Origin of the sequence: Herbaspirillum autotrophicum (assembly GCF_001189915.1) — a bacterium.
In the GTDB taxonomy this organism is placed as follows: Bacteria; Pseudomonadota; Gammaproteobacteria; order Burkholderiales; family Burkholderiaceae_D; genus Herbaspirillum; species Herbaspirillum autotrophicum.
The window spans coordinates 1-55937 of sequence record NZ_LFLS01000023.1 but is presented as its reverse complement, the minus strand read 5'-3'; the positions used below and the strand labels follow the sequence as shown (position 1 = coordinate 55937).

Genomic DNA, 55937 nt, shown 5'->3' with positions numbered 1-55937 from the left:
ATACGTTTCGCAGTCGGGTGGTGATGGCGCGTCACGGCTACGGTCGTGGTGAATATCAATACTTCGCCTATCCGCTGCCGCCGTTGATTGCGGATTTGCGCACGGCATTGTATGAAGCGCTGGTGCCGGTGGCGAACCGCTGGCATGATGCCATGCGCATTGCCACGCGCTTTCCGGAGCGCCACGCCGGGTTTCTGGCACGCTGCCACGCCGCCGGACAGTTGCGGCCGACGCCGCTGCTGTTGCGATATGGCGCGGACGATTACAATTGTCTGCATCAGGACGTCTATGGCGAACTGGTATTTCCGATCCAGGCCGTGATTTTATTATCGGCGCCGGGCCGCGATTTCTGTGGAGGAGAATTCGTCGTGACCTCGCAGTGCGCCGGCGCACCTGCGACAGCCGAGGTGGTGCCGCTGCAACAGGGCGATGCGGCGTTGTTTGCGGTCAGGCAACGTCCGCTGCCGGGACGCTACCGGATGCGCAAGGTACAGTCGCGCCATGGTGTCAGTCAGATACTGTGGGGGCAGCGCCATACCCTGGGCCTGATTTTTCACGATGCACTTTAAGCTGGCACCATGACTTTTGATTTGTTTGATCCGATTGATGAACCCCGGCGCACAGAGCAAATCGGCGACGCTGCATTTGTCTTGCGCGGTTGCGCATTGCCTTATGTGGCGGCGTTGCTGCCGCCGCTGGAAGCGATTCTGCAGCAGGCGCCGTTCCGGCACATGATGACGCCGGGCGGATTGCGGATGGGGGTGGCCCTGACCAATTGCGGTGCACTGGGCTGGATTTCGGATCGGCGCGGGTATCGTTATGGACCGATGGATCCTGACAGCGAACAACCCTGGCCGGCGTTGCCCGACGTATTCATACGCTTGGCGCAAGATGCTTCCGAGCAGGCCGGATTCCCCGGGTTTGCACCGGATGCCTGCCTGATCAACCGCTATGAACCGGGTACGCGTCTGACCTTGCATCAAGACAAGAATGAAAAGGATTTTGCCGCACCCATTGTCTCGGTCTCGCTGGGTATCCCTGCGGTCTTTCTGTTTGGTGGTCATGAGCGCAGCGACCGCACCGAGCGCGTGTCGCTGGTGCATGGCGATGTCGCGGTATGGGGCGGCGTTGATCGCTTGCGTTACCACGGCATCATGCCGCTGAAACACGCGGATCACCCGCTGCTGGGGGCGCAGCGCATCAATCTGACCTTCCGTCATGCCGGTTGATCAGCCTGTTTGCTTTCTCTTGTATGGAACACCATGATCCTCGCTGATTTATCGCCCAAGGCCTGTCGGGCCGCCGCCAAATTTCTGGCCACGCTGGATGATGACTGGGCCGCGCACATTCGCAGCACCGGACCTTGCCGCCACGAAACCAAGCCGGCGCGCGAACCTTACGAAGCGCTGGTGCGCGCGATTGCCTATCAACAATTGCATGCGCGCGCTGGCGACGCCATTCTGGGTCGCATGTTGGCATTGTTTCCTCAGGACGACTTTCCTTTGCCGCAACAGATTCTGGCAACGGATATCGAGACGCTGCGTGCCTGTGGCTTTTCGGCAGGCAAGACGGCCACTATTCGCGGCATTGCCGAAGCGGCGCTCAGTGGTCTCGTGCCGCCACGCGCAGAAGCGGAACGGATGAGCGATGACGAACTGATCGCGCGGCTGGTGAGCTTGCGTGGAGTGGGGCGCTGGACGGTGGAAATGTTGCTGATGTATACGCTGGAGCGTTCCGACATCTTGCCGGCTGATGATTTCGGCGTGCGCGAAGGTTACCGGCGTCTGAAACGGTTGGCGCAGGCACCGACCAAAAGCCAGATTGCCGCTATCGGCGAAGCATGGAGCCCGCACCGGACGGTTGCCGCCTGGTATTTGTGGCGGGTGCCGGCGACAATCAGCAGCGAATGAATTTGACCGCAAGCAGCGGAGTGTGTGACTGGCGTGGCGCGACTACAGTGTGATCATCAGTTACCTTCAAAGGGCCAGCATATGTCAGTCAAAACACAGAAGTCTTCGGTAGAGAACGATCCGCGCTGGGCGCAGGTGCAAGCTCGCAATGCCGCCGCCGACAAGTTGTTCGTCTATGCCGTCAGAACCACCGGTGTGTATTGCCGTCCGAGCAGCGCCTCGCGGTTGCCGCGTCCGGAAAATGTCGAGTTCTTCGATACCCCGGCAGCAGCAGAAGCCGCCGGATACCGGCCCAGCCGCCGCAGCGCCGCCGATCAGACCAGCGTCGGCGTGCAGCATGCCGCGATGGTTGCACGTGCCTGTCGCCAGATTGAAGCCGCCGAAGATTTGCTGGCGCTGGATGCCCTGGCGGCAGAGGCAGGCATGAGCCGTTTTCATTTCCATCGGGTGTTCAAGAACCTGACCGGGTTGACGCCCAAGGCGTATGCCAATGCCCAGCGCGCCAATCGCCTGCGGGCCGGTCTCGATTCTGGGGCAACCGTGACTGCCGCGATTTACGATGCCGGCTTCAATTCCAACAGCCGCTTTTATGAAACATCGGCCCAGGTGCTCGGCATGACGCCGACCAGCTATCGCGCCGGCGGTGCCAATGCCGACATCCGTTTTGCGGTGGGACAAAGTTCGCTCGGCGCGATTTTGGTGGCGCAAAGCGAACGCGGTGTGTGCGCGATTTTGATGGGCGATGATCCGGATCGTCTGACGCGCGACTTGCAAGACAAATTTCCGCGCGCCAATCTGATCGGCGCCGACCGCGAATTCGAACAACTGGTAGCGCAAGTGGTGGGGTTTATCGAAGCGCCGGGACTGGGATTGGATTTGCCGCTCGATGTGCAAGGCACGGTTTTTCAGCAGCGGGTATGGCAGGCGCTGCGCGAAATTCCTGCCGGCAGTACTGCCAGTTATGCCGAGATTGCCAATCGCATCGGCATGCCGAAAGCAGTGCGTGCGGTGGCGCAGGCATGCGCTGCCAACAGCCTGGCGGTAGCGATTCCTTGTCACCGGGTGGTGCGCAGCGATGGCGCCTTGTCCGGCTATCGCTGGGGTGTGGATCGCAAGCGGGCATTGCTGGAACGGGAATCCCGGGAATGAGTGACGTCTGGTTGCCTGCCGCTCATCTGGATGACGATGCCTGGCCGGCCCGCTGTCTGCAACTCGAACGTCAGGGACAGGTGGTGCTCAAGAGCGTGTTGACGCCGACGCAGTGTGCCGCCTGCGCTGGCGACGACAGCATCATGAACGCCATGCTGGCGCCATTGCGCGATGCTTTGTACACCCGGCTGGTCGGACTGGCGAATGACTGGCAAGCCGATTCCAGTGTCCATTTTCCGGTTACCTTGACTGAATTCCGGCGTGCCTGTCAGCAGGCCGGGCAGCACCGGCCATTATCGGGCCGCTCGGTTCATGGCCGCGGTGAAGGCGAATATCTGCATCAGGACGTTGCCGGTTCGCTGGTGTTTCCGTTGCAGGCGGTATTACTGCTGTCGGTCCCCGGCCATGATTTCAGCGGTGGCGAAATGGTATTGACCGAGCAACGACCCCGCATGCAGTCGCGGGTCACCGTGCTGCCGCTGCAGCAAGGCGACCTGGGTTTGTTTGCCACGCATTGGCGTCCGGTGTCGGGGACGCGCGGCAGCTATCGGGTCAATCTGCGGCATGGTGGCAGCCGCGTTCGCAGCGGCCAGCGGCACGCCTGCAATGTGGTGTTTCATGATGCCGAGTGATGATTTTTTATCTGCATGACTGAAAAATACTGGGAAGTGACCGGCGCCGACGGCCGGCAGTTCGCGAGTCCGCTGCCCGGTCAGTGGGGTGGCCACCGTGGCGGTCGCATCTATGGACGTCTTGATTGCCGTGCGGCATTGCAGGCGATTGCCCGTGGGGGTTATGTGCGCCAGCGTGTGTTCTTTGTACATGAAGAGGATGCACGCGCCGCGGGCTACCGGCCCTGCGCGGTTTGCATGCCGGCGGCCTATGCGGTCTGGAAGAACGGACAAGCCAGGTGCTGATCGCAAAGTATTGCATCTTTGACATCGGTATCGGGCTTGATTCCGGCCGGTCAGCCATTGAACCTGATCCTGACAAGGCCCGGGTTGTTGCCGGCCTGGTGGGCCAGGAAACTCCGGGGGATCCTGAAAGAATCGGCCTGTCGTTGTAAGATACGGTGTTGTGCTGAATTCAGGCAATCACTTAGGTTTAGGTCTTTTCATGTCGTCACCAGAGAACAAAAACAGCGAAACGCATCCAGAAGAACAAATGGAATACGTGAGCTCCTGCGCGTTGCCGATGCCGTGGGCAACATTCCAACTGCACGCTTTTGTGGATCGCATTTCCGGCAAGGAACATTTGGCCCTGGTCTTGGGCGACGTAGCGCACGGCGAGCCGGTATTGGCACGCGTGCACTCCGAATGCCTGACCGGTGATGCATTGTTCAGCCAGCGTTGCGATTGTGGCGCTCAACTGGAAGCAGCGCTGAAAAAAATCGCCAAGGAAAAACGCGGCGTCCTGTTTTATTTGCGCCAGGAAGGCCGTGGCATCGGTTTGCTCAACAAGGTGCGCGCCTATCATTTGCAGGATGGCGGCGCCGATACGGTTGAAGCCAATCAGCAACTGGGATTCGCGGCGGATTTGCGCCGCTACACGGTTTGTCTGCCAATGCTGGAGCACCTCGGCATCAAGAGCCTGCGCCTGATGACCAACAATCCGCGCAAGGTAGCCGCGCTGGAAGAGTGCGGCATCAATATCGCCGAACGCATCGGTCTGGTTGTCAATCGCAATCCGTTCAACATTCGTTATCTCGGCACCAAGGCTGCCAAGCTCGGACATCTGTTGCCATCCCATGACAACGAGTGACGGCATGACCCAGGACGCGCCATTGATTCCGATTTCGTTGCTGACCGGTTTTCTCGGCAGCGGCAAAACCACGCTGCTCAATTATCTGGTCGCGCAGCCGGAGCTGAAAGATACGCTGGTCATCATCAACGAATTTGGTGAAATCGGTCTGGATCATTTGCTGGTCGCGCACAGTCAGGATGACGTGGTGGTCGAAATGAGCAGCGGTTGTTTGTGCTGCACCATTCGCGGCGATCTGAAAAAGACGCTCAAGGACATTACCTGGCGCTTCGCCGAAGGCGGCCAGCGCAAATTCAATCGCGTCATCATCGAGACCACCGGGCTGGCGTCGCCGGTGCCGATACTGCATACCCTGATGACCGATAACTTCATCGCCTCGCGCTATCGGCTCGACGGTGTGGTGACCACCATCGATGCCGTCAATGGCATGGATACGCTGGACCGGTATACCGAAGCGGTGCAACAGGCGGCGGTGGCCGATCGTTTGCTGCTGACCAAAACCGATCTGGCTGACAGTACTGCGCTGGCAGCGTTGCAGGCGCGCCTGAAAGTATTGAATCCGGCAGCTACGCAAGTCTTGTCGCGGCAAGGCCAGGTAGCGCCGCAGGCGTTGCTTAACGCGGGGTTGTTCAAGGCTGCGGAAAAGACACCGGATGTCGCGCGCTGGCTCAACGAAGAAGCATTCAGCGACACGCATGCAGCGCATGGTCACCGGCATGAACACAAGCACGACCATGAGCACCAGCATGAACATGATCACGCACATCAGCATGACGTCAATCGCCACGATGATCACATCCGCGCATTTTGCTTCAGCTTCGACGAACCTATCGCACCGGATCTGTTTGATGAATGGCTGAGTCTGCTGGTGGGATTCAAGGGCCAGAACATCCTGCGCATCAAAGGCATCGTCAATCTGGCCGGCGAAGACAAGCCGGTGGTGATTCACGGCGTGCAGCACATTTTCCACCCGACGGTAACCTTGCCTGAATGGCCGTCAGATGATCACCGTACGCGCATCGTGTTCATCACGCACGACATCGAGCGCAGCGTCATCGAACGCTCGTTTTCTGCCTTCATGCAGGCGCAGGCCATCGAGCGTGACATGCTGGAACGAAAGAAAAACGTCTGGTAGTGACGGCGTCAGAAACCTGAACGAACCGGCGCGTATCTCAACAAACCGAAAAGCCCATCAAGTGATGGGCTTTTCGCATTTGCAAGTTAACGTGGCACGCACTTGAACTGCACTTCTACCTGTGGGTCTTGGCCCTTGGTACGTGGCACGTCATAGCCGCCGGTCACCACGAAAGTCTGACCTTTCTGATTGCAAAATTTGGTCACGTCCTTGAGCGCTTTTATTTTTACGTCGGCGAGAGTGCCTGCGGGGGAGCTGTCGTGGGCGGCGACCATATACGTGTCTTTACCCATGGAGACGACGCCGGTACTGACAGCACAGCCGGCCAGAGCCCCGGCCACGATGGCCAGGATAATGCAGTGTTTCATTGACTTCCCCCATTTGCTGGTGCTGTTCTCAGCACCCTTATTGTGTTCTTCGACTGCTCAATCGGCAGCGGTTATCGTGCGGCGCCACGCGGGCGATTGTAGCCTGACCGGCCCAAATGTCGCAATTCCGGATACTAAGGCCTCAACGAGTGGGTGAATATTTTCACTATGGCCAATGTTCAGAGGTACTTGCTGCGGCATGTCGGTTTAGCTGATGTCGCCGGCAGATAACGCCAACATCAAGTCTTCCGTGCAGTATCAATCTCGATCACCAGCTGCGGATTGAAATCCGGATTTTCCCACGCGATATCGGCCACCGTTTCGGCGCTGCCGAGATTGAGCGGATAGCCGCGTGGATTGGTGACGACGCGCGTGCCGGCGACCTGATAATCGAAACTGTCGTGGACGTGGCCGTGAATCCACAGATCGGCTTTGGCGACCAGCGGCGTCAGATCACTGATGAAGGCGGGGTTCAGTGACGACCCGGCAAAGCGCGGGTGAACCGAATCCGGATGCACGCCGTGATGCGTGATGACCACTGTCGGGCCATCGAATGCGGTGGCGAGTTTTTCTGTCAGCCAGGCGCGCGACTGACGATGTTTCGCGAGAGCGTCTTGCGGTGTGAAGACGCCGCCCGGAGTAGTAATGATCTTGTGGTCGACCAAGACCTTTTCCGCTTCCTGCATCGACGTTTCAATGTCGCCGATCAATGCATAGTCGGTCCACAGGCAACAGCCGAGAAAACGCACGCCATGCAAGATGGTTTCTTCATTTTCCAGATGATGCACCTGGCCGTGGCGCGAAGTGCTGCGCAGTTGATCGATCAGCGCATCGTACTGTTCGTGGTATGCCTCGTGATTGCCATGCACATAGATCACCGGCACCGGCCAGTCGGCGAAGGCGGCCAGTGCCTGCGTGTCGCGATGGATATCGCCGGCAATGATGAGGACGTCGGCATCGCTTGGGCCTACCGGCTGATGCGACGGAAACTTCTTTTCCAGAATTTCTAAATGCAGATCGGAGGCGATTTGAATTTTCATGAGAAATGGTAGTTGGGTAGCTGGCATACACTGGCGAACGGCCAGCATACCACTCCTCCGCTACGCTATCAGCCGCGATGCGCGAACCACGCCAGAATCAGGGAAATGGTCAGCAAGGAACCGGTAGTGGAAATCAGAATGGCGCGCGACATGGCGGCGGCTTCCCGCTGGTACAGTTCGGCCAGCATGAACGGACCGGTGCCGATGGGCAGCGCACTCAATAACAACGCGGTGTCGGCCCATAATCTCGGCAGCGGAAAAATCCAGTAAGCGAGAATCGCGGTGATGGCCGGATGCACCAGCAACTTGAAGCCGACCAGCAGATTGACCGTATCCGCTTGTTTACCTTTGAGCGGCTGTGCCAGAAACAGGCCGAGCGATACCAGCGCGCAGGGGCTGGCGGCCGCACCCAGCAAGGTGAACAGATGACTCAGGCTGACCGGCAAACTCCAGCCACTGGCGGCGACCACGGCACCGAGCAGGGACGCCATCATGATCGGATTGCGCAGCAGCGACACCGCCACTTTCTTCAATGTGCGACCAACATGGCGTTCGGCATGCAGTGAAATTTCAAGAAAGATGATTGCCACCGCGAACAGCAGGCACGCGGTCATGACCATGGCGATGACCGACGGTGGCACGCCCTCGTTGCCGAATGCAAGCATGCACAAGGGGATGCCGATGAAACCGACATTGGCATAGGAGGTACCCAGGCTGTCGATGATGATATCGCCGGTAGCCGCGCCTTGCCGCTTTCTGATCCAGGCGGTCAGCGCGAACACCACCACGATGCCGATGGCAAACACGGCGACGAAACGCAGATTGGCAAAGTCGGCCGGCTTCAACCCCGAAATGGCATTGAACAGCAGTGCCGGCAGTCCGAGATAAATGACAAAACGATTCAACTCACTGGCGGCATTGATGCTGAGAATATTGCGTTTGCGGCACAGATAGCCGAGAAAAATCAGCGCAAAGATCGGGAATACGACGTTGAAGATGGCAAGCATGTGGCGCTGACGGATGAAATGGAAAAATGATGAAAGGACTGCGCCTGCGTGGCGGGCTCAGGCTCAGGCCGGCATGGCCGGTCGTTGGGACGCGTACTCATTGCTCATCAGCGTGGTGGCCAGATGATCGGCCGCGCGTTCGGCATGCTGGCGCGCCAGATTGTCGGCGACGCTGGCCTTGCCGGCGATGATGGCGTCGAGGATGGCGGCATGTTCATCCCACACCGTGCTGCGGGTGTGCGCATCGTTGCGCAGAATTGCACCCATGGCGCGCCGGATGTGTTGCCAGTGCAGTGCGGTGGCTTCGGCAATCATCGGATTGCCCGAGGCGTGATAAATGAATTGATGGAAATCCATATCGGCCTTGATCAGTTCGGTCATCACACCGGCCTTGCCGGCGCGCCGGCCACGCGCCAGCAAATCCAGTCCCTGTTGCGCCGCCGCCTGATCCGGATTCTTTTTCCATCTGAGCGCGGTCTCGCGTGCGGCCAGGCCATCGAGCGCCGACCGTACCTGATAGAGCTGCACCAGTTTTTGCGGATCAATCGGCGTCACCATGACACCCTTGCGACCGCTTTCTTCAATGAAGCCCTGACGCTTGAGCAAATGAAATGCCTGCAAGATCGGTTGCCGCGAAACGCCCAGTGTTTCGGCCAGGCCTTCCTGAGTAATCCGCGCATTCGGTGCCAGCGTGCCGTCGCAGATGGCATCGAGAATGGCGTCGTAGACCTGCTCGATCAGTTGCGCAGGGGCATCAATTTTGTACATGAAGTGACCTTGATATGTGTTCCGTGTTCTGTATACAGAATATGGTTCTGCCGTAAATACTGTCAAGACGATTCTTTTCAGTTCTCTTTGCCCGGTGTCTTTTTGCAGGCTCGTTACAATCACGGTTTCAGTCTGACTTTTGCACATGCATCCGATCACCCCTTCCATCGATGTCAGTCAGGCAACAGTTGCGTCAGCCGCTGAGCGACTTCGCGCGCAATTGCCGGCAGCCGGTGAGCTGGCAGGCATGTGGCAGCAGCGTGAGCGGTTTGTGATCCTCAATACGGATTTCGGCGACGGCCTGCACTTTTTGCTGACCGCCGCCGCCTTGCGAGATGATCCGAACGGACCGCAGCAGTTGCACTATCTGGCGCTGTTGTCGCAGCCGCTGTCGCGCCGGCAATTGCAGGCAGCGCTGGCGCCATTGGCCGCCACTGCGATAGCAGCCGCAGAATTGATTGCGCAGTGGCCGCCTGCGGTAAGCGGTTACCACCGCCTGTTCCTGCAACAGCAACGCATCGTGTTGACGCTGATCGTCGGTGATCCGGCGCTGACGCTGCCACAGATTGGTGCCGGCATCGATGCGTTCTGTCTGACCAATACCACGTTATCAGTGCTCGGCGCTGCGCCATATTTACCCCGGCGACTGGCCCGACTGGCAGCGCCGCAGGCATTGCTGGCGGTGGATGGCGGCACTCAGGATGAACAAGAGTCAGTGCGGCGCGCATTGGCGTCGGCCGGATTCATTCGTGATGAGCAATCGACGCCGCTCCGCGCCAGATTTGCACCACGCTGGCAACATGCCTGGCCGCGTGTTGTACCGCACAGCGCCCGACGCGCCATCGTGATCGGTGCCGGTCTGGCCGGCAGCGCGGTCTGTGAAAGTCTGGCGCTGCGCGGCTGGCAGCTTGACCTGATCGAAACGCATGACGGTCCGGCGCAGGAGGCATCGGGCAATCTGGCCGGGGTATACATGCCGGCGATTTCGCGCGACGATAACCCGGCAGCACGCTTGACGCGGCAGGCTTATTTGTTTGCGCAGCAAGTCTGGGCGCGCATTGGCGGCTTCCCTCAATTGCGTGGCGCCCGCTGCGGCATACTGCAGGTGGCACGCGATCCGGAGCAGGCCGCCGCATTCGAACAGGCCGCCCGGCACTGGCACTATCCCGATGATTACGCGCAATGGCTGGACGCCGATCAGGCCAGCGCCAGATTGGGCCTGCGCACCGGCAGCGGCTGGTACTTCCCGGATGGCGGCTGGCTCAATCCGGCTTCGGTATGCGAGGCTATGTTGCGCGCTTGCGGCACCTGCCTGACGCGACATTTCGGGCAAGGAGCAACGACGCTGCAGCGGATTGACGATCAATGGCAGGCGCTGGCCGCCGATGGCCGCGTGCTGGCACAGGCCCCGGCAGTGATTCTGGCGAATGGCATGGGTGCGTTGCAATTCATGCAGGCGCAGACGCTGCCGCTGACCGCATTGCGCGGACAGGTCACGCATTTACCGGCGACGGGTGTGCTGTCGACGCTGCCATTTGCCTTGTGCGGCGATGGTTACCTGACCCCGCCGGCAGCCGGAATCGTCAGTCTCGGCGCCAGTTACGATGATGATCACGACCCGGCATTGCGGGTGCAAAGCCATCTCGATAACTTGCACAAACTGCAGCAGATGTTGCCGGCGCTGAGCATGACCGTTGATGCGACGACGCTCGTTGGCCGCGTCGGATTTCGTTGTGTGGCGGCAGATCGCTTGCCATTGGTGGGCGCGTTGCCGGATTCCGGAGCCCGGCAAGCGGCCACTGCCGACTGTCGTCTGGCGGACTTGCCGCGTCTGCCGGGTTTGCATGGATTGCTCGGCTACGCTTCACGCGGCCTGATATGGTCGCCGCTGGCAGCCGAGTTGCTGGCTTGCCAGATGGAGGGGGAGCCGTTGCCGATGGGGCGCGATCTGGCGGCGCTACTGGATCCGGCGCGCTTTGCATTGAAAGCGGCGCGGAAATCAGATTTTTCATGAAGGAGCCGGGGATGATCAGCAATCCTGAATTCGATATCACTACGCACAGCGCCTTGCAGGCAATGTTCGATGCGCCGGCCGGGGCGTCGCTGGCGAAAGAGCTGGATCACATTGATGACAATTACCGTCAGTGGATAGCCGCCTCGCCGTTTCTGGCGCTGGCCACGGCCGGGCCGCAGGGCTTGGATTGCTCGCCGCGGGGCGACCCCGCCGGTTTTGTGGATGTGGTCGATGCCAAGACCGTGATCATTCCCGAACGGCGCGGCAACAACCGCATTGATAGTTTGCGCAATCTGATTGAGAACCCGCAATTAGCGTTGCTGTTCCTGATACCGGGTCAGGGTGAGACATTGCGTATCAATGGCCGCGCCCGCATCAGCGCCGATCCCGCCCTGTTGCAACGCTATGCGATAGCCGGAAAATTGCCCAAGCTGGTATTGATCGTCACCGTCGAGGCCGCTTTTTTCCAATGTTCGCGGGCGGTAGTTCGCGCCGGCTTGTGGAATCCGGCAGCGCAAATCAAGCCGGGCAGTTTGCCGACGCCGGGGCAAATATTGTCTGCTGCCACCAATGCCGGTATCGATGGCGCCGCATACGATCAGGCGCTGCCCGAGCGGGTAAAAAGCAGCTTGTATTAGCTGTCCGGGCCTATTGTGAAAAATACGCAACTAAGATGCGTTGCGAAAGCGGCTCAAGCTTGTGTTGCTGGTCGCCTGCGTGCGAGGATGTTGTTCATCCAATAATTTTTCCGTGTCGTCATGAAAAAAATACAGCGCCAGTTACTGCGGGTCCGAGACGGCCACGAAGCGCATGTTTCGTTTGTCGAGCTGTTCTTTGACCTGATTTATGTGTTTGCGGTGACGCAGTTGTCGCACAGCCTGCTCGGTAATCTGACCTTGATTGGCGCGGCCCAAACCTTCGTGCTGTGGGTGGCGGTATGGATGGCCTGGCAATACACCATCTGGGTCACCAACTGGTTCGATCCGGAAACCTTGCCGATCCGTTTCTTGCTGTTCAGCATCATGCTGATCGGACTGGTGATGGCAGCGGCGATTCCGGAAGCATTCACCGGACGTGCCCTGATCTTCGGCTATGCGGTCGCCGCCGTGCAGGTCGGACGGACGCTGTTCGTGCTGGGCATTCTCGGCAACCGGCATAGCCTGGCGCCCAACTTCAAGCGCATGCTCGGATGGTTGTGCATCTCGGCGGCATTCTGGATTGCCGGCGGCTATCTGGAAGAGCAGCGCCTGTGGTTATGGGCGATTGCCATTCTCTGTGAATACTGTTCGCCGATGATCGGCTTTGCGCTGCCGGGTATGGGGCGTACCAGGACTTCCGAGTGGACGATTGAAGGCGGTCACCTGGCCGAACGCTGCCAACTGTTCGTGATTGTGGCGCTGGGCGAGGCCTTGCTGATCAGCGGTGCCTCGATTGCGCATTCGGAACAATGGGAAGCGCCGGTCCTGATCGCATTCGTGGCGACTTTCCTCGGCAGTCTGGCGATGTGGTGGGTGTATTTCGATACCAGCAGCAAAGACGGCACCGAAGCGATTACCCATGCCGATGATCAGGGGCTGATCGGTTCCTATTTCAATTATGTACACGTCATTATCGTCGCCGGCATCATCGTCTCGGCGGTCGGCAACGAGCTGGTGATTGCGCATCCGGACGGCCGCATCGACATGGTCTCGGCGGTGGTATTGATTGCCGGACCGGTGATTTATCTGGTTGGCAATGCGATCTACAAAAAAGTCGTGTATCGCCGCTTTCCGTTGTCGCATATCGTCGGGCTGGTATTGCTGGCGCTTCTGGCGCCGCTCTCTTTTGTCACCGATCTGCTGATGGTGAGCGGCCTGACCACCGTGATCCTGATCGTGGTTGCCGGCTGGGAAGGATGCAGCCGGCGCAGTGCCAAACGTCCATTGCAGGACGAACACGCCTCGTATTGGTAAAGTGCGGCAAGTGCCACGCCGGACGTGATCCGGCGGGCGCTGTAGAGTAGAATACCGGCTGCAAGCCGCCGACCCGCATCGGCGCACTTTACCGGAACACTGCGCATGCTGCGACTGACAGAAATACAACTCCCCCTCGACCATCCCGAAGCCGACCTGACGGCCGCCATTCTTGCGCGCCTCGGTATTGATGCCACGCAACTGAAGCGCGTTGAACTGTTTCGCCGCAGCTACGATGCCCGCAAGAAATCGGCGATTGTTCTGACCTACAGCGTTGACGTCGAAGTCGATGACGAGGCGGCCGTGCTGCGCAAGCATCAGGGCAAGCCGCATGTCGCACCGACACCGGATACCTCCTATAAGTATGTGACGCACGCCAGCGCGGTGCCGGAAAAGCGGCCGGTGGTCATCGGTACTGGTCCGTGCGGTATTTTTGCCGGACTGATTCTGGCGCAGATGGGTTTTTGCCCGATCATTCTGGAGCGCGGCAAGATTGTGCGCGAACGCACCAAGGATACCTGGGGGCTGTGGCGCAAACGCGAACTGCACCCGGAATCGAACGTGCAGTTCGGCGAAGGCGGTGCCGGTACGTTTTCGGATGGCAAGCTGTATAGCCAAGTCAAAGATCCCAAGCATTACGGCCGCAAGGTGCTGAGCGAATTCGTCAAAGCCGATGCACCGCCGGAAATCATGTATGTCAGCAAGCCGCATATCGGTACCTTCCGTCTGGTCAAGATGGTGGAACAGATGCGGGCCACGATTGAAGCACTCGGTGGTGAATTCCGCTTTCAGCAAAAGGTTGATGATATCGATATCAGCCCTGAAAAGGACGGTGGTCAGGTGCGTGGCGTGATACTGGCCGGCGGTGAATATATTGCCGCCGATCATGTGGTGCTGGCGATTGGCCACAGTGCCCGCGATACTTTCCAGATGTTGCATGAGCGCGGCGTCTACATGGAAGCCAAGCCATTTTCGATTGGCTTTCGCGCCGAACATCCGCAATCGCTGATCGACAAATGTCGCTTCGGTCCCAGCGCCGGCCATCCGATTCTGGGGGCTGCCGATTACAAGTTGGTGCATCACGCCAGCAATGGCCGTGCCGTCTACAGCTTTTGCATGTGCCCGGGTGGCACCGTCGTGGCGGCCACGTCGGAACCGGGACGGGTGGTCACCAACGGCATGAGCCAGTATTCGCGCAATGAACGGAATGCCAACAGCGGTATTGTGGTCGGCATTACACCGGCTGACTATCCGGGCCATCCGCTGGCTGGAATCGATTTTCAACGTGCATGGGAGTCGCGCGCCTATGAACTCGGCGGCAACAACTATGATGCACCGGGTCAACTGGTCGGCGATTTTCTGGCGCAACGGCCATCGACCGTGCTTGGCAGTGTCGAACCATCGTATAAACCGGGCGTGTTGCTGGGCGATTTGTCGACTTCATTGCCGGACTATGCGATTGCTGCGATCCGCGAAGCCTTGCCGGTCTTCGACAAGCAGATTCGCGGCTATGCGATGAACGACGCGGTGCTGACCGGAGTTGAAACCCGTACCTCTTCACCGGTACGAATTCGCCGCGACGATCACAATCTGCAAAGCATCAATACCAAGGGTTTGTATCCGGCCGGCGAAGGTGCCGGCTATGCGGGAGGCATCATGTCGGCGTCGATTGACGGCATCAAGGTCGCGGAAGCCGTGGCACTCAGCATTACCGGCCAGCAGCCGACTTAAAAACCGCGTCAGCGCTGATGCCAGAGTTGGACCTGCATCAGTTCAGCGCAGCGGGTATCGAGCATGCAAGGGGCGTCGCCGGCATTGAACAGCACGGCGTCACCGGCATGCAGCGGTCGTAACCCATGCGGTTCATCAAGCATGCAATGGCCGTTGATCAGATACAGCATGGTCAGGTCGGCCTGACTCGAAATCGTGGTTTTTCCCGTTTGAATCAGACGCTGTACCTGGTGCCGGTAAACATCGCGCCGCGTCATCACGTTGAAATCGATGATGCTGCCGGCGATCAGTGCCGAATCCACTTCATCATCTCCGGAAAAAGAAAAGATATCGCTGCGCTGGGTCAGTTGCCGCACCGTGCCGGCATGCGTGAGCGCGATTCCCTGACCATCGAGGATGGCAATCGAACGATCAATGCCGGGGAATATGGAAAAGGCGCCACCTTGATGCACGGTGGCGATACTGATGCGCCAGTCGAATGATTCCAGCGAACTGCCTTGCGGGGCGCGGATGATTTCACGCGTGATGCCGCCACCATTTTTCCAGCGCATGCTGAGCTGGTTGGTTTGAGCGATGACGATCGGCATAATGTGGTCGCCGCCCGCAGACGGGGGCGATAGATAAAGTAAAGACTGAAGTAAAAGGCCGAAGTAAAAAACTGAAGCGAAAAACAGCCGAAAGACGAAGCCAGAAGCAGACCGCAGGTCGCCCGGAGCGAACCTGCGGCAGCGTCTTGATTTATTGCGGTTGCAGGATCAGGTGCGCCAGCCGTGCCGCGACGCGGGCAGTCATGCCATCGCGGTCGTAAGTCGGATTGCATTCGGCGATATCGGCGGCAATCAGCTTGCCGCTGGATTTGATCGTCGCCACCAGCCGTTCGACCTTTTCCAATGCCATGCCGTAAGGCGCAGGCGCCGAGACGCCGGGAGCCTTTTCTCCTGGCAAGACATCCAGATCGATCGTCAGATAAACGTCGGTGACACCATCAAGTTGCGTACGCAATTCCTGATCGATGATATCCAGACTGCGCTCTGCAACATCGCGATCCATATGAAATTGCACATCCAGTTGACGCGCCCGGTTGAACAATGCCGGCGTGTTGCCCAATTCGCTGATGCCATAGCAAACATAACGGAAGTCGACCTTGGCTTGCTCGCACCATTGCGCCATTTGCAGAAACGGTGTGCCGGAGGTGGAGCAATCGGCGGTACGCAAATCGAAGTGGGCATCGAAATTGATGATCAGCAATTTACGTTGTTGCAGCGTCGCGCCCAGATGACGGGTGATGCCGAGAAAGCTGCCATAAGCGACTTCGTGACCGCCGCCCAGGATCAGCGGCAGATTGCCTTGCCCCATGACCTGAGCGATGCGTTCCGCCAGACGCTGTTGCGCCCGTTCCAGATCGCCGTCATCGCAGACCACATTGCCGGCATCGGCCAGTTGCGTGATCCGGTGCGCCGGCAGATTCGCCAGCATGCGGCGAATCGCATAGGGTCCTTGCGCCGCACCGATGCGCCCGTGATTACGGCGTACGCCTTCGTCGCAGGCAAAACCGATCAAGGCGCTGCCGCCGGTCACGGTGGCGTCGAACGGCTGCACCACCTGATGCAGACGACGGGTATCACCGGCCGTATCTTCGTCCAGCCGGCCAGTCCAGATAGGATCGTTCATGCTTACGTTCCTTGTTGCTGATTGCGGGACAGTACCGCTTGCAAGAAGCTGCGGGTGCGTTCCTGCGTCGGATTGACGAAAATGTGATCCGGTGCGCCGGCTTCGACAATACGGCCTTGATCCATGACCACCACCACATCAGCGACTTCGCGTGCAAATCCCATTTCATGCGTGACCACGATCATGGTCATGCCTTCGTTGGCGAGCGCCTTCATGACTTGCAACACTTCACCCACGAGTTCCGGGTCGAGCGCCGAAGTCGGTTCGTCAAACAACATGACCTTCGGTTGCATGGCCAGCGCACGGGCAATCGCCACGCGTTGCTTTTGACCGCCGGACAAGGTGGCTGGCATGGCATCGGCTTTTTCCGCGAGGCCGACTTTGGCCAGCAGGCTGCGCGCCAGATGTTCGGCTTCGTCCTTGTGGGTGCCGAGAATCTTGCGCGGTCCGACCGTGACGTTTTCCAGTACCGACAGATGCGGAAACAGATTGAACGACTGGAACACCATGCCGACTTGCGTGCGCAATTCATTGAGCGCGTGATCGGGCATCATTTTGCCGTCGACCAGCAAGTCTTGTCCGCAGATCGAAATGCTGCCTTCTTCCGCCACTTCCAGACCGTTACAGCAACGCAGCAAGGTACTCTTGCCAGAGCCGCTGGGGCCGATGATGACGATGACCTGTGACGCTTCCACGGTCAGATCGATACCGTGCAGAATGCGATGACCGGAAAAGGATTTGCCCAGTTTGCTTAATTGAATCATGGCGGTCATTACACTGCTCCTCCTGCGCGCAGGCGCTTCTCGATGCGTTGCAGCGCCATGCTGGTCAGGCTGGTCAGGACCAGATAGACGAGAGCGATGGCCAGGTACACTTCCAGCGAACGATACGAAACGCTGATGATTTTTTGTCCTTCATGCATCAGATCGGCGATGGTCAGCAGCGATACCAGTGCCGAGTTCTTGATCAATGCGATGAATTCGTTGCCGAGCGGCGGAATCATCCGCACTACCGCTTGCGGCAGGATGATGGTGCGCATTGCCTTGCCGGATGACATGCCGAGCGAACGGGCCGCTTCCATCTGACCCTTGTCGACCGATTGGATCGCACCGCGCACGATTTCGGAAACATAAGCGCCCGAGTAAATGCCGAGACCGAGAATGCCGCACACGAAGGCCGGCAACAGGATGTCGAACTGCGGCAAGCCGAAGAACAACAAGAACAGTTGGACCAGCAACGGTGTGCCGCGGATGAAGGTAACGTAGATGCTGCAAATGCCGTAGCGCAGGCGTTTGCCCGGGTCCAGCCGGCCGAGGCCGACCAGCAGGCCGAGCACGCATCCGAGCACCAGCGAAGCGGCAGTAATTTCTATCGTGACCAGCGCGCCGCGCAGCAGATCGGGCCAGCCTTCAAGGACTGGCAAAAAATCGAGGCTCAATTAAATCTCCTTGGGTATTCTGTGCGGACGAGGTTATTTCGCCGGTGGCGTCAGCCATTTCTGAACCAGCTTGTCGTAGCTGCCATCCAGTTTCACTTTCTTCAGTGCGGCATTCATTTCTTCGGTTAGCTGTGGCAAATCCTTGCGCACTGCGTAGCCATACAATTCAATGCTGACTTGCTTGTCGAGCACCTTCATGCCGGGACGATTCTTGGCATATTCAATCGCCGCAGGTTTGCCGGTGACGGCGGCATCGGCGCGGCCGATTTCCACCAGATTGAACATTTCCTGATTCTTTTCTACTTCGATCCGTTCTGCTTGCGGATAGAACTCTTTAAGATAGTTGGCCGATTTGGTGCCGACCTGTACTGACACTTTTTTACCGACCAGATCGGACGGTTGCTTGATCGTGGTGTTGCTGGCCTTGGTCAGAATCACCAGACCGCCTGGGTAGTAAGGATCGGTGAAATTGACCACGCGACGACGTTCTTCGGTGATATAGATCGCCGACGAAGCGACGTCAAAGCGACGCGATACCAGACCGGGAATCAAACCCTTGAAGTCGATGTCGGTCCATTCGACTTTTTTGCCCATGGTTTTGCCGAGCAATTCGATCAGCTCGATGTCAAAGCCGGTACGCTTGCCATCCTTGAAAAATTCGAACGGCGGGAAAGTGGCATCGGTAGCAACCCGGATCACATTCGTGGTTTGGGCGCTGGCAAGCACTGGCAAAGCCAGGCCGATGGCGGCAAGCAGGCTGATGAAATGGCGGCGGTGAATCATGGTCTCTCCTCTGGTTTATTCAAAACAACGCTAAGCGTTCGCTGATTGCTGCCGCCGCCTTGACGGTGGCAGCAATCAATTCCTGGTGCCGGCCTTCGGCACGAATGGCTGGCGCCATCAGCGTGATGGCGCCGACGGCCTGGCCGGGTTTGTAAAATATCGGGGCACTGACACCCCACACTCCCCAATCCACTTCGCCTTCACTGACCGCATATCCCTGACCGCGGATGGCAGCCAGTTCGGTATGCAATCGTTGAACCTCTTCGGCTTGTCCCTGCAATTGGCGGGCAATGATGTTATCGGCTGCTGCCGGCGCCAGATGCGCCAGTACCGCCTTGGCCGAAGCGCCGCGCAACAGCGGATGAGAGCGGCCTTTGGAAAAGGAGCAGCGCAATGATTGTTCGCTGTCGACCATATCGAGGCAGGTGACCTGATCGTTGACCGCGACCATCAGGCCGACGCTTTCGCCGCAACGCTCGGCCAGCAGCGCCATTTCAGGTTGCGCATTGCTGAGCAGATAGGAGGTGTGATCGAAGCCCCAGGCCAGTTGCACGCTGAGTGGACCCGGCGCGTAACAATTTTCCTGTTCCTGCACCAGACCCCATTTGCGCAGTGGCAACAAATGCCGATACAACGTACTTTGGGGCAAACCGGTCAATTCCTTGAGTTTGCGTACGGTGATCGGCTTGCCGTAGCGGGCAATAACGGACAGCACCATCAGCGATCGTTCGCTGGTGGCGACTGCGGGTTCGGTGGTCATGACGGTGTTCATGGCCGGATCATTGATCATTTTTCTCATATTTGAAAATCAAATTCTCGCAATGTGAGAACTTTAGTTCAAATAGTTGAAAAATTTCCGGGACGACAATAAGAAAGAGGCGCGCTGACAACACTGCTGCCTGGATGGCAATGACGGATGAAGCGGGGCACGGACGGCGGGAGCAGAGGGGTAAGCCCGGGCCGTGTAGCGATTGACTGGCGGCGTTGAGGAAAAATCCGGACGAAAAAAAACGGACCGTATAAACGGTCCGTTTTTTACACCGGGCTCGAAAAATTACTTCTTGGCGCGGGTAGTCTTTTCAGCAGCTTGGGTGAATTGCTTGGCAGCGTTGCTCAGATTCGCTTCCAGTGTTTCAACAGCTTGCTTGGTGCTCTTGGTCAGTTGCTCGTAGCCAGCGTTGGCGTTGCCGATGGCCGACTTCAACAGGGCGACTGCGTTTTCCGAACCAGCAGGTGCGTTCTTGCTGATTTCTTCAACCAGAGCAGTTACCTTGCGGCTGGTTTCAGCGACCTGGGCTTCAGCAGCCTTGGTCAGTTCAGCTTGCGTTGCCGACACGATGCCAGCCAGATGACGGCCATAAGCGGCTGCCTTTTCTGCTGTAGGTTGGGCTTGTGCTGCAGCCAGCGACAACAGTTCTTGTGGATCTTTGGCAGCAGCGAATTGCTGGGCTGCTGCTGTGGATTCTTCCAGCGATGCCTTGGCGGCGCTCAGGTTCAGTTCGATGATCTTTTCAACGCCTTCGAACGCTTTGGTTGTCAGTGTGTTGATCAGGTCCAGTTGCGCCTGGAAATGCGTTTTGGTGGCAGCAGAAAATTGGTCTTGGTACGAAAACATGGACTTCTCCTAGGATATTCAAAAATAGCAGGGAATGAGCGGCCCAGAACCAGAAACTAATTTTGTGCGCCGCAACAATTCATATTTTACGCACTTTTTTAGGGAGGTCAAGTTTTATTTGTGCGCTGCACAAAAAACCACAAACAGGCATTTCCCGGGAGCATTACTTCTGTTTCAAGGCCTCCGGCGGCACCATGGCCGGCAGTTCATGTACCACGACGCCGGCGTCCGTAGTCTGGAACGGGCAACCTTTGCTGACTTCAATACCGCGCAACGCATCCTGATAGCCTTGTTCCCAGCGCCAGCCAATGGAGCCACGCGAAAAATTCACATCCTTGGACGCCATGTTCCAGTCGCGTCCGGCATATGGCAGGCGCACGATATGCATGGTGGCTTCGGCCCCCAGGTCGGCCAGCAATTTGCGATCTGCGGCGGTGCGTTGTGCGGCCGGCAGCCGCTCATAGAATTCGCGTGCGATGCGACGCAACTGGTGCTGTTTCAGATAGGAGTCGATATGGCGCTGCGAGCGAGAGGCGAAAGTGACATCCTTTTGCCGGGTCTGGACGGCTTCCAGCGTAGTCGGTTCGGGACCGTCGGCGTGCCACAGATCGACCATCATGCATAAGGTGTCTTGTCGTGGTTCGTCGTTGAGTACGGCTTCCAGCGGGGTGTTGGAATACAGGCCGCCATCCCAGTACAGATCGCCATCCACGCGCACCGGTGCAAACCCCGGCGGCAAGGCGCCGCTGGCCATGACGTGATCGGCATTGAGCGGTTGCAGGGCGGTATCGAACTTGGTCAGCGTGCCGCAGGTAACCTTCACTGCGCTCACCGTCAGCCGTATGCCGGCCTTGCTGTTGAGAAAGTCGAAGTCGACATACTTGTTCAATGTGGTGCGCAGTTCTTCCGTGTTGTAGAAGCTGGCCTCTTCCGGCGGCACCGGCAAGCCCATCGCAAACGGATTGAACGGGCGCGGTGAAAAGAAGCCCGGTACGCCGCGGGCAAAGGTATCCATGGTGGTCAGCCAGGTGGCCAATTGCCGCGTGCTGTCCGGCACCTGTTGCATGTCGAGCAGATCGGCGTGCGAGACGCTGTCCCAGAATTCGCGCAGACGTTCGATCCGGACTTCGCGCGGATTGCCGGCGATGATGGCGGCATTGATGGCGCCGATCGACGTGCCGACTACCCAGTCCGGCGTCATGCCATGTTCATGCAGGGCCTGATACACCCCGGCCTGATAGGCGCCGAGCGCACCGCCGCCTTGCAACACCAGCGCAACGCGAGGTTTGACCGCGGTGGCAGTCGCAGAGGAGGATGTTTTGGCAGCGGGTTTGCGTGGCATGATGCAGTCCTGTGGAAAAGGTTACGTGCGACAGACCGTATCGAACCGGGATGGTTCGGCGATCAGAAACGCCAACGCCGACCAGGGTCGGCGTTGCGGCAGGGCTATATTCAGGTACGGGTCTTTTTCCACGCCTCGAACAATTGTCGGGGTTCGGTCGGGATGTCATTGATCGCAACCGCATGGGCATGGTCAATGATCATCATGGCATAGACTCCGGCCAGCGCATTGACCTCCGGCGACAAGGCACATTCTTCGCCGGAAGCCGGGCGTTGCGTGCGCCAGTAATTGATCGCGTCTTCCAGGTCCGTCAGGGAAATATGGGTTTCACTCATGGGCTTATTGTACGCGCCCGCAGCAAATCACAGGCACATGACGATACGGTTGGCCAGATCCAGCATGAAATCGGGACGCAGATAAGCAGCAAACGTCAGTCCCAACACTACCGCCATCAACAGTGTCAGGCCCAGTTGCTTGTATCGGCTGCGTAATTGACTGCGTACCCGGCTGTGCAACATGGCGTATCTCCTCAGGCGGCCAGCGGACGCCGGATCGCGGTTTCCTTGACCGGCAGATTGATCAGCGTGGCAAACACACCGAGGCCGATGGCAATCATCCACACCGTATCGTAACTGCCCTGTTTTGTGAAGAGGTAGCCACCCAGCCAGACGCCGAGGAAGCTGCCGACCTGATGTGACAAGAACACAAAACCGGACAGCATCGACAAATACTTGAGGCCGAAAATGCTGGCAACGATGCCGTTGGTCAGGGGCACGGTAGATAACCACAGCAAGCCCATTGCCGCAGCGAAGATATATACCGACCACGACGACAGCGGCGCCAGCAAGAACAGCGAGATGGCAATCGTGCGACCGAAATAAATGGAGCCCAGCAGATAGCGTTTGGGCAAGATGCCGCCGAGCTTGCCGGCGTAATACGATCCGAAGATATTGAACAGGCCGATCAGGGCCAGCGCCATCACCGCGACATTGGGATTGGCAATGCCTTTATCTTGCAGGTAGGACGGCAAGTGAGCGCCAATGAAGACGACCTGGAAGCCGCATACAAAATAGCCAGCGATCAGAAACTGAAACGGCCGGTAGGAAAATGCTTCCTTGGTGGCTTCCCAGATACTTTGCTGCGGACCAGTGGCAACCACCAGCGGCGGCTCACGCAGCTTGAATGCCATCGGCACCATCACCAGTATCACCAATGCGGCGAGCCAGTAAAACGCATACTGCCAGCCGGCGACGGAAATCAATTGTTGTTCTACCGGCATCATGACGAACTGGCCGAATGAACCAGCCGCCGATGACACGCCAAAAGCCCAGGAGCGTTTTTCGGCCGGTGCGCTGCGACCGACGATGCCGCTGATGGCACCGAATGCGGTACAGGCCAGACCGGCGCCGATCAGGACGCCGGAACCCAGTACGAACAGCGTGGGTTGATCCACCAGCGCCATCCACAGCAAGCCACCCATATACAAGAAGGCGCCGCCGATGATGACGCGCGCAGTGCCGAAGCGATCTGCCGCCATGCCGGCGAAAGGACCGAATACGCCCCACATCAGATTTTGCATCGCAATTGCCAGCGAAAATGTTTCGCGGGTCCAGCCATGTGCCTGCGACATCGGCTGCAGCCAAAAGCCAAGGCCGTGACGAACGCCCATGGCCAGTGTCAGTACCAGGCCACTGGCAATCATGACGGTTTTGAAATCGGGAGCGCGGTCGGCTTTGAACATGGGAGTGTCTCTTGTATCTTTTATATAAGCGGATCCGCTAGTTTAGCGTAAAGGAGATTGACGCGTGATGCGCCCCCGCTTTCACGCCGGGCCACCTGCCGTGGCAACCCGGCATCCGATCAATATGCCTTGAAGTTGGCGTTGACGCGCTGATACAAATAATCCTCGGCGGTGATGGCCGGATATTTTTTCTCCGGACCTTCAATCACGATGTCGCGATTGGCCTGACAAAAAAATGCAAGGCTGTAGCGAGGTCCCAGATATTCATGCGGCAGCGGATTCTTGACCCGGTGAAAATTCGACGGCAACTGATCATCGCTCCAGCGCATCAGCATGTCGCCGATATTGCAGGTGATGACATCTGCAGCCGGTTCGATGCTGGTCCATTCCTGCGTCTCCATTTCCTTGCCAGGGCAGACTTGCAATCCGCCTTGTCCCTTTTGCTGAAACAGCAGCGTCAGGCAATCGAAGTCGGTATGCGCACCGGCGCGCCACAAATCGAGCTTGTCTTTGTACTCGGGGGGGATGGCGTAGTAATGCAGCAAGCGCAAGGTACTCTGATAACTCGGCGCCGACGGGTTGTGCGCCCGCGTGAAGAACTCACTGTCGAAGCCGAGCTTGTAGGCGAAGCATGACAGCAGCCGCATGCCCAGTTGCCAGCACTTGGCTTCGAAGTCCAGCATCACGCGCTGAAAATCCGCCAGTTCGTCAGCGGCCGGCCACAAGTCGTTCATCCATGGCCGGGTAATCTGATACGACTCTTTTTGATCCGGTGTGCCGGTGGATGGCCGCACCTGGGCTTTGCTTTCCCAGCCGGCGTTATGTGCTTTACGCAGCGGGTATTTGGCCTTGGTCGCTGCCGGCAGCGCAAAGAAGCGTTCGGCCATGGCAAACGCTTGCTCGATTTCGCCGAGATCAATGCCATGGTTGCAGATCTGGAAAAAACCGACATCGATGGCGGCGCTCCATAGTTCATCGGCGATCTGATTCTTGCGCTCGTCGTAGTTGGACAAATCGATGCGGCGGATTTCGCGGGCATGGGTTTCGGAACCCATCGATCCCATGCGGGTTTCTTTGTTCAGTTCGTTGAGTTGGTACGGGCTCGCGACGGCATTGTTCATGGTGCACTCCTGAATTGATGCAAGTGAAAGATCGGGAAATGCCGCCTGATATCAGTCGCATGGATGCAGGGGAAACCGGAGCACGCGGGAGATGCGGTCGAAACATGGCAGCCTCTTGAAGTAAACCTCCGGTCCGCCCATGCCTCCGGAACGGAGCAGCAGGCGGCGACTTCAAGAGCAATTCCCGGCCGCGCGGGACTGCGGTAACCGGCAGACGCCGGCGGCAACCCGAGAGGTGAACGCTTCTACTCTTGCCAGCAGAGTAAGCAACTATCGGGCCAGTTGACTGCGTATCAATGAGGCGAGGCGCGCTCCGTCCATGCGCCGCATCGGCCCGAAGATGGTGAGCCAGCGAGGATGGAGGCATCAGGCCGGTGCAAGCGCCTCCCGCGTGCGGTGCATGCAGTGCCGTGGCGAGCAAGATGGCTCCGGAGTCGGGGCATTTCCGTTTGACAATATTCACCCTGCTGCAACGGCATTGCCATGGTCCTTTCTTGCGTCAATGTCAAGTTTGCCGCATCGAAAAGAGACCTTTGTGCAACGCAACCTCAGCACCGTTTCCAATTTCAGCCTGACGACGGCATAGTGCGATAAAGTACGCGGAATTGCCTTCACGGCACCTGATCAAATGCGGTTTACAAGTATGGGAAAACAATGAGTTCATCTCAGGTCCGGCCAAATTATTCGTTCCGTTCGCAGCGCTTGCACATCATTACCCTGGCCGCGCTGGGAGTGGTGTTTGGTGATATCGGCACGAGCCCGTTGTATGCGCTCAAAGAATGCTTCAGCCCGGAACACGGGATTGCCTTTTCGCCCGATGCGGTGCTGGGCATCATTTCGATGCTGTTCTGGGCGATCACCATCGTGGTATCGCTCAAGTATGTGCTGTTCGTGATGCGCGCCGACAATAATGGCGAAGGCGGCGTACTGGCCCTGATGGCGCTGTCGCTGCGCACCGCGGTCAGCGGATCGCCGCGGGCCAAGTTGCTGATGATGCTGGGCGTATTCGGAGCCTGCATGTTTTACGGCGACGTCGTGATTACGCCAGCCATTTCAGTGCTGTCGGCAGTGGAAGGGCTGGAAATTGCCGTCCCCGGCGCTTCCCATGTCGTGATCCCGCTGACGCTGGTGATTCTGGTCGGCCTGTTCCTGATTCAACGTCATGGCACCAATGTGGTCGGCAAGCTGTTCGGCCCGATCATGTTCCTGTGGTTCATTTCGCTCGGTGCACTGGGCATCTACAACATCATCAAGGCACCTGAAGTGCTGGTGGCGATCAATCCGTATTACGCCGTGCATTTCATGATCGAACACTCGCTGCAAGCCTTCATTGTGCTTGGTTCGGTCGTGCTGGTGCTGACCGGTGCCGAAGCCTTGTATGCCGATATGGGCCATTTCGGTATCCGCCCGATCCGCTTTGCCTGGCTGTACACCGTGATGCCTTGTCTGGTGATCAATTATTTTGGCCAGGGCGCCAATCTGCTGATCAATCCGGACGCCATCAAGAATCCGTTTTATCTGATGGTGCCGGATATGTTGCTGGTGCCGATGGTGGTGCTGGCCACCTTTGCCACCGTGATTGCATCGCAGGCCGTGATTTCCGGCGCTTTCTCCCTGACCAGCCAAGCGATCCTGCTGGGCTTCGTGCCGCGCATGCGCATTTTGCATACCTCTGAAGATGAGCGTGGCCAAATCTATATTCCGCTGATCAACTGGATGTTGCTGGTGTTGGTGGTGGCGGTGGTGCTGGCGTTCAAGAAGTCCGACAATCTGGCGGCTGCTTATGGCGTGGCGGTGACCACGACGATGGTGATCACGACCATTCTGGCGGCGGTGGTCATGCGCACGGTATGGAAATGGCATCCGGTGCTGGTGACGCTGGTGATCGGTGCCTTCTTCCTGGTCGACGCCGCGTTCTTCACCGCCAATCTGCTCAAAGTTGCGGATGGCGGCTGGTTCCCGTTGCTGCTCGGTGCTGCCGCATTCTTCCTGCTGATGACCTGGTATTCGGGACGCATGCTGTTGCGCACCCGGATCAAGGACGATGGCATTCCGCTGGAGCCGTTCGTCGAAGGCTTGCTGGCGCATCCGCCGCATCGCGTCGGCGGCACGGCCGTGTTCATGACCGGTAACGTCAATACCGTGCCGGTGGCCTTGCTGCACAATCTGAAGCACAACCGCATTTTGCATGAGCGGGTGTTCTTCCTCAAAATCAGTATCTGGGATGTGCCGTTCGTTGCCGATGAGGAGCGTCTGACGCTCAAGGATCTGGGCGGCAACATTTTCCTGGTACGGGCGGCATTCGGTTTCAAGGAAGCGCCGGAAGTCAGCAAGGTGCTGGATTTGATGGGAGAACAATTCAACCATCAGTTCGATCTGATGGATACCTCATTCTTCCTGGCCCGCGATACTGTGGTGCCGAGCAAGTTGCTGGGCATGTCCTTGTGGCGCGAGCAGTTGTTTGCGTGGATGTATCAGAATGGCGCCAAGCCATCGGACTTTTTCCACATCCCGGCCAACCGGGTGGTGGAATTGGGTACCAAGGTAGAAATTTGATGTGAGCGTGCCGGGATTGCCGCAATCAGCGATGCAATCCCAGCACGCTGGCGCCCAGCACGATCACGACGCAGGCTGACAGTCGCCGCACGGTCAGCTTCTCGCCCAGAAACAGCCAGCCGATCAGCGCTGCAAACAAGACCGATGTTTCGCGCAATGCCGAAACCGCCCCCATCGGCGCCAGTGTTACCGCCCAAATCACGATCCCGTACGCCAGCAGCGACATCACGCCGCCGCCCAGTCCAACCAGTGTCTGCCGCGGTGTGGTGCTCAGCGGCAAGCGCCGGTGTTGCCACAGATAAATCAATGCCAGCGGAATGCTGTCGAGTACAAACAGCCAGCCGGCATAGGCCAGTGCATCGCCCGACAGGCGCGCACCGATGCCGTCGGTGATGGTGTAAGCGGCAATGAAGGCGCCGGTAGTAAAGGCCGCCAGCGGCGCTGCCAGACTGGCGCGACTCTTCAATTGCGCTAGGCTGATGATACCGGCCGATACCAGCACGATACCGAGCAAGGTCCACCAGTTCATTTGTTCACCCGCCAATAATGCCGCGCCGAGTGCAACCAGCAGCGGCGATGAGCCGCGCGCAATCGGATAGGACTGGCTGAAGTCGCCGATCCGGTAAGCACGGATCAAAAACAGGTTGTAACCGGTGTGCAGAATGGCCGACAAGATGATGTAGGGCCAGCTTGCCGCAGTGGGCATCGCCCCCCAGATAACCAGCGGGATGGCGCCGATTCCGGCGCCGATGGTCATCAGCGTCAGGACGCCAAGGCGATCGTCGCTGCTTTTGAGCAACGCGTTCCATGATGCATGCAACAGGGCCGCCAACAATACCAGCGCGATCACCGCGCTGCTCATGCGAATACCGGGGAAAAGAAATGCATTGGGCGCTCAGGCAAAGCCATGATGATACCTGCTGCCGGGCAATGCGTGGGGGAGGGGGGGCGGACCAGCGCACGCGGTGCTGCTGAAGTGCGGCTGGTATCCGGGGGAACGACTGTTAGTGCAGGCTCATCGGGTGGCGCATCATCACATCGTACTTGCTCAGGAAGGTATCAATGTCTTCCATGGTCGGTTCCGAGGCAATCAGTTCCTGTACATTCTTGCGAAACAGTTCGGCGGCCGGACCGTCGATGAAAATCTCGCGCTGGCCTGATTTGTCCATGATTTCGTAGCCGCCGAAACGCAGCGCTTCATGGTCATGGTCAGCACCGAACTCAACGACGCTGTATTGCTCACTGTTGTAGATCAGATTCATAACTGCTCCTTGTTCAGACTGGCTTTGATAAGGAAATGGCGTCAGGATCGTGAATTTCAAGGGGCCGGCCGGATCCCCCTGAGTGCAACGGTGTTATCTCTGGTTACGGCAGATGGCGCAAGAACTTGTGGGGCGGCAAGGAAATATCCCCGTGTGCCGGTAATGCTGCGTGCACACGAGTCAGCGGAACAGACTCCGGTTCCGGATCAGCGGTGAAAATGCCTGGTCGCTGCAGGGTTGATGATGCAGCGCGGTCAGTTGCCTTTTTTCGACAATTTACCAGGCTCGACACCTAATTGTTTGAGTTTGCGGTACAGGTGCGTGCGTTCCAGTCCGGTCCGTTCAGCGACGCGCGTCATGCTGCCGTTTTCGCGCACCAGATGGTATTCGAAGTAGGCGCGCTCGAATGCATCACGCGCTTCGCGCAGCGGCAGATCGAAGGAAATATGCGAGGCGTTGTCGGCAATCGGTGCAAACGCCGGCGCCTGCGTCAGGCCGTGGCCCGGATCAATCGCGACCGGTGCGGCATAGGACGACACCGCAGCCGGATGATCAGGGCTTTCGGTATTGTTGTTGACGATGGGGCGCAGATAAGAGACCGGACGCGCGACCGGTTCGCGGCTGTGAGAGAGACCCTGCTGCACGGCCTTGAGCAGTTTTTGCAGCGCAATCGGCTTTTCCAGAAAGTTCAGGGCGCCAATGCGGGTTGCTTCCACTGCGGTATCGATGGTGGCATGACCGGACATCATGATGACGGGCATCGTCAGCAAGCCGTCGCGTTGCCATTCCTTGAGCAAGGTGACGCCGTCGGTATCGGGCATCCATATGTCAAGCAGCACCAAGTCGGGAACACTGCCTATTCGCAGCTCTCGCGCTTGTTGCGCATTTTCCGCTGTTGCTACGACATGTCCCTCGTCGCCCAGAATTTCTGAGAGCAATTCGCGGATACCCATTTCGTCATCGACGACCAGGATGTTAGCCATGTGCCTGCTTTCCTCGTTTGCTAGTACTCATTTATGGAATGAGCTTGGAATATTTTTGAAATTTCCCTGCTGTGGAATTCGGCATCTCATATAAAACACAATGAAACGTCGCCGCAGACATGAAAATCTTAATCCTTATACATCAGGCGCTAACTTTAACAGCAAAATCAATATTTTTGCGCCTCTTGTTTCTGATCGGTTTTGTATGTCGATCCGACCGCCGTGCTCATCGATGATCTTTTTGACCATCGCCAGTCCAAGGCCAGTCCCTTTAGGTTTTGATGTTACATAAGGTTCGAAGGCACGTGCCAGAATTTTTGGCGCAAAGCCGGGACCGTTATCGGTAATCGACAGCCGCACCGCCGCCCGCACCGTGCCGTCGGAGCCCTGATAATTGATCTGTTCCGTCACGATATCGATGCGCGGCTCGGCGTGGCCGCTTTCCATGACAGCGTCCTGCGCATTTTGCAGCAGGTTGTGGATCACCTGGCGCAGCTGGGTCGCGTCACCCATTACTTTCGGCAGATCCGGCGCCAATCTTGAATGAATCACGTCGCGGCCGTCGCCGGCCAGATAGAGATGCAGGATTTCTTCCGTCAGTTCATTCAGATCCAGCGCCGAGGGTTTGGCCGGCGGGGTGCGCGCGTAATCGCGGAAATCATCCACCATGCGCTTCATGGCGGCCACCTGATTGACGATAGTCGTTGTGCTTTTGTCCAGAATTGCAGCGTCTTGCGGCATCAGCTTGTCGGACAAACGCATTTGCAGACGCTCGGCCGACAACTGGATCGGCGTCAGCGGATTCTTGATTTCATGCGCCAGCCGGCGCGCGACCTCGCCCCACGCAATCGAACGCTGGGCCGAAATCACATTGCTGATATCGTCGAATACCACCACGTAACCGACCCCCGCTTCCACCGGCAGATGCGAGCCACGTGCCAGCAAGGTCACCTTGTCCTGCTCGTCGCCACCGCCGCTGGCGCCGATGCGCGGCAGTTCCAGTTGTTGCTGCCAATGCAGTCCGTCGTGCGAGCTGTCGCCCGCCAATTGCGCGCGTTGCTCGGAAAACGCCTTGATGATGGCTTCCGCAAAAAAGGCCTGGCCATCGATGGTATGCAGCGGGATGCCAATGTAATCACTGAAATCGTAACCAAGGATGCGTTGCACCGAACCGTTGGTGCTGACAATCTTGAACTCATCGTCGAGCACCATCACCCCGGCAGACATGTTGCCCAGTACCGACTCCAGATAGGCCTTGGCATTTTCCAGTTCGGCCCGGTTCTGTTCCACCGCCGTGCGCGCTTCCAGCAATTGGCGGGTCATGGCGTTGAAGGACTGGGTCAGGGTGCCGAGTTCGTCAGAGGTCGCCACAATCGGACGCGGCGACAGGTTGCCTTCGGCCACCGCCTTGGTGCCTTCGGCCAGCAACAGCAGAGGTTTGGCCAGATCGGACGCAATCAGGAAGGCACTGGCGACCGCGGCAAAAATGGCCAGCAACAGCGTCAGGGTCAGCGTGACCAGATAAATCTTGCGCAAGCCGGAACGCGCAACCGAGCGTTGTTGATATTCACTGTAGGCCAGACGCAGGGTTTCGGCATTGACGGCAAGATAATCCGGCACTGGCTGCAAAATCTGCAGGAAGCGGCCCTCGCCTTGCAGGCTCATGCCTTTGCCGGCATACGGAATCGCGATCACCACATGCAAGCGTAAATTGCCCTCGGCATCCGATTCGCCGCTGATCCGGGAATCATCACTTTCCACCGTGGCAAAGCCGCGTGTCAGACGGGCTTGCTTGAACATGGCGGCGGTCGGCAAGGTCGGTGTCAACAAACCAATACGCCCGCCGACGGTGGCCACTACCTGGCCATTGGCCGTGACAATCGTGGCTTCCATGCTCTGATCGCGTTGCCGCGACAGGTAAGTGACTTGCTCGGCTTCCGACATGTCGGACAACTCTTGCGCCATCGAACGGGCGCGGGCAGTCAGGTCATTGAGCGAGGAATCCAGCGCATTGCGCCCCAGATTCAGGCCGGATTCGAGCGCAGCTTCCATCCGCACGTCGAACCAGGATTCGATCGAGCGCGATACAAACTGCACCGACACCAGATAAATGGCGGCCCCCGGCAAAATCCCGATCAGCGCAAACAACAGCACCAGCCGGGCCATCAGGCGCGAACCGAACTCGTGCCGGCGGTAACGTTTGAACAGGCGCGTCAGCAGCATGATGACCAGCAGCAGCAACGCCACGGCGGCCAGTGCATTCAGACCCAGCAGCCACGGGTAATGCTGGTCGAACATGGCGGAATTTTCAGATGCCGAGGCCAGCAGGAACAGCAGGATACTGATAATGCCGCCACCGATGACTAACAGATAGCGCAGGGTTCTGGTCATTCGACTTTGAAGGTGAACTCTTTCCAGTCCGACGACAGGCGCCAGTCGCTGTTATTGAGTGCGTTGATCTGGAATGGTTTGGGTAATTGCGCGACGTCGAGGCGCATGCGCAGGCCGACAAAGTAGGTGTCGCCCGACTTGAGTGAGTTTTTATCGGCCACGTACCAGCGCGGCGGCCGCCGGATCAGCGACAAGGCATCTTCCAGCGTCGGGAAGCTTTGCTGCAACTGACCGCTGATGGCGGCATGGTATTGCCGGGTCAGCACGTTATAGGAAATGCGGACGGTGCGCGAGGCCGCGATGCTGACTTCGTCGAACCAGTACCAGCGCCGGCGCGTCAGTTGTACGTCGGTAGTGAAGTACAGCGGCACGCCGCGTACCAGTGCATCTTCCAGCCCGCGGTTGAGTTCGAAGGCATAGGAAGCCGACAAGCGGTAACCATCATCGGTATTTTCCAGCGAGGCCTGCGTGATATCGATTTCAGCCGCTTGGGCGCTGATACCGAGCAGCAGGCAGGCGGCCAGCATGCAGTGCCGGAGCCAGACGAAGAGCAGCCTGACTGCGCCGGATGCCGGCGTGGCGCTGCGATGGATGGGGAAAGCCGATTGCGTCAAATTCATGCACCAGGTTTTTGAAACAGCGCGTAAAACAGGCCGTCGTGGTCGGTCTCATCGCTGACCACCGGCAACAACTGGCCGGGAGCTGGCAGACGTACGGCATGATTACGTTTGGCAAAAGCCGCAGCCTGTTGTTCGGATTCCTGCGGCCACAACGAACATGTCACTAGCAGCAATTTACCATCCGGCTTGAGCATCTGCCAAAGATTGTCCAGAATTTGCGCCGAAAGTGTTGCAAGTTGCGCGGTGTCCGATTTGCGTCGCAGCCAGCGGATATCAGGATGACGCCGCACGATGCCGGAGGCAGTACAGGGGATATCGGCCAGAATCCGGTCAAACGGCTGGCCATCCCACCATGCCTGCCCGGGCGGGCTGGTTGCCGCCGCGCCGAAACGGGCATCACCGCTTTGCAGGCGGGCGGTCAATTGCAGCCGTTGCAGGTTTTCTTCAATCCGGCGCAGGCGTTTGGGATCGTGGTCCAGCGCCAGCAGATCCAGATCGGCGCATTCCAGCAGATGACCGGTCTTGCCGCCCGGCGCCGCGCAGGCATCCAGTACCCGCATGCCGTCCCGGACGTCGAGCAATGGCGCCGCCAGTTGGGCGGCAGCATCCTGCACAGATGCCAGACCCTGGGCAAACCCCGGAATTTGCATTACCGGCAGCGGTTTTTCCAGCCGCACCGCAGCGGGACCGATTTGGGTCGCGGCCATGCCATTGGTGTGCAGCAGTTGAATATAGTCGGCGACGCTGGTTTTACGGCGATTGACGCGCAGGCTCAACGGTGGCGGCACATTACCGACACGCAAGATGGCTTGCCAATCGTTCGGCCATGCCGCTTGCATGCGGTCGATCCACCAGGTCGGATAATTCCAGGTGCCAGCCGGGGTTTTCGCGGCTTGCGGCAACAAATTCTCGTGTTCACGCAAAAACCGTCGCAGGATGGCATTGACCACGCCCTTGGCATGGCTCATTTCAGGATCGGCCGCAGCTGCTTCTACCGCCTGATTGACCACGGTGAATGCGTCATAGGCAGGATCCTCGGTATTGGCCAGCAGGCTCAGCGCGCAGCACAACAGGCCATGCAACACTTCCGGCTGCGGCGGCTTGTTGGCCAGCAGCGCCAGCAACCCATCGGCGACACCCAGCTTGCGCATGGTCAGATAGGCAAGATCCTGCATTGCACCGCGCGCTTGCGGCGGCGCATCGGTATGGGCAAAGATGCGTGCCAAAGCCTGCGGCAGCGCCGTGCCGGCACGTACTTCGGTGACGGCCAGGGCCGCGCCGTGCAGGCTGTAGGCGAGAGAATCGGGTTTCAGAGAGGCGAGGGTCACGTTAAATTCTTGGTAAAGGCGAGCTTGACGCCGATTGCTACAAAGGCAGTCCCGACCACACGTTCCAGCCAGATTCTGATCTGCAGCGAGTGTCGGGCGCGGTGCGCCAGTGTACCAGCGACCAGGGCGGTGAAGCTGTTCCAGATGGTCGACATGACGATAAATACCAGTCCCAGCAGCAAAAACGCCAGGGTTTTATCAGGTGCGTCACGCGTCACGAACTGCGGAAAGAAGGACAGGAAAAACAACGCCACTTTCGGATTGAGCAGGTTGGTGATGACTGCTTGCCAGAAAATGCGGGTCAGCGAGGGGGCAGCGGATGGATGCGCGGCTGCCGGCTGCAGATTGCCGGAGCCGGCCTTGGGCGCAGCCGGTGTCGACCACAGCATGCGCAAGCCCAGATACACCAGATAAACACTGCCGGCGATCTTGATCACGGTGAAGGCGGTGGCCGAGGTCATCAGCAAAGCTGACAGTCCGAATGCCGACGCCAGCGTATGACCGCAGGCGCCGAGCGAAATCCCGAGCGCCGAGACCAGGCCGGCGCTGCGGCCCTGCGCTACGCTGCGACCGACGATGTAGGCGGTATCGGGCCCCGGGGTCAGATTGAGTGCAAAGACGGCGAGACAGAAAAAGCCGAAGCCGGTAATGCCGAACGCGCTCATGCAACTGCTCCCGAGACAAGAGAAAGAGCGATTGTAGCGGTGGCGGCGTACCTTGCGCTACTTGTTACAACCATGTCGTCCCCGGCCGGACCCGCACATTGTCCGCAGGATGGCCGCTCACCGGCAAGCCGGCTTCAATTCGGATACAGTGTGAGGCTTCTTTTTTGCGACTCAGCCCACCCCATGACCTCACATGCATATGTTCCGGATCAGGAAATTCCGGCCTGGATGATTATTCTGCTGGCTGCCGCTGCCGGCATCATCGTCGCCAATCTGTATTATGCGCAGCCGCTGATCGGGCCGATCAGCGCCGCTACCGGCATTTCCCCGGGAGCGGCAGGACTGATCGTGACGCTGACCCAAATCGGCTACGGCCTGGGTTTGCTGTTCATTGTCCCGATGGGGGACTTGTTCGAAAACCGGCGGCTGGTGCTGATTGCCTTGGGCATTACCTGCCTGTCGCTGTTGTGTGCGGCGCTGGCGCAAAACGCTACCCAGTTCTTCATGGCTTCATTTGCCATTGGCGTCAGTTCGGTCGGGGCCCAGGTGCTGGTGCCTTATGCCGCCCATCTGTCGCCGCCGCAATCGCGCGGCAAGGCAGTCGGCAGTGTGATGAGCGGCTTGTTGCTCGGGATTTTGCTGGCGCGGCCACTGGCCAGTCTGGTCACCGACCTGTTCGGCTGGCATGCCATTTTTGCCATATCGGCCGTGCTGATCGTCGGCCTGATGCTGGTGTTGGCGCGCTATCTGCCGCAACGGCATCCACCCGCAGGCTTGCATTACATGGCCTTGATGACATCCATGTGGACCTTGCTCAAGACCACGCCGGTGCTGCGCCGGCGTTCGGCTTATCACGCGCTGGTGTTCGCCGGTTTCAGCCTGTTCTGGACCACGGTGCCGCTGTGGCTGGCCAGTCCCGCGTTCAATCTGTCGCAACGCGGCATTGCCCTGTTTGCCTTTGCCGGCGTCATTGGCGTGGTGGCGGCGCCGATTGCGGGCCGCGTCGCGGACCGTGGCTGGAGCCGGGTCGCGACGGGGGTGGCGATGTCGGCCGTGGCGGCTTCGTTCTTGCTGATGCATTTCTGGTCGAGTGAAAGTCCGGCGGCTTTGTTCGTCTTGCTGGTAGCGGCGATTCTTCTGGATTTCGGTGTGTCAGCCAATCTGGTGCTGAGCCAGCGCGCAATTTATGCCCTCGGTTCGGAAGTGCGCAGCCGTCTGAACGGCTTGTTCATGGCGACCTTCTTTGCCGGTGGTGCTCTGGGTTCCGCCCTGGGCGGCTGGATCTATGCCCATGCCGGCTGGGGTGGCACCACCTTGCTGGGGTTTGCTTTCCTGCTGGTGGCACTCCTGTATTACCTGACCGAGTTCCGGGCCGGCGTCGAGGCGGGGCACAGAGCTTAGCCGATGACCTGGCGCATCGGGTACGTGAAGAGGAAAAAATGCGTCAGGTTCAGACCGAAGTGCGCCAGCATCGCTGCCGGCAAGCCGCCGCAGCGATAGGCCAGACCGTAACCGATGCCGGCAATCGCGGCCAGCGATATCCATTGCCAGCCGCCGCCGGCATGCGCCAGTCCGAACAGCATGGCAGCGATTGCCAGCGCCAGCCAGTCGCCTCCGACCCGGTGTTGCAGCCAGCGGCTGATACCGCCTTGCACATAGCCTCGGAAAAATGCTTCTTCGGCAAACGTCACCAGCAACAAATTATTGAGCATCCATAACCAACTGAGGGCGGGCGTTTTCGGTTCCCATGCGACAAAGCCGATGACGACTGCGATGCTCAGACTGCCGATGGCAGCGATGAGCCAGCCGGCAGCGCCTGCTGTCAGCGCGGTTCGCAACGAATGCGCCGGACGCAGCCATGGCATCGCCAGCAACAGCCAGAACCCCATCAACGGTTTATCCAGATTCCAATACATGGTGTAAGGCGCGGCATCGGGCGTGATGCTGGCGGGGCCGTAGATCAGCGGATTGTGAAAACCGGGAAACCAGTGCAGGCTCAGTCCGAGTGCAGTGCCGATGAATAGCAGATGGCCGCCGCCGCGCACCAATGGCCGACGTTGCGGTGCTGTCGTCCATGCGGCCAATACCAGCAGTACCAATGGCCCCAACGCCGCAAAGCCGAGCGCACCGCCGGTGCAGGCCGCGCCATAGCCGATGATCAGCAAACCCACAGTGAAGCGACGCCACGCCGGGCACAGGGTGGTGGCCGCTGCCAGAAAAATTGCACTCCACTGCAAAACAAACATGCCGCCTCCGGATTGATATCAGCCATGCCCGATGGCTGATCACATGATGTTACTTAGACAATCAGATATGAGATGGCAAAAAAGTTTCCTGTCGGCATTGAAAATGCGACAAGCCGGCGATCAACTGGTAACAAGACGGGGGAGTGGGGCAGAGAGCTTGCAGCCGCAAGCGTCGGCGCAAATGAAGCAGTGCTGCCCGCTGGTGGTGGCACCACGCGGGCATGAACGCATGAGGACGGGCGGCGTGCCGGACTCAGACGCCCCAGAGAATGTCGTAACTGCCCTTGTTGGCGGCACGCAGCATATCCAGCAACGGATAGGCACGCGCCGAGAATGTCACCGGCTCGATTTTTTCATGACCGTTGTCATCGCCGTTTTCATTGTGATGCGCCTGCACATCACGCTGCAAGGCTTCGGCCGCTTCGTGGTTCTTGCTGTTGCCGATCTGGGTTTCCAGCAAGGCAATTGCCGCGCTGCTTTCGGCTGCGGTGATGACGCCGCGCTTGAGATCTTTGTGCAGCATGTCGAGGATAGGCTTTGCGTGCGACTCATACATGACAACATCGGCCGCTGCTTTGGATTTGAACGTAACCAGCATATTTCCTCAGGGTATTGATTTGAAAACAGTCACAGGAACGACCTGAACTACCTGCCGCTAGCATACATCGGACGCACTGCGCTTGTCATCATTGCGTCAAGCGGCCGGCTCAGGTCGGTTTGAACGAGGTGAAAAAGGTTTCGGCATTTTCCGCCGAGACATCTTTGGGATTGCCGATGATCAAGACTTGATAAATCCGGCTGCCCTTGGCAATCAGGCGCGCTTGCAGCAGCAGCGGCTGGCCGCGCGAGACACCGTCGGCGGCGATATCCAGCACGCGGTCGACATTGGTTTGCTTGCCGGCGATATGGGCTTCTTTGAGATTGCCGCTGATATTGTTGACCAAGGCAGTTTGCATCGAGTCGAGTGCCTTGCCGGCGCGTTCCGCATCCGGCAGTTCGGCGGCGCCGACGGCGAAGGTAACGCCATCGATTTCAGCGGCGGTCATGGTCATGGTCACTGGCAGCCCGTTCAGATCGATCTGGCGCGAAAAGGTCGCCGGCTTGGCGGGCAACAGCACCGTGAACTGGATCGTGCCGCCATGCGCTTCGCGCCAGTTGTATTTGGGCGAACAGGCGCTCAGCAGAACGAGGGCGGCGATGAGCAGACAGCGAGACAGGAAGGGCATGGCAGAGACTCAGGTAGTGTGAGAAATGGGAGACGGCGACCGGCGCGAAAAAGTGCGGACGCCGAACACGACGCCGGCGCATAAAAAGACGATACCGGCCAATACCCGCAGATCGGGCATGCTGCCGCGCAAGACAAAAGCATACAACAGCGCGGCCAGCGTTTCGAAGACGATCAGTTGCGCTACCAGCGCAGTCGGCAACAACTGACTGGCCTTGTTCCACAACAAGGTGCCGATCCATGAGGCAAACAGGCCGATCACCAGCATCAGCGCGGTAAATTCCAGTGGCCGCGGCCCCAGCGGGAAGGCGTAATCCAGATGGCTGAAGTGGGCATACACGCCGTAGCCGAGCATGCCGAGCAAGGCCAGCGGCAAGGTGGTCAATCCTTGCGCCGTGGCCCAGGTAATCGAATGGATGCGCGGATGCGCACGCAAATAGCGGGAATTGACGATCGGATACCAGGTCCAGCCGGCTACCGCACACAGCGCCAGCAGGCAGCCGAGGACGTAATCGCTGATGGTGCGGGTATTGTTGGGCGTATTGCGCAGATGGTCGATTTCACTGCTGTTGACCAGCATCAGGCCGATGGCGAGGATCACCAGCGACGGTGCCAGCCGCATCCAGGCCACCGACTCGGAGGCATGCCCCGGGCGCCAGTTGGCAAAAATCGAAATCACTACCGGCAGTGTGCCGATCAGCATGGTCGGCAAGGGCGCATCCGCCAACTGAATCGCAGTGGCCAGCGTGGCGTAGTACAGCAGGTTGCCAACCAGCGACAACTTCAATGCGACTTTCCAGTCTTCCTTGCTGAGCGAGGTTATGCGCTTGCGATCCAGCATTGCCGGCAGCAGCGCAATCAGACCGAACGCCACATAACGGCCGAACGACAACATGATGCCGGGATATTGCGGCAGCAGCAGCGGGGTAATGAACACCAGGCCCCACACCAGACCGGCGCAGAGTGCGCAAAGAATACCGATAAACATAAATGGACGCTGAATTCAAAGGGGCCGTCGCGGCAGGAGATAACTGGTCGCGCTGGGCACGGAATCCGCGATGATACTGCGGTTCGGATTGTTGCGGGTTGTACCGGCGCGGCAGATGGATGGCGGCCGGCAAAATCCAAGCTTGTTTATGCGTTTTTCTTAGTTTTCGCCGGTTCCCCGGATATTCATAATACGTGGCTGTCCCGGGCCGGTGTCCGGGTCTTTCTGGTCATGGACCTTCTTTTTCGTGCGTTGATGCCGGAACCGGAAGCCAGACAACATTCCAAATCTCGTTGTCATACGGGGCTTCGCAAAGGCAAGTCATGCTTGAACTGTTCTCCACCAATCGTTTGCTCACCTTGATCGGTGTCCTCTCCTTATCCGCAGCGGTCCTGTCCCCGGCGGCGGCACAACAGGCGCCGCTGCGCATCGGCCTGGCAGCATCGGCCAACAACAAGGCGATTGAAGCCGTCATTCCACGCGCCAAGGCAGCGGGACTCGACGTGAAACTCATTGAGTTCACCGATTGGAGCATGCCCAATACCGCCTTGATGGAAAAATCGATTGACGTCAATTTTTATCAGCACATTCCCTATCTGGAGTCGGCCTCGAAAGGCAATGGCTACAACTTTGTTCCGGTCGGGATCGGCTTTATCTCGGTGGCTGGCATCTACTCCAACCGCATCAAGAATTTGTCTGAGTTGAAAGAGGGCGCCACCGTGTCGGTATCGAACGATCCCACCAATCTCGGCCGCGCCTTGTTGTTGCTGCAGAGCGCCAACCTGATCAAGTTGCGTGATGGTGTCGGCTATACCGCGACGCCGCGTGACATCGTCGGCAATCCGAAGAATCTGAAAATCGTTGCGCTCGAAGCACAACAAGTGGCGCGTTCGCTGGATGACGTCGATATTGCGGTGACCTTCCCGAGCTTCATGCGGCTGTCCGGCCTCAACGCCGATAACGCTCTGTTGTTCGAAGCACCGCAGAAAATCTGGGCCATTCGTTTCGTGGCGCGGCCGGAATCGAAAAACGACGAACGGATTCAGAAGTTCATCAAAATTTATCAAAGCGCACCGGAAACCAAAACCGTGCTGCGCGGTCTCTATGGCACGCATGTCAGTTTCGGTTGGGAAGAGTGAGCCGGCACGCCAATGACGGCATGAAGTCGTCTCCGGTTTCGCTGCTGATACACAGTGCCGACTGGCTGGTTACCGTGGATGACCAGCGCCGCATCATTCGGGATGGCGCCATTGCCGTCGCCGGTGACCGCATCGTCGCCGTCGGCAAGACGACTGATTTGCGTGCATCCTTTCAGGCCGACAAGGAAATCGACGCCAGCGGCCGGCTGGTGTTGCCAGGTCTGATCGACACCCACGTACACAATTCGCAGCAACTGGGGCGCGGACTGGCGGATGGCTGCGATATCCCGATTCATCTGCTGCAACGCCTGTACGGCTATGAAGCGCAGTTGATGGAAGAAGATGCCTATTGGGCCGCGATGAATTGTCATTTGGAGATGATTCGGGCCGGTACTACTTGCTTTCTCGATCCCGGCAATTACTTTCCAAAGCAGATGGCGCAAGCGGTATCGGACAGCGGTTTGCGCGGCGTCATCGCGCGCATTGCGTTCGATGTGCATGCGACAGCATTGGGCGGCCTGGCCGACAACGTCCGGCGCGAAAGCACCGATGAAGCGCTGGCGCACGCGCAAGCTGCCATCGATACTTATCACGACACGCAGGATGGACGTCTGCGTACCTGGGTTGGCTTGCGCATTCCGGCGGTTTGTTCCGATGACCTGATCCGGCGCGCCAAAGCGATGGCAGATGCCAACGGCGTCGGCCTGGTGCTGCATGCTTCCGAAGCACGCGATGAAGTGGTTGCTTCGCGGGTCAAGTTCGGCATGCCCGATGTCGAGCGGCTGGCCAAGCTCGACGCCTTGGGTAAAAACGTGCTGCTGATTCACATGGGATGGGCTAGCCCGAAAGAGCTGGCATTGACCTTGCGGCATCAAGCCTGTGTCTGCTGTACGCCATCAACCGGATTCCGGGCCGGCATGGGCAGCATGGAATTTGGCCGGTTCCCGGAACTGCTGGAACTGGGCGCGACGGTTGCACTTGGTTCAGACAGCGCCATGTCCAGCAATTATGTCGATATTGTCCGGCAAATGTCGCTGGCATCTGGCGCCGCCAAATCGCAACGGCTTGATCCGACCATCATGCCGCCGGAAACAGTGCTGGAAATGGCGACCCTGCATGGATCGCGCGCCTTGTTGTGGGATGACCAGATCGGCTCCATCACCGTCGGCAAAAAAGCAGATATCACCATGTTCGACACAATTCGCCCGGACTGGCAGCCGGTATTGAATCCGCTGGCCAATCTGGTTCACTCGTCGCGCGGCGGCGCCGATACCGTCATTTGCAACGGTAAAGTGCTGATGGAAAAGGGGGTGGTCCTGTCGATTGATGAAGGACGCACCTTGCACGAAGCCGCGGTACGCGGCCAGCGCATTGCAAAACAGTCGGGACTGCTGGACGCCATCAAACCGTTGTGGCCGGTCTCCTGAGATTCAACCGCGCTCTCACTCAGCTTTCAACGCCCGCCGATACTGAATCGCTTCCGCCACATGCGCCTTGTGGACGCTTGGTGCTTGCGCCAGATCGGCAATGGTGCGGGCGATTTTCAGTGTGCGGTGGCAGGCGCGGGCCGACCAGTTGAGGCGTTGCATGGTGTGCTGCAACAGCTGCTGGCCGGCTTCATCGGGCGTGCAATGCAGATCGATGGACGCAGCGCTGAGCCGGTTATTGTCGTGGCCCTGACGGTCGCGCTGGATGGTCGAGGCCTGACCGACCCGCCGCGCAATGTCGGCCGACGGTTCGCCGGCAGCTTGCGTCAGCAGCTCTTGCGGTGTCAGCGCCCCTACTTGAATTTGCATGTCGATGCGGTCCAGCAACGGGCCGGAGATTTTTCCCTGATAGCGTGTTACCTGATCCGGCGTGCAGCGGCAAGGGCGCAGCGGATGGCCGAGGAATCCGCACGGACAGGGATTCATGGCCGCAATCAATTGAAAACGGGCAGGAAATTCTGCTTGCCGCGCAGCGCGTGAAATCGTGATACGTCCTGATTCGAGGGGTTCGCGCAAGACTTCCAGTACTTTGCGGTCAAATTCCGCGAGTTCATCCAAAAACAAGACACCATGATGGGCCAGCGATATCTCACCCGGACGCGGATTGCCGCCACCGCCGACCAGCGCCACTGCGGAAGCGGTGTGATGCGGAGCGCGATAGGCGCGCCGCTTCCAGCGTTCGCTGGCGAAACTACCGGCCAGCGATTGGACCGCAGCAGCTTCGAGCGCTTCGGCATCGGTCATGGCGGGCAGGATACCGGCAAAGCGCGCCGCCAGCATCGACTTCCCGGTACCCGGCGGCCCGACTAACAGAACACTGTGGCCTCCGGCTGCCGCGATTTCCAGCGCCCGTTTTGGCAGCAATTGCCCTTTGACGTCGCTGAAATCGGGATGCTCGGCAGGTGCCTGGCGCACGCTCGGGCGATGGCGCACCAGCTTGCTCTCGGCATCCAGCGCCGCAAAATGCGCGCAGACCTGCAGCAGTGAATCGGCCGGGAAAATTCTGGCTTGGCTGACGAGAGCGGCTTCGTCGGCATTTTCGCGTGGCAGGATGAAGCTGCGCGAAATGCCGGCGGCATCATTGTGCATGGCACAGGTCATTGCCAACGCGCCGCGTACCGGGCGCAATGCGCCCGACAGCGACAACTCGCCGGCAAATTCGTATTGATCGAGATCGGTGCCCGGCATTTGCTCCGAAGCGGCCAGGATGCCGAGGGCGATGGGCAGGTCAAACCGGCCCGACTCTTTGGGCAAATCGGCCGGCGCCAGATTGACGGTAATGCGTTTGGAAGGGAATTCGAAGCGCGCATTTTGCAACGCGGCGCGCACGCGGTCTTTGGATTCCTTTACCTCGGTCTCTGGCAAGCCGACGATGGTAAAGGAGGGCAAACCGTTGGCCAGATGAACTTCCACCGTGACCTGCGGCGCCTGCATGCCCGCCAGGGCACGGCTTTTCAGAACGGCCAGACTCATGGTCGGCGCGGGGGGTAACCCGGTCGGCTCACTCGGGTTTCTGTCGCGCTTCGAGTTCGGTCACGCGTGCTTCCAGCGCTTCCAGCTTGGCGCGGGTCTTGGCCAGCACTTGCGCCTGAATGTCGAATTCCTCACGCGTCACCAGATCCAGCTTGGAAAAGCCTTGGCTCAGCATGGCCTTGACGTTCTTCTCTATGTCCTTGGCCGGCGAGTTTTCAATTGCCTTGTTGATCTTTGATTGGAGATCTTCGAAAAATTGGGGTTTGTCCATGATATGCCTCTGCTCTGCTGTAAAGTTCTTTCAGTGTAGCCGGTTGTTGCCAAAGGGGAAACCTCGGCGTGGTCCTGCTTATCGGTACCTTCCATGTCATGGCGGTCCCGGCAATTGCAAGATGATCCGGCCGCAATCCGCCCGGGTGGCGGCAAGGACTTATCAACAGAGGTTTATCTGACGGGGTATATATGAAGACAGCGGTGAATGTCAGTGATTACATTGCGGCGTTGCTGCCGGCCGGTCTGGCAGTAGCGGCCCCCTGGCAACTTACTTCGCAGGCGGAATACTATATAGGGCTGTTGTTGGCGACCTTGCCGGCATCTGAATACGTGCGGGACGGCGAGGTGGCGATTCATCGCAGCAGTACGGTCGAGTCCGGAGCGGTCGTCAAGGGACCGGCCATCATCGGACCGCGCTGCTTCATTGCTGCCGGCGCCTATCTGCGCGGCGGCGTCTGGCTGGAAGCCGATTGCATCATCGGCCCCGGCGCCGAGTTGAAAACCACATTCATGTTTGCCGGTTCCAAGCTGGCCCATTTCAATTTCGTCGGCGATTCGCTGATCGGACGCGACGTCAATCTGGAAGCCGGCAGCATCGTCGCGAATTACCGTAATGAGCGGGAAGACAAGGAAATCCTGGTGCGTACCGAAGCCGGCCTGATTGCGACCGGCGTCACCAAGTTCGGTGCGGTGCTGGGCGATCACAGCCGCATCGGTGCCAACGCGGTGCTGGCGCCCGGTGTCTTGCTGTTGCCGCACGCCATCGTGAAGCGGGGAAGTGTGCTGGATCAGGAGCAAGACGCCGGCGGTGCCTGACATGGCCCGTCTGACCGGGAACTGCCAAATGGCGACTGCACTTTTTTTGTGCATTCTGTTTTTTGTCGCACCGGCTTTGTGAAAAAAGAACGCAATACATCAGGAAACAGCGGTCTGGAACGGAAAAATTTGTGATTTGGCATTAAAAATGGGGTGGCATGGCTCCTGCTATATGTGTTGTGCGGAAGGTTCGACAATTCGATGTTCAACACACACTCTGAGGGACGCCATGAAAAAAATGATTCTTGCAACAGCGATCGCAGCAACATTTGTTACCGGTTTTGCGCACGCAGAAGATGCCAAGCCAGACAATGAAGTCAGTTTCAACGCCGCCGTAGTCAGTGACTATCGTTATCGCGGCCTGACACAGACCCGCTTTGATCCTGCATTGCAAGTCGGGGCCGACTATACCCACAATCCGACCGGATTGTATGCCGGTACATGGCTGACCAACATCAAGTGGATCAAGGACGCGGTGAATAGCAACGCGAGCACCGCAGGCCAGGGCAAGGGTAGCGTGGAATGGGATATCTACGCTGGTAAACGCGGTGATATCGGCGGTGGTTTTACCTATGATGTCGGTGGTCTGTACTATTACTATCCATCCAATAACAACGATCTGATCGCCAAGAATGCCAATACTTTCGAACTGTATGGTCAAATCGGTTACGGTCCTGGCTACTTCAAGTATTCTCAGTCATTGACCAATCTGTTTGGAGCGCCGAACAGCAAATACAGTCAGTACTTTGACCTGGGCGCCAATTTTGATGTCGGTTACGGCATGACACTGGGCTTGCATCTGGGGCATCAGGACGTTCGCGGCAATCCGGCTACTGCCAGCTACACTGACTGGAAAGTCGGCGTCAGCAAGACCTTCGAAGAACTGGCTGGCATCACGTTGGGCGCAGCTTATGTCGGCACCGATCTGAAAGATGGTGTCGCCAGCACTCCGGATGGCAAGAATGTCGGCAAAAACGGCTTTGTGTTCACCCTTAGCAAAACTTTCTAATCGAGGCCGGTATGAAACTGATTACAGCAATCATCAAACCATTCAAGCTTGACGAGGTGCGTGAAGCCTTGTCGGCCATCGGCGTGCAAGGCATCACCGTGACTGAGGTCAAGGGATTCGGGCGCCAAAAGGGACACACCGAGCTGTATCGCGGTGCTGAATACGTAGTCGATTTTTTGCCAAAGACCAAAATCGAAGCAGCGGTAGACGAATCCATCGTCGAACGTGCGCTCGAAGCAATCGAGGCAGCGGCCCGTACGGGCAAAATCGGCGACGGCAAAATCTTCGTGCAGGATTTGCTGGAAGTTATTCGTATTCGTACCGGTGAAACCGGTAAAGATGCACTTTAAGGGGAATCGCATGAGCATGAAAAAAATGTTTTCCAGTGCCCTGGCAATTGGCACGTTGTTGTTGGCGGTAGGATTTGCAGCGCCGGCGCAGGCACAAGATGCGCCGAAGCCGGAAGCCGCTGCCGTCACTGCACCCGTAGCAGAAGCACCGAAGGCTGAGGCACCTGCTGCTGCACCAGCGCCGGCCGCTGCTGCAGCCGCGCCGGCAACCCCGGCCACAGCTGCACCGGCACCGGTTCCGAACAAAGGCGACACCGCATGGATGCTGGTATGTACTGCATTCGTGATCCTCATGACCCTGCCGGGCCTCGGCCTGTTCTACGGCGGTCTGGTGCGCAGCAAGAACATGCTGTCGGTGCTGATGCAATGTTTCATGATCTTCTCGCTGATCTACATTCTGTGGTTCGTCTATGGCTACAGCATCGCGTTCACGGAAGGCACCTCGTTCTTCGGCAGCTTTGACCGCTTGTTCCTGCACGGTCTGACCGGCGATTCGAATACCGCAACCTTCAGCAAGGGCGTCGTGATTCCTGAACTGGTATTCGTGGCCTTCCAGGGTGCGTTTGCCGCCATCACCGTGGCGCTGATCATCGGTTCGTTCGCTGAGCGCATGAAGTTTTCCGCCGTGATCGCTTTCTCGGTCCTGTGGTTCACCTTCTCGTACCTGCCAATGGCGCACATGGTCTGGTTCTGGCCAGGTCCGGATGCATTTACCGACGCTGCTGCTGCGGAAAAAGCCACTGCCATCTCCGGCTGGTTGTTCCAAAAGGGCGCGCTTGATTACGCCGGCGGTACTGTCGTGCATATCAATGCTGCGATTGCCGGTCTGGTCGGTTCGTATGTGATCGGCAAGCGTGTCGGCTACGGCAAGGAAGCATTCAAGCCGCATAGCCTGACGCTGACCATGGTTGGCGCCTCGTTGCTGTGGTTCGGCTGGTTCGGCTTCAACGCCGGTTCGGGTCTGGAAGCCAACGGTACTGCTGCAGTGGCTTTCGTCAACACCATCCTGGCAACTGCTGCTGCAGTGCTGTCGTGGAGCTTCGGTGAGTGGATCGGCAAGGGCAAGCCTTCGATGCTGGGTGGTGCTTCCGGTGCGGTGGCTGGTCTGGTGGCGATTACGCCGGCTGCCGGTTTCGTCGGTGTCGGTGGTGCGGTCGTGATGGGTTTGCTGGCCGGCTTGCTGTGCCTGTGGGGTGTCACTGGTCTGAAGAAGTTGCTGGGTGCAGACGATGCGCTGGACGTGTTTGGCGTGCATGGCGTCGGCGGTATCCTCGGGGCCTTGCTGACTGGCGTGTTTGCAGCGCCTAGCCTGGGCGGCAGCGGTATCTATGACTATGTCACCAACGCCGTTGCTCCGGATTACTCGATCGGCGGCCAGGTCTGGATCCAGTTCGAAGGCGTACTGACTACAGTCATCCTGTCCGGCGTAGTGTCGTTCATCGCCTACAAGCTGATTGATGTCGTGATCGGTCTGCGGGTGACGGAAGAAGAAGAGCGCGAAGGTCTGGACATTTCCAGCCACGGCGAATCGGCTTATCACTCCTGATTGAAGACAGATCTCCAGAGGTTGGCAACAACCTCTTTGAAAGCGCCTCGTACGGGGCGCTTTTTTTGTCTTTAAAAAGGCAATTCCAGCACCATGTAAACGACCTCTCCACCAGAAATTCACGGTTGCACTGCAACGCAGATCAGCGAATACCGCTAGAATTGGCGATTCGCCGACGCTGCGCCGGAAGTGATTTCGCAGAAAAAAATAAGGTTTTTTTATGGTTCCGCATCTTGTCACCGCCTTGAATGGTCCGCTTCTGGATCTGGAAAAGAAGATTCTGGCCGCGACGCCCGCGATTGAGCGCTGGTTCCGCATGGAGTGGCAAGAGCACACGCCGCCGTTTTATTGCTCGGTCGACTTGCGCAATGCCGGTTTCAAGCTGGCACCGGTCGATACCAATCTGTTTCCGGGCGGTTTCAACAATCTGTCGCCGGAAATGCTGCCGCTGGCAGTACAGGCGGCGATGGCCGCAATTGAAAAATATTGCCCGGATGCCAAGAATCTGTTGCTGATCCCCGAAAACCACACCCGCAATACCTTTTATCTGCAGAACGTCGCGCGTTTGATGCAGATCTTCCGTCAAACCGGTCTCAACGTCAGACTCGGCAGTTTGTCGGATGACGTCAAAAAGCCGAAACAGATCGAATTGCCTGACGGCAGCATGATTACGTTGGAGCCGCTTGAGCGCTCCAAGAATGGTCGTCGTCTCGGCTTGAAAAATTTCGATCCTTGTACCGTATTGCTGAACAATGACTTGTCCATCGGCATTCCTTCGGTACTGGAAGGCTTGCATGAGCAGAACGTATTGCCGCCGCTGCATGCCGGTTGGGCCGTGCGTCGCAAGAGCAACCATTTCGCCGCCTACGACGAAGTCGTGAAGAAATTTGCCAAGCTGGTCGATGTTGACCCATGGATGCTCAATCCCTTGTTCACCAAATGCGGCGGCATCGACTTCCAGCAAGAAGGCGGCGCCGATGGTCTGGCAGACAGTGTCAGCAGCCTGCTGTCCAAGATTCGCAAGAAATACAAGGAATACGGCATCAAGGAAACCCCGTTCGTGATCGTCAAGGCCGATGCCGGTACGTATGGCATGGGCATCATGACCCTCAAGGATGCCAGCGAAGTCAAGGATCTCAACCGCAAGCAACGCAACAAGATGGCGGTCGGCAAGGAAGGCCTGGACGTCAGCGAAGTAATCATTCAGGAAGGCGTGCATTCATTCGAGCGTATCAATGAAGCGGTGGCCGAGCCGGTGGTGTACATGATCGACCGTTACGTGGTCGGTGGTTTCTATCGCGTGCATGCCGATCGCGACGTCAATGAAAACCTGAATGCGCCGGGTGCGCATTTCGTGCCGCTGGCGTTTGCCCAGCAGCATGCCTTGCCTGACATGCATGCCAAGCCGGGGACCACGGCGCCGAACCGCTTCTACCTGTATGGCGTGGTCGCGCGTCTGGCATTGCTGGCGGCATCGCTGGAAATGGAAAAGACAGACCCGAATCCGGAAATCTACTAATCAATTGCACGAGACCCTTTCATGAAAATCGCATTTCTTGCCGATCCGCTGGATACATTCAAGACCTATAAGGACTCCACCTTTGCCATGATGCGCGAGGCGGCCCGGCGCGGTTACAGCATCTACGCGTTCGAGCAGAAAGACATCGTGCTCGAAAGCGGCTTCGTCACGGCGAATGTGGCGCGCATCACCCTGACGGGCGATGCCGATGACTGGTATCGGGCAGAACCGGCGGCATCTGTCTTCCTGTCTGAATTCGATGCCATCGTGATTCGCAAGGATCCGCCATTCGACATGGAATACATCTACACCACGTATCTGCTGGAACTGGCAGAAAAGCAGGGGGCACGGGTTTTCAACAAGCCGGCGGCGATTCGCAATCACAATGAAAAACTGGCGATCGGCCAGTTCCCGCAATACACCGCACCGACGCTGGTGTCGCGCGATGAAAAGCGCTTGCGGGCATTTCATGCCGAGCATAAGGACATCATTCTCAAGCCGCTCGACGGCATGGGCGGCACCGGGATTTTCCGCATCGGGCAAGACGGCATGAATCTCGGCTCCGTTATCGAGACACTGACCGACAATGGCAACCGGACCATCATGGTGCAGCGCTTCATTCCTGAAATCGCGGCCGGCGACAAACGGATCCTGTTGATCGGCGGCAAGGTCGTGCCGCATGTGCTGGCGCGCATTCCGCAAGGCGGCGAAGTGCGCGGCAATCTGGCGGCGGGCGGTCTGGGTGTGGCGCAGGCGATTTCGCCACGCGAACTGGAAATTGCCGAAGCCTTGGCGCCGGTTTTGTCTCAGCGTGGCCTCTTGCTGGTAGGATTGGATGCAATTGGCAATTATTTAACAGAAATCAATGTTACCAGTCCGACTTGCTTTCAGGAAATCACGCAACAAACCGGCTTCGATGTCGCAGCGATGTTTATCGACGCACTGGAAGAAGCGGTCAGGCAGTAAACTTCCCGAAGTAACAAAGTCACGATGTTGTCTTTATTTGGCGTAAAAATTCATGGTCGGTATTCTCTTATTAACGCATGCGCCCCTGGGGCAGGCATTCATCTCTGCCGCCACGCACGTATTCCGGGGCCAGCCGGATCGGCTTGACGCCATCGATGTGGTGGCAGATCAGAATCCGGCCGAAGTGCAGAAACTGGCGGCGGAATCGGTCAGGCGTCTGGACGACGGCAGCGGCGTGCTGGTCATTACCGACGTCATGGGCGGTACGCCATCCAATTGCACCGGTTATCTGTGTGCGATTGAAAATGTGCAGGTGATTGCCGGCATCAGTCTGCCCATGCTGTTGCGGGCGCTGACGTACCGTAACGATACCCTGGATGTCGTGGTCGAAATGGCGCTGGCCGGCGGTCAGAGTGGTGCGGTCAGGGTCGACAATCGTATCCGGGTTTCCTCTCCATAAAAACAGAAAGAAGCAACATGATTCAAAAAGAACTCGAGATCATCAACAAACTCGGTTTGCATGCGCGTGCATCGGCCAAATTTACCCAGTTGGCTGCAAAATTCAAAAGTGAAGTCTGGATGACGTTCAACAAACGTCGGGTCAATGCCAAATCCATCATGGGCGTGATGATGCTGGCAGCGGGAAAAGGCAGCATCATCACGCTGGAAATTGAAGGTGAAGACGAGCAGGCCGCGTTTGACGCGCTGTCGGCCCTGATTGCGGACCGCTTTGGCGAGGGCCAGTAAATATTGGAATTTTGTCGTTTTTACTTTTGTTTAACCGTTTGCATTTTGCGCACGATTGCAAAATCCGGCGTTGTCCGGTAAGGTCAATCAGGGCCTGCTGACAGGCCCAGGCTACCGCGATAATGACGGAATAATAAAGTAACGCAGGAGACAAACGCGATGGCATCCTTTACCTTACACGGCATCCCTGTTTCTCAGGGCATTGCAATCGGCCGGGCGCATCTGCTTGCCGCCGCTGCGCTTGATGTAAAACACTATCTGATAGCAGACGAGCAAGTTGAGGCCGAGGTCGAGCGCCTCAGAAGTGCGATTGCTGCGGTGCACCAGGAATTGCTGGTGATTCGCAGCGACTTGCCGAAGGACGCGCCGCCGGAACTGGGTGCGTTCATCGACGTGCACGGCTTGATTCTGTCCGATCCCATGCTGGCGGAAGTGCCGCTCAACATCATCCGGCATCGTTACTACAATGCCGAATGGGCGCTGGTCACCCAGATCGATGAACTCTCGGCGCAGTTCGATGAGATTGAAGATCCCTATCTGCGTGAGCGCAAGGCGGATATTCAGCAGGTCGGCGAACGCGTACTCAAGGTCCTGACCGGCACGGCAATTACCCTGCCGGCGGCCGGCACGGCTGACGGTGTACCCGCCAGCATCGTCGTCGTCGCGCATGATATTTCGCCGGCAGATATGCTGCAATTCCGCGATGGCGCCTTTGCCGGTTTCGTGACCGACCTCGGCGGTCAGAACTCGCATACGGCGATTGTCGCGCGCAGTCTGGATATTCCGGCTGCGGTCGGCATGAATGACGCTTCGACGCTGATCAAGCAAGACGACATGCTGATCATCGACGGCGACGCCGGTGTCGTGATCGTCGATCCGTCGCCGCTGGTGCTGGCGCAATATCGCGCGCGCCAGGAGCGCATGCTGCGTGACCGTAAAAAGCTTGGCCGTCTCAAGAAGACGCCGGCGATCACGCAAGATGGCACCGAAATCAAGTTGCTCGCCAATATTGAGTTGCCTGCCGACAGTGCCGCCGCCCTTGAGGCCGGGGCTAACGGCGTCGGCTTGTTCCGTTCCGAATTTCTGTTTCTGGGACGCGCCGGCCATCTGGAAAAATTTCCTTCCGAGGACGAACAGTTCGAGTCTTACCGGCAGGCGGTAGTCGCCATGAAAGGCCGGCCGGTTACCATCAGAACACTTGATGTCGGCGCAGACAAACCGCTCGATGAAGATGAACAAACTTCATTGAATCCGGCGCTCGGCTTGCGCGCGATCCGGTATTGCCTGAGCGAACCGCAAATGTTCCTGACCCAATTGCGGGCGATCTTGCGTGCCTCGGCATTCGGTCCGATCAAATTGCTGGTACCGATGATGGCGCATGCATTTGAAATCGACCAGACGCTGGCGTTGATCGGGCAAGCCAAGGAACAGTTGCGCCAGCGCAAACAGAAATTCGATGAGCAGATCCTGGTCGGCGCCATGATCGAAATTCCGGCAGCCGCGCTGGCCTTGCCGATTTTCATCAAGCGTCTCGATTTTCTGTCGATCGGCACCAACGATCTGATTCAGTACACGCTGGCCATCGACCGCGTTGATCATGAAGTCGCGCATCTCTACAACCCGTTGCATCCGGCTATTCTGTATCTGCTGTCGAGCGTCATTTCGATGGGGCGCAAGGCCGGCATTCCGGTATCGGTCTGTGGCGAGATGGCGGGCGATGTCAAATGGACCCGCTTGCTGCTTGGTATGGGGTTGCTGGAATTCTCCATGCATCCGGCGCAATTGTTGTCGGTCAAACAGGAAATCTTGAACAGCGACCTGACCTTGCTGGAGCCGCAAGTCAAGAAAGTGTTGCGCGCCACCGAAGCCTCGGCCATCGCTGCCGCCATGGAGCAATTGCAGACCCTGACCTCGGAGGTGGAAGTCAAATTGACGGCCCGGCGTCGTTAGCCGGTTCGATACAGTGCCGTCGTCCGTTTGACGATAGGCCCTGACTTGGTTATTCTTGCAATACGCGCCGATTTGAATGGTTTTACCAACCTCAGCTTGCGGGCGCCGGGACTCGATCCCAATAAATACGGCTAAAGCGAGCTTGGATGTGTGCAGGACAAGCCCAGAATTTAGCCCGTGAGCGAAAGCTTCCGGGCTTTTTCTTTTTCAGACCGCCAATAACGTGCAAGCAGGATGAAGGGCGGCTGGCAAAACGGATGGAAGGAATTATGTCGATAGGAATCGTATCGCCTCAGATCATGCATTTTGCAGAGCCGCTGGCGCTGCAGAGTGGCGCCGCGCTGGCAGATTACGTGCTGGTCTACGAGACGTATGGCACGCTCAACGCCGAGCGTTCGAACGCGGTGCTGGTCTGCCATGCCCTGAACGCCTCGCATCACGTGGCCGGGGTGTATCAGGATGAACCGGACAACGTCGGCTGGTGGGACAACATGGTTGGCCCCGGCAAGTCGCTCGATACCGACAAGTTCTTTGTCATCGGCGTCAATAACCCCGGCTCTTGTTTTGGCTCCACCGGCCCGATGAATGCCAATCCCGCCACCGGCAAGCCTTATGGCGCTGAATTTCCGGTGGTGACGGTGGAAGACTGGGTCAACGCCCAGGCGCGTCTGGCCGATGCGCTGGGGATACAGCAGTTTGCCGCGGTCATGGGCGGTTCGCTGGGCGGCATGCAGGCGCTGGCGTGGAGCACGATGTATCCGGAGCGTCTGCGTCATTGCGTGGTGATCGCCTCGACCTCCAAGCTGTCGGCACAAAATATCGCCTTCAACGATGTCGCCAGACAGGCAATTCTGACCGATCCGGAATTTCACGGCGGCGACTTCTATGCACACGGCGTGGTACCAAAAAACGGCTTGCGCGTAGCGCGCATGGTCGGCCATATCACCTATCTGTCGGACGACGACATGGCCGAGAAATTCGGTCGCGATCTGCGTTCCGGGGAATATCAGTTCGGCTTCGGCATCGATTTTGAAATCGAATCCTATCTGCGTTATCAGGGTGATAAATTTTCGACCTACTTTGACGCCAACACCTATCTGCTGATCACCAAGGCGCTGGATTACTTCGATCCGGCCAAGGAATTCGGCGGCGATCTGGCGCAAGCATTTGCGGCGACCAAGGCCAGTTTCCTGCTGGTCTCGTTCACCACTGACTGGCGCTTTTCTCCCGAATGCAGTCGCGAAATGGTGCAGGCGCTGGTCAGCAACAAGCGGCGCGTGAGCTATGCCGAGATCGATGCCCCGCACGGGCACGATGCATTCTTGCTGGAAGACGCGCGTTATCTGAAAGTGGTACGCGAATACTACGACCGGGTCTGGACCGAGATCGCAACTGAGGAGCTGGCATGAATTTTCCCGAATTGCGCGTCTTGCGTCCGGACCTCGCCTTTATTGCGCATTGGATACGCGAAGGATCGCAAGTGCTGGATGCCGGTTGCGGCGATGGTGTCATGCTCGATTACCTGCAGACGGACAAACGCTGTGTCGGCTACGGCATCGAGATCGACGACGACAAGATCCCGGCATGCATTGCGCGCGACGTGTCGGTGATTCAGCAAGATCTGGAGGGTGGCCTGGCAATGTTCGGCGACAATGCCTTCGATACCGTGCTGTGTCTGTCTGCATTGCAGATGGTCAAGGATGTCGAAGGCATCTTGCGCGAAATCGCCCGGGTCGGACGCGATGCCGTAGTGTCGTTCCCGAACTTCGCCTATTGGCCGCACCGGGTGGCATTGCTGCGCGGACGCATGCCTGTGTCGAAGTCGCTGCCCTACGAGTGGTACGACACCCCCAACCTGCGTTGCGCGACAATTCAGGATTTCGCCGAACTGGCTGACGATGTCGGGCTGGAAGTGCTGGAATGGGTGGCCTTGCACGAGGGGCAGCCGGTCACCTTCCTGCCCAACTGGCGTGGCAGCCTGGCGGTATTTCGCTTAAAGAAAAAGCAAACATCGGCCTGAGCGGTGTTGCCGATATGCTACTGTATCGGGTCCCGGCGCACCGGCCGGGACGAATCCTCTTCACTTTCCCCGCCTTATGAACAATCCCAAGATTTCCTGGCATAGCTATCTCAACCGGCGCATGCTGATTTGCGTGTTCCTCGGTTTTTCATCGGGGTTGCCGCTCTTCATTTTGCTGAGCTTGCTGCAGGCATGGCTGGCCAAATCGGGATTGAACGTCAAAGCGCTGGGTTTGTTCGCGCTGGTGATGTTTCCCTACACCTGGAAATTTCTGTGGTCGCCGCTGATGGATCGCTTTCATTTCGGCAAGATGGGGCGGCGCCGGGGCTGGATGTTTTTTACGCAGCTGGCATTGTTTCTCGGCATCGGCGGACTCGGCATGCTGGACCCGCTGACGCAGGTGCCGATGATTGCGTTCGTGGCGTCGATAGTGGCGTTTCTTTCTGCCAGTCAGGATATCGCCATCGATGCCTTCCGGCGCGAAATTCTGCCGGAAAACGAACTGGGGCTGGGCAGCGCCATCCATGTCAATGCCTACAAGCTTTCCGGCATGGTGCCTGGCGCGCTGTCGCTGGTGCTGGCCGACATCATGCCATGGCAGACCGTATTCTGGATTACTGCCGGCTTCATGCTGCCGGGTCTGGTCTGCACCTTGCTGGTCAAAGAACCGGTGGTCTATGGCTCGCCGCCGAAAAGCATGCGCGAGGCGGTGGTGGCGCCATTCAGGGAATTTGTCACGCGCGCCGGCTGGGGTAATGCGCTGTGGGTGCTGGCCTTCATTTTTCTGTACAAGCTCGGCGACAGTATGGCGACCGCGCTGGCGACCAAGTTTTATATCGACCTCGGATTCACCATGACGCAGATCGGCGTCATTTCCAAAACTACCAGCTTGTGGGCCAGCGTGGTGGGAGGCATTGTCGGCGGGGTTTGGATGATCAAGCTCGGAATTAACCGTGGTTTGTGGATTTTTGGCGTGATCCAGGCCGTGGCCATTCTTGGTTTTGCGTGGCTGGCGAATGCCGGACCGGAGCCATGGGTACTGGCCATCGTGATCGGTTTCGAGGCGTTTGGGGTGGGTCTCGGTACTGCCGCTTTCGTCGCCTACATCATGCGTGAAACCGATCCGCGCTATACCGCCACGCAATTTGCCCTGTTCACCAGCCTGGCTGCAGTGCCGCGCACCTTCGTCAATTCGTCGGTCGGCTACATCGTGGCGTATACCGGCTGGTTCAATTTCTTCATCCTGTGCTTCATTCTGGCCTTGCCGGGCATGTTGATGCTGCCGCGCATTGCGCCATGGAAGGAGGTGCGCAAAACAACACCGCCCTTGCCTGAATGACAATGAATCGGCTTGTCATGAAAAATAATGCATTCCCTCTGCAAAATTAAGTTGACAGAGCAAGGGTGTATCACTATAGTTTCGAGTTCCCTGCGCGGAGAGGTGGCCGAGTGGTTAATGGCAGCAGACTGTAAATCTGCCCTCTTACGAGTACGCTGGTTCGAATCCAGCCCTCTCCACCATTAATGGGACAGTCGTAAAGTATTCCGGGCTGTGAAGTGTGTAGTGTCCTCGCGGGTGTAGCTCAATGGTAGAGCTGAAGCCTTCCAAGCTTATGACGAGGGTTCGATTCCCTTCACCCGCTCCAGTTTTAGTTCGGTTGTGCTGTTTGGTAATTGGCACGGCCGGCAGGTAAGCCCTTGTAGCTCAGTGGTAGAGCACTCCCTTGGTAAGGGAGAGGCCACGTGTTCAATCCACGTCAAGGGCACCAGTTGTATTCGTAGTAATGTCGCTGCAGCAAGTCAGCAAGTCGGTCGGGCGCATTGCCTGAACA

The 55937-nt window shown here is 58.2% G+C and carries 57 protein-coding genes and 3 tRNA genes (1 of these 60 running past the window's edge); 31 read left to right on the top strand and 29 right to left on the bottom strand.

Annotation, left to right across the window (positions count from 1 at the left end; all coding sequences use genetic code 11):
- The 8 genes from AKL27_RS17640 to AKL27_RS17605 form a co-directional block, all read left to right on the top strand.
- A protein-coding gene (locus AKL27_RS17640; protein ID WP_083439124.1) for a 2OG-Fe(II) oxygenase crosses the window boundary here: on the top strand, positions 1-569 show its 3' portion. The gene continues 232 nt to the left of window position 1, outside the view; only the last 569 of its 801 coding nucleotides appear in the window; its start codon lies off the left edge, out of view; it ends in the stop codon at positions 567-569.
- A 9-nt stretch (positions 570-578) separates the two neighbouring features.
- Complete coding sequence (gene alkB, locus AKL27_RS17635; RefSeq protein ID WP_050464166.1) at positions 579-1229, top strand: DNA oxidative demethylase AlkB; 651 nt, start codon at positions 579-581, stop codon at positions 1227-1229.
- Between the two features lie 33 nt (positions 1230-1262).
- The gene (locus tag AKL27_RS17630; protein WP_050464165.1) at positions 1263-1910 is read left to right on the top strand and encodes a DNA-3-methyladenine glycosylase family protein; all 648 of its coding nucleotides are present in this window, start codon (positions 1263-1265) and stop codon (positions 1908-1910) included.
- 81 nt (positions 1911-1991) lie between these two features.
- Complete coding sequence (ada, locus tag AKL27_RS17625) at positions 1992-3059, top strand: bifunctional DNA-binding transcriptional regulator/O6-methylguanine-DNA methyltransferase Ada (protein WP_050464164.1); 1068 nt, start codon at positions 1992-1994, stop codon at positions 3057-3059.
- A complete protein-coding gene (locus AKL27_RS17620; RefSeq protein WP_050464163.1) occupies positions 3056-3691 on the top strand; it encodes a 2OG-Fe(II) oxygenase in 636 nt (211 codons plus the stop codon). The genes ada and AKL27_RS17620 overlap by 4 nt, the downstream gene beginning before the upstream one ends.
- 15 nt (positions 3692-3706) lie before the next feature.
- The gene (locus AKL27_RS17615) at positions 3707-3976 is read left to right on the top strand and encodes an Ada metal-binding domain-containing protein (protein WP_050464162.1); all 270 of its coding nucleotides are present in this window, start codon (positions 3707-3709) and stop codon (positions 3974-3976) included.
- A gap of 199 nt (positions 3977-4175) precedes the next feature.
- Positions 4176-4820, top strand: coding sequence for a GTP cyclohydrolase II (gene ribA, locus AKL27_RS17610; protein WP_050464161.1), 645 nt, complete (start codon positions 4176-4178; stop codon positions 4818-4820).
- Positions 4807-5955, top strand: coding sequence for a CobW family GTP-binding protein (locus AKL27_RS17605; protein ID WP_050464160.1), 1149 nt, complete (start codon positions 4807-4809; stop codon positions 5953-5955). The genes ribA and AKL27_RS17605 overlap by 14 nt, the downstream gene beginning before the upstream one ends.
- A gap of 86 nt (positions 5956-6041) precedes the next feature.
- Here the strand turns inward: AKL27_RS17605 and AKL27_RS17600 are convergent, their stop codons facing one another.
- The 4 genes from AKL27_RS17600 to AKL27_RS17585 form a co-directional block, all read right to left on the bottom strand.
- On the bottom strand, positions 6042-6323 hold the full coding sequence (locus AKL27_RS17600) for a hypothetical protein (RefSeq protein WP_050464159.1): 282 nt from the start codon (positions 6321-6323) through the stop codon (positions 6042-6044).
- Between the two features lie 239 nt (positions 6324-6562).
- On the bottom strand, positions 6563-7363 hold the full coding sequence (locus AKL27_RS17595; RefSeq protein ID WP_050464158.1) for a metallophosphoesterase: 801 nt from the start codon (positions 7361-7363) through the stop codon (positions 6563-6565).
- A 68-nt stretch (positions 7364-7431) separates the two neighbouring features.
- The gene (locus tag AKL27_RS17590; protein WP_050464157.1) at positions 7432-8370 is read right to left on the bottom strand and encodes an AEC family transporter; all 939 of its coding nucleotides are present in this window, start codon (positions 8368-8370) and stop codon (positions 7432-7434) included.
- Between the two features lie 63 nt (positions 8371-8433).
- Entirely contained in the window at positions 8434-9138 is a 705-nt protein-coding gene (locus tag AKL27_RS17585) for a GntR family transcriptional regulator (RefSeq protein WP_050464156.1), read from the bottom strand.
- Between the two features lie 145 nt (positions 9139-9283).
- On the opposite strand from AKL27_RS17585, the gene mnmC reads away from it, so the two are divergent.
- The 4 genes from mnmC (at position 9284) to AKL27_RS17565 (ending at position 14835) form a co-directional block, all read left to right on the top strand.
- Positions 9284-11152: an FAD-dependent 5-carboxymethylaminomethyl-2-thiouridine(34) oxidoreductase MnmC gene (gene mnmC / locus AKL27_RS17580; RefSeq protein ID WP_232311019.1), complete on the top strand. Its 1869-nt coding sequence runs from the start codon at positions 9284-9286 to the stop codon at positions 11150-11152.
- 11 nt (positions 11153-11163) lie between these two features.
- Entirely contained in the window at positions 11164-11790 is a 627-nt protein-coding gene (locus tag AKL27_RS17575; RefSeq protein WP_050464155.1) for a pyridoxamine 5'-phosphate oxidase family protein, read from the top strand.
- A 120-nt stretch (positions 11791-11910) separates the two neighbouring features.
- On the top strand, positions 11911-13104 hold the full coding sequence (locus AKL27_RS17570; RefSeq protein WP_198156003.1) for a low temperature requirement protein A: 1194 nt from the start codon (positions 11911-11913) through the stop codon (positions 13102-13104).
- Positions 13105-13209: 105 nt separating this feature from the next.
- Positions 13210-14835: an NAD(P)/FAD-dependent oxidoreductase gene (locus AKL27_RS17565; protein WP_050464154.1), complete on the top strand. Its 1626-nt coding sequence runs from the start codon at positions 13210-13212 to the stop codon at positions 14833-14835.
- A gap of 8 nt (positions 14836-14843) precedes the next feature.
- Here the strand turns inward: AKL27_RS17565 and AKL27_RS17560 are convergent, their stop codons facing one another.
- The 12 genes from AKL27_RS17560 to AKL27_RS17510 form a co-directional block, all read right to left on the bottom strand.
- Positions 14844-15422, bottom strand: coding sequence for a HutD/Ves family protein (locus AKL27_RS17560; protein WP_050464153.1), 579 nt, complete (start codon positions 15420-15422; stop codon positions 14844-14846).
- A gap of 151 nt (positions 15423-15573) precedes the next feature.
- The gene (gene hutG, locus AKL27_RS17555; protein WP_050464152.1) at positions 15574-16506 is read right to left on the bottom strand and encodes a formimidoylglutamase; all 933 of its coding nucleotides are present in this window, start codon (positions 16504-16506) and stop codon (positions 15574-15576) included.
- A gap of 2 nt (positions 16507-16508) precedes the next feature.
- Positions 16509-17279, bottom strand: coding sequence for an amino acid ABC transporter ATP-binding protein (locus tag AKL27_RS17550; protein WP_050464151.1), 771 nt, complete (start codon positions 17277-17279; stop codon positions 16509-16511).
- Positions 17279-17944, bottom strand: a complete 666-nt coding sequence (locus tag AKL27_RS17545; RefSeq protein ID WP_050464150.1) for an amino acid ABC transporter permease — start codon at positions 17942-17944, stop codon at positions 17279-17281. The genes AKL27_RS17550 and AKL27_RS17545 overlap by 1 nt, the downstream gene beginning before the upstream one ends.
- 33 nt (positions 17945-17977) lie before the next feature.
- Positions 17978-18727 carry a transporter substrate-binding domain-containing protein gene (locus AKL27_RS17540; protein ID WP_050464149.1) on the bottom strand — a complete coding sequence of 250 codons (750 nt, stop codon included), beginning with the start codon at positions 18725-18727 and terminating at the stop codon, positions 17978-17980.
- Between the two features lie 19 nt (positions 18728-18746).
- Complete coding sequence (locus AKL27_RS17535; protein ID WP_083439123.1) at positions 18747-19517, bottom strand: IclR family transcriptional regulator; 771 nt, start codon at positions 19515-19517, stop codon at positions 18747-18749.
- A gap of 264 nt (positions 19518-19781) precedes the next feature.
- Entirely contained in the window at positions 19782-20342 is a 561-nt protein-coding gene (gene phaP / locus AKL27_RS17530) for a TIGR01841 family phasin (protein ID WP_050464148.1), read from the bottom strand.
- Positions 20343-20505: 163 nt separating this feature from the next.
- A complete protein-coding gene (locus AKL27_RS17525) occupies positions 20506-21684 on the bottom strand; it encodes a patatin-like phospholipase family protein (protein WP_050464147.1) in 1179 nt (392 codons plus the stop codon).
- 110 nt (positions 21685-21794) lie between these two features.
- A complete protein-coding gene (locus tag AKL27_RS17520) occupies positions 21795-22019 on the bottom strand; it encodes a DUF3717 domain-containing protein (protein WP_050464146.1) in 225 nt (74 codons plus the stop codon).
- Positions 22020-22046: 27 nt separating this feature from the next.
- A complete protein-coding gene (locus tag AKL27_RS27810) occupies positions 22047-22202 on the bottom strand; it encodes a hypothetical protein (RefSeq protein ID WP_157056975.1) in 156 nt (51 codons plus the stop codon).
- Between the two features lie 11 nt (positions 22203-22213).
- Entirely contained in the window at positions 22214-23425 is a 1212-nt protein-coding gene (locus AKL27_RS17515) for an MFS transporter (RefSeq protein WP_050464145.1), read from the bottom strand.
- A 119-nt stretch (positions 23426-23544) separates the two neighbouring features.
- A complete protein-coding gene (locus AKL27_RS17510) occupies positions 23545-24546 on the bottom strand; it encodes an isopenicillin N synthase family dioxygenase (RefSeq protein WP_050464144.1) in 1002 nt (333 codons plus the stop codon).
- 654 nt (positions 24547-25200) lie between these two features.
- On the opposite strand from AKL27_RS17510, the gene AKL27_RS17505 reads away from it, so the two are divergent.
- On the top strand, positions 25201-27102 hold the full coding sequence (locus AKL27_RS17505; RefSeq protein ID WP_050464143.1) for a potassium transporter Kup: 1902 nt from the start codon (positions 25201-25203) through the stop codon (positions 27100-27102).
- 25 nt (positions 27103-27127) lie between these two features.
- On the opposite strand, the gene AKL27_RS17500 is transcribed toward AKL27_RS17505, so the two are convergent.
- The 7 genes from AKL27_RS17500 to AKL27_RS17470 all read right to left on the bottom strand — a co-directional run bounded on the left by AKL27_RS17500 (position 27128) and on the right by AKL27_RS17470 (position 34351).
- Positions 27128-27964, bottom strand: coding sequence for a DMT family transporter (locus AKL27_RS17500; protein ID WP_050464142.1), 837 nt, complete (start codon positions 27962-27964; stop codon positions 27128-27130).
- A gap of 142 nt (positions 27965-28106) precedes the next feature.
- Positions 28107-28364 carry a BTH_I0359 family protein gene (locus AKL27_RS17495; protein ID WP_050464141.1) on the bottom strand — a complete coding sequence of 86 codons (258 nt, stop codon included), beginning with the start codon at positions 28362-28364 and terminating at the stop codon, positions 28107-28109.
- Positions 28365-28618: 254 nt separating this feature from the next.
- A complete protein-coding gene (locus AKL27_RS17490) occupies positions 28619-29347 on the bottom strand; it encodes a response regulator (RefSeq protein ID WP_050464140.1) in 729 nt (242 codons plus the stop codon).
- A gap of 135 nt (positions 29348-29482) precedes the next feature.
- Positions 29483-31738, bottom strand: a complete 2256-nt coding sequence (locus AKL27_RS17485; RefSeq protein ID WP_050464139.1) for a sensor histidine kinase — start codon at positions 31736-31738, stop codon at positions 29483-29485.
- Positions 31735-32265 carry a DUF4390 domain-containing protein gene (locus AKL27_RS17480; RefSeq protein ID WP_050464194.1) on the bottom strand — a complete coding sequence of 177 codons (531 nt, stop codon included), beginning with the start codon at positions 32263-32265 and terminating at the stop codon, positions 31735-31737. The genes AKL27_RS17485 and AKL27_RS17480 overlap by 4 nt, the downstream gene beginning before the upstream one ends.
- Positions 32266-32354: 89 nt before the next feature.
- Positions 32355-33686, bottom strand: coding sequence for a 16S rRNA (cytosine(967)-C(5))-methyltransferase RsmB (gene rsmB, locus AKL27_RS17475; protein ID WP_198156002.1), 1332 nt, complete (start codon positions 33684-33686; stop codon positions 32355-32357).
- Positions 33683-34351: a LysE family translocator gene (locus tag AKL27_RS17470; RefSeq protein ID WP_050464138.1), complete on the bottom strand. Its 669-nt coding sequence runs from the start codon at positions 34349-34351 to the stop codon at positions 33683-33685. Before AKL27_RS17470 ends, rsmB begins: the two co-directional genes overlap by 4 nt.
- 183 nt (positions 34352-34534) lie before the next feature.
- Between AKL27_RS17470 and AKL27_RS17465 the strand changes: the two genes are divergently transcribed.
- Positions 34535-35752 carry an MFS transporter gene (locus AKL27_RS17465; protein ID WP_050464137.1) on the top strand — a complete coding sequence of 406 codons (1218 nt, stop codon included), beginning with the start codon at positions 34535-34537 and terminating at the stop codon, positions 35750-35752.
- On the opposite strand, the gene AKL27_RS17460 is transcribed toward AKL27_RS17465, so the two are convergent.
- From AKL27_RS17460 to AKL27_RS17445, 4 genes are all read right to left on the bottom strand, one after another.
- Positions 35749-36597, bottom strand: coding sequence for a CPBP family intramembrane glutamic endopeptidase (locus AKL27_RS17460; protein WP_050464136.1), 849 nt, complete (start codon positions 36595-36597; stop codon positions 35749-35751). The two genes, AKL27_RS17465 and AKL27_RS17460, sit on opposite strands and share 4 nt — an antisense overlap.
- Positions 36598-36850: 253 nt before the next feature.
- Positions 36851-37195 carry a DUF1840 domain-containing protein gene (locus AKL27_RS17455; RefSeq protein WP_050464135.1) on the bottom strand — a complete coding sequence of 115 codons (345 nt, stop codon included), beginning with the start codon at positions 37193-37195 and terminating at the stop codon, positions 36851-36853.
- A gap of 109 nt (positions 37196-37304) precedes the next feature.
- Entirely contained in the window at positions 37305-37823 is a 519-nt protein-coding gene (locus tag AKL27_RS17450; RefSeq protein WP_050464134.1) for a hypothetical protein, read from the bottom strand.
- 9 nt (positions 37824-37832) lie between these two features.
- On the bottom strand, positions 37833-38810 hold the full coding sequence (locus tag AKL27_RS17445; RefSeq protein WP_050464133.1) for a DMT family transporter: 978 nt from the start codon (positions 38808-38810) through the stop codon (positions 37833-37835).
- A gap of 323 nt (positions 38811-39133) precedes the next feature.
- On the opposite strand from AKL27_RS17445, the gene AKL27_RS17440 reads away from it, so the two are divergent.
- Together AKL27_RS17440 and AKL27_RS17435 are read left to right on the top strand one after the other, a co-directional pair.
- Positions 39134-39949: a MetQ/NlpA family ABC transporter substrate-binding protein gene (locus AKL27_RS17440; protein ID WP_050464132.1), complete on the top strand. Its 816-nt coding sequence runs from the start codon at positions 39134-39136 to the stop codon at positions 39947-39949.
- Positions 39950-39969: 20 nt separating this feature from the next.
- On the top strand, positions 39970-41376 hold the full coding sequence (locus tag AKL27_RS17435; protein ID WP_157056974.1) for an amidohydrolase family protein: 1407 nt from the start codon (positions 39970-39972) through the stop codon (positions 41374-41376).
- Positions 41377-41391: 15 nt separating this feature from the next.
- Here the strand turns inward: AKL27_RS17435 and AKL27_RS17430 are convergent, their stop codons facing one another.
- Together AKL27_RS17430 and AKL27_RS17425 are read right to left on the bottom strand one after the other, a co-directional pair.
- On the bottom strand, positions 41392-42909 hold the full coding sequence (locus AKL27_RS17430; protein WP_050464130.1) for a YifB family Mg chelatase-like AAA ATPase: 1518 nt from the start codon (positions 42907-42909) through the stop codon (positions 41392-41394).
- Positions 42910-42937: 28 nt separating this feature from the next.
- Positions 42938-43180 (bottom strand): accessory factor UbiK family protein, encoded by a 243-nt coding sequence (locus AKL27_RS17425; RefSeq protein WP_050464129.1) that lies wholly within the window; start codon positions 43178-43180, stop codon positions 42938-42940.
- A 191-nt stretch (positions 43181-43371) separates the two neighbouring features.
- Between AKL27_RS17425 and AKL27_RS17420 the strand changes: the two genes are divergently transcribed.
- The 15 genes from AKL27_RS17420 to AKL27_RS17350 all read left to right on the top strand — a co-directional run bounded on the left by AKL27_RS17420 (position 43372) and on the right by AKL27_RS17350 (position 55874).
- Positions 43372-43998, top strand: a complete 627-nt coding sequence (locus AKL27_RS17420; RefSeq protein WP_050464128.1) for a DapH/DapD/GlmU-related protein — start codon at positions 43372-43374, stop codon at positions 43996-43998.
- Between the two features lie 229 nt (positions 43999-44227).
- A complete protein-coding gene (locus AKL27_RS17415) occupies positions 44228-45007 on the top strand; it encodes a TorF family putative porin (protein WP_050464127.1) in 780 nt (259 codons plus the stop codon).
- Between the two features lie 11 nt (positions 45008-45018).
- On the top strand, positions 45019-45357 hold the full coding sequence (locus tag AKL27_RS17410) for a P-II family nitrogen regulator (RefSeq protein ID WP_050464126.1): 339 nt from the start codon (positions 45019-45021) through the stop codon (positions 45355-45357).
- Positions 45358-45367: 10 nt separating this feature from the next.
- Positions 45368-46903 carry an ammonium transporter gene (locus AKL27_RS17405; RefSeq protein ID WP_050464125.1) on the top strand — a complete coding sequence of 512 codons (1536 nt, stop codon included), beginning with the start codon at positions 45368-45370 and terminating at the stop codon, positions 46901-46903.
- Between the two features lie 220 nt (positions 46904-47123).
- Positions 47124-48422: a glutamate--cysteine ligase gene (gshA, locus tag AKL27_RS17400; protein ID WP_050464124.1), complete on the top strand. Its 1299-nt coding sequence runs from the start codon at positions 47124-47126 to the stop codon at positions 48420-48422.
- A gap of 21 nt (positions 48423-48443) precedes the next feature.
- On the top strand, positions 48444-49388 hold the full coding sequence (gene gshB, locus AKL27_RS17395; protein WP_050464123.1) for a glutathione synthase: 945 nt from the start codon (positions 48444-48446) through the stop codon (positions 49386-49388).
- 52 nt (positions 49389-49440) lie between these two features.
- Positions 49441-49848 carry a PTS sugar transporter subunit IIA gene (locus AKL27_RS17390; RefSeq protein ID WP_050464122.1) on the top strand — a complete coding sequence of 136 codons (408 nt, stop codon included), beginning with the start codon at positions 49441-49443 and terminating at the stop codon, positions 49846-49848.
- Positions 49849-49865: 17 nt separating this feature from the next.
- Positions 49866-50135, top strand: a complete 270-nt coding sequence (locus AKL27_RS17385) for an HPr family phosphocarrier protein (protein ID WP_050464121.1) — start codon at positions 49866-49868, stop codon at positions 50133-50135.
- Between the two features lie 159 nt (positions 50136-50294).
- On the top strand, positions 50295-52085 hold the full coding sequence (ptsP, locus tag AKL27_RS17380) for a phosphoenolpyruvate--protein phosphotransferase (protein WP_050464120.1): 1791 nt from the start codon (positions 50295-50297) through the stop codon (positions 52083-52085).
- Positions 52086-52354: 269 nt separating this feature from the next.
- On the top strand, positions 52355-53494 hold the full coding sequence (gene metX / locus AKL27_RS17375) for a homoserine O-succinyltransferase MetX (RefSeq protein WP_050464192.1): 1140 nt from the start codon (positions 52355-52357) through the stop codon (positions 53492-53494).
- Positions 53491-54105 (top strand): methionine biosynthesis protein MetW, encoded by a 615-nt coding sequence (metW, locus tag AKL27_RS17370; RefSeq protein ID WP_050464119.1) that lies wholly within the window; start codon positions 53491-53493, stop codon positions 54103-54105. Before metX ends, metW begins: the two co-directional genes overlap by 4 nt.
- A gap of 76 nt (positions 54106-54181) precedes the next feature.
- Entirely contained in the window at positions 54182-55444 is a 1263-nt protein-coding gene (locus AKL27_RS17365) for an AmpG family muropeptide MFS transporter (RefSeq protein ID WP_050464118.1), read from the top strand.
- 96 nt (positions 55445-55540) lie between these two features.
- Positions 55541-55626 (top strand) — tRNA-Tyr (locus AKL27_RS17360).
- Positions 55627-55677: 51 nt separating this feature from the next.
- Positions 55678-55751: transfer RNA gene (locus tag AKL27_RS17355), tRNA-Gly, on the top strand.
- A gap of 48 nt (positions 55752-55799) precedes the next feature.
- Positions 55800-55874, top strand: a tRNA-Thr gene (locus tag AKL27_RS17350).
- The last annotated feature ends 63 nt before the right edge of the window (positions 55875-55937 follow it).

What these genes read in the sequence shown, in the direction of transcription:
- AKL27_RS17435 (WP_157056974.1), top strand. Translation starts at nt 39,970, where the DNA reads ATGAAGTCGTCTCCGGTTTCGCTGCTGATACACAGTGCCGACTGGCTG.
- AKL27_RS17515 (WP_050464145.1), bottom strand. Translation starts at nt 23,425, where the DNA reads ATGTTCAAAGCCGACCGCGCTCCCGATTTCAAAACCGTCATGATTGCC.
- AKL27_RS17550 (WP_050464151.1), bottom strand. Translation starts at nt 17,279, where the DNA reads ATGACCGCCATGATTCAATTAAGCAAACTGGGCAAATCCTTTTCCGGT.
- AKL27_RS17415 (WP_050464127.1), top strand. Translation starts at nt 44,228, where the DNA reads ATGAAAAAAATGATTCTTGCAACAGCGATCGCAGCAACATTTGTTACC.
- AKL27_RS17535 (WP_083439123.1), bottom strand. Translation starts at nt 19,517, where the DNA reads ATGATCAATGATCCGGCCATGAACACCGTCATGACCACCGAACCCGCA.
- ribA (WP_050464161.1), top strand. Translation starts at nt 4,176, where the DNA reads ATGTCGTCACCAGAGAACAAAAACAGCGAAACGCATCCAGAAGAACAA.
- alkB (WP_050464166.1), top strand. Translation starts at nt 579, where the DNA reads ATGACTTTTGATTTGTTTGATCCGATTGATGAACCCCGGCGCACAGAG.
- AKL27_RS17565 (WP_050464154.1), top strand. Translation starts at nt 13,210, where the DNA reads ATGCTGCGACTGACAGAAATACAACTCCCCCTCGACCATCCCGAAGCC.
- AKL27_RS17485 (WP_050464139.1), bottom strand. Translation starts at nt 31,738, where the DNA reads ATGACCAGAACCCTGCGCTATCTGTTAGTCATCGGTGGCGGCATTATC.
- AKL27_RS17490 (WP_050464140.1), bottom strand. Translation starts at nt 29,347, where the DNA reads ATGGCTAACATCCTGGTCGTCGATGACGAAATGGGTATCCGCGAATTG.
- AKL27_RS17390 (WP_050464122.1), top strand. Translation starts at nt 49,441, where the DNA reads ATGGTCGGTATTCTCTTATTAACGCATGCGCCCCTGGGGCAGGCATTC.
- phaP (WP_050464148.1), bottom strand. Translation starts at nt 20,342, where the DNA reads ATGTTTTCGTACCAAGACCAATTTTCTGCTGCCACCAAAACGCATTTC.
- AKL27_RS17480 (WP_050464194.1), bottom strand. Translation starts at nt 32,265, where the DNA reads ATGCTGGCCGCCTGCCTGCTGCTCGGTATCAGCGCCCAAGCGGCTGAA.
- AKL27_RS17560 (WP_050464153.1), bottom strand. Translation starts at nt 15,422, where the DNA reads ATGCCGATCGTCATCGCTCAAACCAACCAGCTCAGCATGCGCTGGAAA.
- ada (WP_050464164.1), top strand. Translation starts at nt 1,992, where the DNA reads ATGTCAGTCAAAACACAGAAGTCTTCGGTAGAGAACGATCCGCGCTGG.
- AKL27_RS17420 (WP_050464128.1), top strand. Translation starts at nt 43,372, where the DNA reads ATGAAGACAGCGGTGAATGTCAGTGATTACATTGCGGCGTTGCTGCCG.
- AKL27_RS17630 (WP_050464165.1), top strand. Translation starts at nt 1,263, where the DNA reads ATGATCCTCGCTGATTTATCGCCCAAGGCCTGTCGGGCCGCCGCCAAA.
- gshA (WP_050464124.1), top strand. Translation starts at nt 47,124, where the DNA reads ATGGTTCCGCATCTTGTCACCGCCTTGAATGGTCCGCTTCTGGATCTG.
- AKL27_RS17440 (WP_050464132.1), top strand. Translation starts at nt 39,134, where the DNA reads ATGCTTGAACTGTTCTCCACCAATCGTTTGCTCACCTTGATCGGTGTC.
- AKL27_RS17505 (WP_050464143.1), top strand. Translation starts at nt 25,201, where the DNA reads ATGAGTTCATCTCAGGTCCGGCCAAATTATTCGTTCCGTTCGCAGCGC.
- AKL27_RS17575 (WP_050464155.1), top strand. Translation starts at nt 11,164, where the DNA reads ATGATCAGCAATCCTGAATTCGATATCACTACGCACAGCGCCTTGCAG.
- AKL27_RS17445 (WP_050464133.1), bottom strand. Translation starts at nt 38,810, where the DNA reads ATGTTTATCGGTATTCTTTGCGCACTCTGCGCCGGTCTGGTGTGGGGC.
- AKL27_RS17615 (WP_050464162.1), top strand. Translation starts at nt 3,707, where the DNA reads ATGACTGAAAAATACTGGGAAGTGACCGGCGCCGACGGCCGGCAGTTC.
- AKL27_RS17410 (WP_050464126.1), top strand. Translation starts at nt 45,019, where the DNA reads ATGAAACTGATTACAGCAATCATCAAACCATTCAAGCTTGACGAGGTG.
- AKL27_RS17570 (WP_198156003.1), top strand. Translation starts at nt 11,911, where the DNA reads ATGAAAAAAATACAGCGCCAGTTACTGCGGGTCCGAGACGGCCACGAA.
- AKL27_RS17470 (WP_050464138.1), bottom strand. Translation starts at nt 34,351, where the DNA reads ATGAGCGCGTTCGGCATTACCGGCTTCGGCTTTTTCTGTCTCGCCGTC.
- AKL27_RS27810 (WP_157056975.1), bottom strand. Translation starts at nt 22,202, where the DNA reads ATGTTGCACAGCCGGGTACGCAGTCAATTACGCAGCCGATACAAGCAA.
- metW (WP_050464119.1), top strand. Translation starts at nt 53,491, where the DNA reads ATGAATTTTCCCGAATTGCGCGTCTTGCGTCCGGACCTCGCCTTTATT.
- hutG (WP_050464152.1), bottom strand. Translation starts at nt 16,506, where the DNA reads ATGAACGATCCTATCTGGACTGGCCGGCTGGACGAAGATACGGCCGGT.
- AKL27_RS17465 (WP_050464137.1), top strand. Translation starts at nt 34,535, where the DNA reads ATGACCTCACATGCATATGTTCCGGATCAGGAAATTCCGGCCTGGATG.
- AKL27_RS17425 (WP_050464129.1), bottom strand. Translation starts at nt 43,180, where the DNA reads ATGGACAAACCCCAATTTTTCGAAGATCTCCAATCAAAGATCAACAAG.
- ptsP (WP_050464120.1), top strand. Translation starts at nt 50,295, where the DNA reads ATGGCATCCTTTACCTTACACGGCATCCCTGTTTCTCAGGGCATTGCA.
- AKL27_RS17365 (WP_050464118.1), top strand. Translation starts at nt 54,182, where the DNA reads ATGAACAATCCCAAGATTTCCTGGCATAGCTATCTCAACCGGCGCATG.
- AKL27_RS17450 (WP_050464134.1), bottom strand. Translation starts at nt 37,823, where the DNA reads ATGCCCTTCCTGTCTCGCTGTCTGCTCATCGCCGCCCTCGTTCTGCTG.
- AKL27_RS17455 (WP_050464135.1), bottom strand. Translation starts at nt 37,195, where the DNA reads ATGCTGGTTACGTTCAAATCCAAAGCAGCGGCCGATGTTGTCATGTAT.
- AKL27_RS17510 (WP_050464144.1), bottom strand. Translation starts at nt 24,546, where the DNA reads ATGAACAATGCCGTCGCGAGCCCGTACCAACTCAACGAACTGAACAAA.
- AKL27_RS17595 (WP_050464158.1), bottom strand. Translation starts at nt 7,363, where the DNA reads ATGAAAATTCAAATCGCCTCCGATCTGCATTTAGAAATTCTGGAAAAG.
- gshB (WP_050464123.1), top strand. Translation starts at nt 48,444, where the DNA reads ATGAAAATCGCATTTCTTGCCGATCCGCTGGATACATTCAAGACCTAT.
- AKL27_RS17600 (WP_050464159.1), bottom strand. Translation starts at nt 6,323, where the DNA reads ATGAAACACTGCATTATCCTGGCCATCGTGGCCGGGGCTCTGGCCGGC.
- AKL27_RS17495 (WP_050464141.1), bottom strand. Translation starts at nt 28,364, where the DNA reads ATGAATCTGATCTACAACAGTGAGCAATACAGCGTCGTTGAGTTCGGT.
- AKL27_RS17385 (WP_050464121.1), top strand. Translation starts at nt 49,866, where the DNA reads ATGATTCAAAAAGAACTCGAGATCATCAACAAACTCGGTTTGCATGCG.
- mnmC (WP_232311019.1), top strand. Translation starts at nt 9,284, where the DNA reads ATGCATCCGATCACCCCTTCCATCGATGTCAGTCAGGCAACAGTTGCG.
- AKL27_RS17540 (WP_050464149.1), bottom strand. Translation starts at nt 18,727, where the DNA reads ATGATTCACCGCCGCCATTTCATCAGCCTGCTTGCCGCCATCGGCCTG.
- AKL27_RS17460 (WP_050464136.1), bottom strand. Translation starts at nt 36,597, where the DNA reads ATGTTTGTTTTGCAGTGGAGTGCAATTTTTCTGGCAGCGGCCACCACC.
- AKL27_RS17585 (WP_050464156.1), bottom strand. Translation starts at nt 9,138, where the DNA reads ATGTACAAAATTGATGCCCCTGCGCAACTGATCGAGCAGGTCTACGAC.
- AKL27_RS17590 (WP_050464157.1), bottom strand. Translation starts at nt 8,370, where the DNA reads ATGCTTGCCATCTTCAACGTCGTATTCCCGATCTTTGCGCTGATTTTT.
- AKL27_RS17405 (WP_050464125.1), top strand. Translation starts at nt 45,368, where the DNA reads ATGAGCATGAAAAAAATGTTTTCCAGTGCCCTGGCAATTGGCACGTTG.
- AKL27_RS17520 (WP_050464146.1), bottom strand. Translation starts at nt 22,019, where the DNA reads ATGAGTGAAACCCATATTTCCCTGACGGACCTGGAAGACGCGATCAAT.
- AKL27_RS17525 (WP_050464147.1), bottom strand. Translation starts at nt 21,684, where the DNA reads ATGCCACGCAAACCCGCTGCCAAAACATCCTCCTCTGCGACTGCCACC.
- AKL27_RS17605 (WP_050464160.1), top strand. Translation starts at nt 4,807, where the DNA reads ATGACAACGAGTGACGGCATGACCCAGGACGCGCCATTGATTCCGATT.
- AKL27_RS17430 (WP_050464130.1), bottom strand. Translation starts at nt 42,909, where the DNA reads ATGAGTCTGGCCGTTCTGAAAAGCCGTGCCCTGGCGGGCATGCAGGCG.
- AKL27_RS17620 (WP_050464163.1), top strand. Translation starts at nt 3,056, where the DNA reads ATGAGTGACGTCTGGTTGCCTGCCGCTCATCTGGATGACGATGCCTGG.
- AKL27_RS17500 (WP_050464142.1), bottom strand. Translation starts at nt 27,964, where the DNA reads ATGAGCAGCGCGGTGATCGCGCTGGTATTGTTGGCGGCCCTGTTGCAT.
- metX (WP_050464192.1), top strand. Translation starts at nt 52,355, where the DNA reads ATGTCGATAGGAATCGTATCGCCTCAGATCATGCATTTTGCAGAGCCG.